This is a genomic window from Pseudoramibacter alactolyticus ATCC 23263 (assembly GCF_000185505.1).
Classification (GTDB): Bacteria; Bacillota; Clostridia; order Eubacteriales; family Eubacteriaceae; genus Pseudoramibacter; species Pseudoramibacter alactolyticus.
Genome location: NZ_GL622359.1, coordinates 1,074,789 through 1,132,459 on the forward strand (window position 1 = coordinate 1,074,789; position 57,671 = coordinate 1,132,459).

A 57,671-nucleotide genomic window follows, 5' to 3' on the forward strand; every position below is an offset into this window, starting at 1 on the left:
GCAATTATAAAACCTCCGAGCAAATCGCTAAGCTCGGCCAATATTATGCGGCCTGCATCAAAAACCACCTGGACGGCATCGATTTTCTTTACGGCCCCGCCTACAAGGGCATTCCGCTGGTGATCACCGCAGCGGCCTCGCTCTACCGCGACCACCATGTGACCATCCCCTACTGCTTTAACCGCAAAGAAGCCAAGGATCATGGCGAAGGCGGCCATATCATCGGCTACCGCCCGCAAAACGGCGACACGGCGATGATCGTCGAAGACGTAATCACCGCCGGTACCTCGGTCAAAGAAACGGTGCCGCTGCTCAAGTCCCTGGCTGAAGACGTGAAGGTTGCCCGTTTGATTATCTCCGTCGACCGCATGGAAAAGGGCGACGGCGGCAAGACGGCCATTGAGGAAATCGCCGACCGTTTCGGCATCGCCACCACCCCCATCGTCACCGTCAAAGAGATCGTCGCCTGTCTGCACAACCGCGAAGTGGACGGCCGCGTCGTGATCGACGACGTTATGAAGGCCCGCATCGAGGCTCATCTTGCGCAATACGGCGTCTAAATAAAAAGCTGCACCAAAAAAGAATCGCCGGCATCACGCCGGCGATTCTTTTTTTGATTGCTTGGCTGCCTTGTTAAATCGCGCTGGCATCCGCCGCTTCCTTGCGCAGCTCCGCGTTCATAAAGCGGTCGAGATCGCCGTCCATCACCGTTTGGATATTGCCCACTTCCACCCCGGTGCGGTGGTCCTTCACCATCGTGTAGGGATGAAACACATAGGAGCGGATCTGGGAGCCCCAGGCAATCTGCGAATAATCGCCGACGACATCCTCCAACTTTTCCTTTTGCTCCTGCGCCATGATCTCCACCAGTTTGGATTTGAGCATGTTCATCGCCACTTCTCGGTTCTGGTGCTGACTGCGCTCGTTCTGGCACTGCACCACCACGCCGGTGGGCAGGTGGGTGATGCGGATCGCCGAGGACGTCTTATTGACGTGCTGGCCGCCGGCCCCGCTGGAGCGGTAGGTATCCACGCGGATGTCGTCCGGGTTGATCTCGATTTCCACCGAGTCGTCCACCTCCGGTGTCACGTCGAGGGACGCAAACGAGGTGTGCCGTCGGCCGGAGGAATCGAAGGGTGAAATGCGCACCAGCCGGTGCACGCCGCGCTCCGTCTTCAGATAGCCGTAGGCATTGATGCCCTCGATGAGCAGGGTCGCGCTTTTGATTCCGGCAATATCCCCGGGCTGATAGTCCAGCTGCTTAATCTTATAGCCCCTGGCCTCCGCCCAGCGGGTGTACATCCGCAGCAGCATCGACGCCCAGTCATGGGATTCGGTGCCGCCAGCCCCCGGATGCAAAGAAATAATAGCGTTGTTGCTGTCGTATTCCCCGGAGAGAAGCATTTCCAGCTTGAAATCTTCGAACTTTTCCTGAAAAGCCCCGAGCATCTGCTCGAGCTCGTCCATGCCCTCGCCCTCTTCGGCCAGCTCATACATCACCGACACGTCATCGAGCTCTTCTTTGACCTCGTCGTAGCGGCTGCGCTTACGTTTTAAAATCGTCTGTTCTTTGAGGACTTTCTGGGCACTCTTCTGATCGTTCCAGAACGCGGGATCTTCGCTTTGGGTCATCAGCGCCGACAAGCGCGCGTCAATCGCCGGCAGATCCATGGATTTGCCCAAAGCTGTAAGCTCTGCGTCCATGCCGGTGATCGCCTGCTTCGCCTCGTATAAATCGATCAATGCTTTCTTCCTTTCCGGGCCTCAGGCGTATCGCCCGTGACAATTCTTGTATTTTTTTCCGCTGCCGCAGGGACAAGGATCGTTGCGGCCGATTTTTTTATCCCTATGAATGGTCTGCTGCTTTTCGCCCTGTCCTTCAATCTGTGATTCGTTGGTGTGCATCGTCGCCTGCTGACGGCGCGCCCGGGGCGACACCTTAATCTGCACGTTATAAATATATTTGACGGTCTCTTCCTGAATGGCGGCATTCATTTCTTCAAACATGCTGAACCCTTCCTTGGTGTATTCCACCACCGGATCGTTCTGGCCAAAGGCCCGCAGGCCGATGCCCTGCCGCAGCTGATCCATGTCGTCGATATGAAGCATCCACGCCGCATCCACCGCGCGCAGAAGAATCATCCGTTCCATGTCCTGCATCTCGTCGTCGCCGAGCAGCTCGACCTTAGCCCGGTAGTTTTCGTCACAAAGCGCGCGCAGACCGGCTTTCAAATCCTCAACGCTGCTGTTTTCATCCACCTTCAGGCGATGGACCGGCAAAAACTCGCCAAAGTATTTTTTAATCTTGTCCACGTTCCAGTCTGCATAGGCCGGGCCGGCGCTGGTGTACATATTCACGTAATCGTCGATCAGATCGTCCGTCATTTTGCGAATCTGGTCGTGCATATTCTTGCCGTCGAGCACTTCCTGGCGCTGGGCATAAATGATCTCCCGCTGCCGATTCATCACATTGTCATACTGCAGCACGTTCTTCCGGATGTCAAAATTGCGGGCCTCCACTTTTTTCTGGGCATTTTCGATGCCGCGGGTGAGCATCTTGGAATCCAGCGGCGTGTCTTCGTCCATGCCGAGGGTTTCCACCATGCCCTGAATGCGGTCCGAGCCGAAAATGCGCATCAAGTCATCTTCGAGCGATACAAAAAACTGGGTCGATCCCGGATCTCCCTGCCTCCCGGAACGCCCGCGCAGCTGATTGTCGATGCGGCGGGACTCGTGGCGTTCGGTCCCGAGAATGTGCAGCCCGCCCAGTTCGGCGACGCCGTCCCCCAGCACAATATCCGTTCCGCGGCCGGCCATATTGGTGGAAATGGTCACCGCGCCGCGCTGTCCGGCCTTGGCGATAATCTCCGCTTCCTTTTCGAGATATTTCGCGTTGAGCACGTTGTGCTTGATGCCTTCCCGCTTGAGGTATTTGCTCAAGATTTCGGACTTCTCGATGGAAATCGTCCCGATCAAAACCGGCTGACCGGTAGCGTGGCGCCGCTTGACTTCCTGCGTCACCGCCCGGAATTTTCCCTCTTCCGATTTATAGACCACATCGTTGAGGTCCCGGCGGATCATGGGCTTGTTGGTGGGAATGGTCACCACGTTCAGGTTATAAATCGTGTTGAACTCTTCCTCTTCGGTTTTGGCCGTCCCGGTCATTCCCGAAAGCTTGTTGAACATCCGAAAATAATTCTGGAAGGTGATGGTCGCCATGGTCCGGGATTCCCGGTTCACGGTGACGTGTTCCTTGGCCTCGATGGCCTGGTGCAAACCGTTGGAATAACGCCGTCCCGGCATCTGGCGACCGGTGAATTCGTCGATGATGATGATTTCGCCGTCTTTAACAATGTAATCCACGTCCTTGGTCATCAGCGCATTGGCATGAAGCGCCTGCTCAATATTGTGCATGACGTCCATATTGTCGGCGTCAGCCAGATTGTCCAGACTAAAGAATTTTTCCGCCTTGGCAATCCCTGAAGCTGTCAGCGTCGCGGCCTTCTCTTTTTCGTCTCTGTCGTAATCTTCGGGCTTTAGGCTTTTGGCAAAGGCATCGGCCACTTTATAAAGATCGGTGCTCTTGTCACCGCTGCCTGAGATGATCAGCGGCGTTCGGGCTTCGTCGATGAGCACCGAGTCCACTTCGTCGATAATGGCGTAATTGAGGTCGCGCTGCACCTGCTCGGATTTTTCCACCACCATGTTGTCCCGCAGATAGTCAAACCCGAATTCATTGTTGGTTCCGTAGGTAATATCGGCGTTATAGGCGGCGATCTTATCTTCGAAGCTCATATCGTGAATAACCAGCCCAACAGAAAGCCCCAAAAATTGGTGGATCTTGCCCATCCATTCGCTGTCGCGCTTGGCCAGATAATCGTTGACCGTCACAATAAAAACCCCTTTGCCCGTCAGTGCATTCAGGTAGGCCGGCAGCGTCGCAACCAGCGTTTTCCCTTCACCGGTTTTCATTTCGGCGATGTCCCCGTGATGCAGCACCATGCCCCCGATGAGCTGCACCGGGAAGTGGCGCATATTCACCGTGCGGTCGGCCGCTTCCCGCACCGTCGCAAAGGCTTCCACCAAAAGATCGTCCAACGTCTCACCCTGTGCCAGGCGCTCTTTAAATTCCACGGTTTTATGTTTGAGCGCCTCATCCGAAAGCACTTTGTATTCATCTTCAAGGGCGACGATCTGATCCGCCGCCTTCTGCAGTTTTTTAACTTCTTTCTTGCTGGGGTCAAACAGATTTTCCAAAAATCCCATGTTTCAATACTCCAATCCCTTTCGATTCTTTCACACAGCTGTCGCCGCTCGCGGCGCCGATAGCCTTTATTAATGATTATTTTCACTAAGCTATTAGTATATCATATTTTTGAAAAGGCTTTTTATTTTTTTCAATCAAACGATAGGCAATCAAAAAAGGGCTGCTGTTTAGCCCTTTTTCTTAAATCTGTCTTATTCTTCTGTTTCTTTTTTCTTCCGCCAGAATGAGACGGTCCGGCCTTCCACATCGATCTCGACTTTTTCAAATCCGGCTTTTTCTCTTTCGGCATCGACCGAAGCCTCCTGGGTCGCTTTCTGTGTTTTTCTGCGGTCTGTTGCTGAAGCCACTGGTTTTTCCGGCGCGCGAAGTCCCGCACGGCTGTGTTCTTTCTTCAAGCGCTGACGCTCTTCTTCTGAAGAATGGAAGGGATGTTTTGCATCTCTTTCTCTCAGGTGCTCGCCGCTGCGTTTACCTCGCTGGCGCAGCGCTTCGGTTTCCTTGGAGACTTGCTGCCAGACACTCAGCATCTGTTTTTCATTATCCCGGGAAGCATCCGTCATCTGCGCGGCCTGTTCATTGCTGTACTTGCGGTATGGGTTGATCTTCTGTTCTCTGGTTCGTTTGGGATTCGCCGCCGTTTTTTCCACCGGCTGCCACGAGGGCTTCTTCTGTTCTGCTGCCGTCGGAGTTTCTTCAATCTCTTTGTCTTCTTCAAAAAGATGATCTTGACGGAAATACGTCGGTTCTTGATGGTGATCACTCATTTGCTCTTCCTCCTCCATCATCTGCGGCTGACTATCCGGTAATGTACTGGGTTCCGCCACAACGGATTGTTTTTGGGGTGTCGGCTCTGATCCCGGCGCAGTTTCCACGTCGCCAAAGGCCAATCGCCCTTTTTCACGTTCAGCATAAAACGACTGGGTAAAAAAGCCGCTTTCGGCAAAATCGTCTTCTTCGTCGCGTTCCGATTGAATCGGCTCTTTTTCGCCCCCGATCGGCCGGGTGTCATAGCGTCCAAGATCCTTCAACGCGGTGAAAACCCGGGTGTCATCTGAGTCGGCCGCCGGTTCCGGCGCTTTAATCACATTTTTTTGTCCATGGCTGCGAATTTGATTTAAAAGTTCCGGTGATAGGTCCGGCAAAACAGCGGTAGCCTCCGGCGCGTCCTCCGCCGGCTTTTCCGATGCGTCTGATGAATCTTCAGCGATCGGTGCATCCACCGCTTTTACTTCGGAGGGCTCTTCCGCCGGCTCCGAAGGATGCTCCGTCTCTTCCATCGTGAACAATTCGGCAGAATTATCCTGCAGCCAATCCAACGGCTCGGTTTCATAACCGGTCTTTTCTTTATCGGGCAAATGATCCATCTCGTCCGGCGCGAAGATATAATCTTCGGTGCCGAATTCTGTGTCATCTAAAAACGAATCCTCTGCGGCAGGCTGAGCATTCATTCGGTATTGAACCCAGCCGATAATCCCGACAAAAGTCAGCGCGCTGCCGATCGAAAAACCGCCGATCCCGCCGTAAAACCCGGCGATCTTACCCAGGTAAGGGATCGGCACATTAATGCCCAGCATCCAAAGCGTCGTGGTCGACTGAGAAATTACACTGTAAACTGCATTGGTGCCTTTGGAGATCGAGGTAACCAGTTGATTGTTTCCCAACGCCTGAACGATATTCGAAGCCACCGGCATCTTGCCGCCATTAATAAAGGAAGCGATAAAGTTTGCCGTCGTCCCCACCGTCATCAAAATGGTCCAAAGATCATCGAAGTTAAAAATCAGTGTGATTAAAATCAAAATATAGCTGACAAAGTTGACAATGGTGGCCACGCCTGTCGCCGCGCCCAAATAAAACCACAGGTGCAATCCCAACTGCAATACGATACCCATCAGCCCCAAAGGCCAAAGTGAAACTTTTTTACTGAAAATCCGTCTGACAGAGCCGCCGCGGACCATCCCGAGGATCAATCCCAATATTATGGCGCATATTATAAACATCGATAACCACCTTCAGTCTGAAATTTTTTTCGAAATTTTTATTGTACATTTGCTTCTGTTATTGCCAATTTTGCTCGTTTCTCTTCCGCATTTCTGCGAAGATAAACTAAAATTAATTTTAAATCAAATGGTGCCTGATGTCAATTCATCCCAATCTGCCCACCCACAAAAATACCCGCCGGAACAGGCGGGTAGATTCATCTGACATTAAAGCGTCGGTTCAATGAGGCCGAAGTTACCGTCATGACGGCGGTACACCACGTTGACGTCATCGGTTTCCGCATTGAGAAAGACAAAGAAGTCGTGTTCGAGCAAATCCATCTGCATCGTCGCTTCGTCCACCGACATGGGTTTAATGGCAAATTTTTTAGTTCTGACCACTTTGGGCACATCGACACTTTCTGCATCTTCTTCATCTTCAAAAGCATCAAAGATCAATTTGGGCGCTTCATTGGCATAGCGTTTCTGAAGTTTGGTCTTATATTTGCGCAGCTGTCCTTCCAGTTTGTCGACAACCGCTTCGATGGAGCTTTTCATGTCGTCGCTCCATTCTTCAGCCCGCAGGATGGTTTTGCCCAGCGGAATGGTCACCTCAAGCATCTGGCCGTTTTTATCTTTGCTGAAAGTCGCGTAAATTTCTGTTTCCTTATCAAAATAGCGGTCAAACTTTTGAAATTTTTTCTTCAGGATGTCTTTCAAGCCTTCCGATACATGCATGTTTTTGCCATAGATCGTAAATTTCATAATGATAGTCCTCCCGGTCATTATTCGCCGCCCTGCCAACCGCATGCAAAAGCGGCGCCAAATCTTTTGATTTGGTTACGCTTTCATTATAGCATAGTCCGACGTCATTTGCACTCTTCTTTGCCAAATTTTATTCGCACGCTCTCAAAAGACATCGCCGGTTCATCGAACTCATGCGTCTTCGATCCCTGCCATTCTTCAGCCTAATGCACATTCATTGTTCTTCCGATCTTAAGCTTGGCTTTCCTGAACGCCCATGCTCGTCACGGATTATCATTCTTTTTTAAGTTTCTTGCCGCCGCCGTTCACTTGTATGGTATAATATCCCCGCTTATTTTATAAAATCAATTTTTATGCATCAGCGCAGATAAATTTTAAATTTCAATCGTGAAAGGAATCCCATGACTTTAAAACGAAAATTTTTGGCCGTCTTTCTGGCTTTCGTTATGGTGGTCGTCGGCAGCGGCGTCATTTATATTTTCAGAGTTCGTGCTAAAATCTCCGGCGATAATCTCGATTCCAGCAAACTCAGTGTCACTAAACTGCCGAGCGGCGTCACCAATTACGCCGTTTTTGGCATCGACGGCCGAAGCGATGTCGAGGGCAATCGCTCCGATACCATCATGATTTTGTCCGTCAATTACAAAACCGGGGAAATCACGATAACATCGGTCATGCGCGATCTCATGGCGCGCATTCCGGCCAGCCACAAAAACAATATTACCTATGAAAAAATCAACGCCGCTTATAGCTATGGTGGTGCGGCCTTGGCCATTAAAGCCCTGAATGAAAATTTTGACTTGAATATCGAGGATTACATTTCGATTAATTTTGACTGCATGATGGAAACGGTCAACGCGGTTGGCGGCATCACAGTCAATATCACAGACGAACGCGTGCTGAAATATACCAATGAGGCCATCGACATGGTCAATGGCACCGAACATACCAACGCAGCTCATCTTCAAATGGGGAAAAATCACTTAAACGGCGCTCAAGCACTGGGTTATGCCCGCAACCGTCACTCCGACGATGATTTCGGCCGGACGGAACGCCAGCGGGAAGTCGTGCAGAAAATCTTAAAAAAGGCGAGCAAAATTGATACCTTCACCGCGCTAAAATTATTTTCCAAGGTTTATCCCTATGTTACAACGTCGATGTCTAACGCGGAAATGACCCAATTCCTGCAGGGTTATCTGCAGACCAACAAAAAAACTTTTGTAAGTCAACGCATCCCCTTTGAGAATTACTATGCCACACCCACACTGAATGGCATTTCCTATGTGGTGCCCAAGACGCTTTATGACACAGCGGTTCAACTGCATAAATCCATCTACGGCAGCAGCGTCGACTATACCCCGTCCGCAACGGTGAACACCATCAGTGACGGCATCGTCAGCCGCACCGGCTATGGTACCTATCACGGCTCCGGCGCTTCGGCTTCGGGTAATCCTTCCCCTTCCGGCGGCACCACGTCAAATTACAACAGCTCATCTTCTAACCGCAGTTACCGCGCCCGCAGATATCGTTCTTCCACTGGGGCGGCGTCATCCCGTTCAGCTGGCGCCGCTGCATCAACGCCGACAACGTCCAACACAAATGCATCGTCGAGAAGTCAATCCCAAAATTAAACCTAAAAAAGAACGCCCTCCGGCGTTCTTTTTTATTTTCTGTAATATCAAATTCTTTTTAATATTCGATCGGTTCGCTGACCAAGTCAAAAATCACTTCTTTAAAAGCGCTCACGGCCGTTTCACACTGTGCCTGGCGCCCGGTTAAAATGGCACCGCTCATATTGGATTCGGTCGGGCGGCTCCAAAAGCGCACCACATCCACGTTAGCCTGAGTCAGCGCCTCATCGATGCCAACGGCACCATGCATCGCCGGCGCGATCAAATAAGCGATGGATGATCCCCGCTCCAGGTTGTAGGCCTTCGCGAAATAGCTGCCGATACGCGATACGCATTGGGCGTAAATCAGCGTGCTGTCGTCGTCGGAAATGCTGTAGCAGGTGGATTCCTTTTCGGTGAACTCCCGCACATAGCGCAGGCCGCGCTCCACATCAGAAACCATCGGCCCGGAGAGCACCCCAAATACCTGACCGTCGTTAAATTTGCCGCAGCCGCCATAGGTGGTGTAAATCTGTGCGACCTGCACATTGGCTTTTTTGGTCGCGTCATCCGCCGCCACATAGCCCACGCCGTCGCAGGCCGTCGTAAACAGGCCGATATCGATATGGCCATCCGGTAAATGATATTGTTCGAGCATGCAGTCTTCCACATCGGTCAACAGTCGGTTTGCCACAAATTTCCCATGGACTAAATCTCCGATCATCTTGGGATCCTCCTTTTTCCGTTCAGCGCTGTTTTAAATGATTTTATTTTAGCATGCGTCCGGCGATTTTTCAAGCGCGATCAGCGCGTTGGCCAGCGCACAGAACCCTGTGCCGTCAAGCTTCTCCGCCCGAACTTTCGGATCGATGCCGGCCTCTGCCATCGCCGCGAGCAGTTGATCCTTGGTGTAGGCCGTATTGGTGGTCAGGCTGTTAATCAGCGTCTTGCGCCGATTCATGAACGCAGCCTTCACCACGCGAAAAAATTGATCCGGATCCGACGGCGCGTAGGGCGGCGTCGCCTTTTTCATCGCGATGACAACGGAATCCACCTTGGGCCGGGGCATGAACACCGTCGCCGGCACCGCAAAGGCGATTTCCGGCCGGGCATAATACTGGCAGGCGATGCTCAGCGAGCCGTAAATCTTTCCGCCCGGCGCCGCACAGATGCGCTCGCCCACCTCCCTCTGCACGAGAAAAACCATCTGCGCCAGCGCCACCCCGTCGGGCCAGCGCGTTTCAAGCAGCTGCATCATGATGGGCGTCGTGATGTAATAGGGCAGGTTAGCGACCACTTTCAAACGGGCCGTGCCCGGCGCCGCTTCGGCCACCAGGGCGGCCAGATCGGTTTTGAGCACATCCGCATTCACCACGTGCACATTCCCGCAATCGGCCAAGGTTTCACCCAGCGCCGGGATAAGCTTGTGATCGATTTCGACAGCAATCACCTGTCCGGCCCGCGCCGAGAGCTCCCGGGTCAGCGTGCCGATGCCGGGGCCGATTTCAATCACGGTATCCGTCGGCGTCAAATCGCCCGCCCGTGCAATCTTGTCTAAAATATGGTCGTCGATTAAAAAGTTTTGGCCGAAGCGCTTATTAAAGTGCAGTTCGTGGCGCTGCATCAGCGCTTCAACCATCGTCGGTGAGGTCAGTTTCATTCGCTATCCTTTTCCGTTTCCATACCGATGGCTTCGGCCAGCACCGCGCGCAGGGCCTCTGGCGTATTGGCCGCCGGCCGGCGATATACGTGGTGCAAAAGCAGGGTCAGGCTGCTGCCGATGGCCGCTCCGCCAAAGCCCATCGCCTTCAAATCTGCCGCGGACAGCGCGAGCTCCGAGCGCGCGATCGGCTGACACGTCTGCACAATCCGCGCATAACACGCCCGATTTGCCGCCGCCCGCCGCTGATCCGCCGCCGTTTGGGCAAGCGCCTCCTGAAGGGCCAGCAGCTTTTCAAACTGCGGCCTGCCGAGATCGGCCAAGGCTGATTTGAACGCAACTATATCCGCATCTGCCGAGATCTGCCGCCGCTCGCCATATCGCTCGGCTGCCCGCACCATCGCCTTGGGCAAAGCCAGAGGCTTCAGCACTTCGGAAAGCGCTTTTTCACCGGTCAGTAAAAACGCCAGCCGCACCGCCGGATCCGCCGGCAGGGCGTCCAAAGCGGACGCATCGCCCTCCGAGGGAATCCGGGCACGGCTGATTTCCAAACGCCGAATCAAGTCCGCCCAAAGGCCGCTTGCCGCTAAAAGCATCATGCCCCGGCCAAAATGCGGACCGATTAAAAACTTCCGCCACTCGCCGCCGATGCGTTCGCAGCTCACGCCCGCCGTGTCGGCATCCGCCGCAAGTGCGTGCCAGGTCGCCGCTTCGATTGCAAACCCCTTGATCGTTGCCAGCCGCACACAGCGCCACTTGCGCAGCTTGTCCTCGGCAAAGCGCGCCTGCGGGTCGCCGATGCAGCGCAGACGCCGCGCCTTTAAATCCGAAAGGCCGCCCACATAATCCAACACGACACCACGGCGGTCCATCAGCAGACCGTTCACCGTGAAATCCCGGCGCAAGACATCCTCCCGGACCGAAGTGCCAAAAACCACCCGATCCGGATGACGCCCGTCGCCGTAATTTTTATCGGCGCGGAAAGTTGTGATCTCAAACCACTGGCCATCCAGCTGCACTCCGACCGTGCCAAAGCGCGCGCCGGCCGTCACGACCCTCGCCCCGGGCAGTGCGCGCGAAAACAATGCCTGCATCGCCTCCGGTCTGGCATCGGTGGCGAGATCCATATCCGTCGGCACCGCGCCGAGCAGCGCATCCCGCACCGCGCCGCCAACCAGGTATAATGCGTACCCTGCACGTTCGAAATGATCGAAGAGCCGTTCCAGCGCGTCACGCATCGTCAATCACCATCCGTCTGAGAATTTCCGCCTCGAGACTCCGGGCGTTGTGTCTCTTCACGATGTTGATAATCGCTTCAAGGGTGTCCACCTCGTAGGTGGGCTGCGCCTGGGCAAGGGACGCTCGGGTATTGTAGCCCCAATCAACGGCCGCCACGTCGATGCCTGCCCGACGGCAGGCTCTGATGTCCCGCACTTCATCCCCGACGTAGAGCATCTCCGACGGGCGGATATGCAGCTGTCGGCACAGGCGCAGCAGCCTGCGATCCTTGCCGAAGAACGCAGCGCATTTTAAAAAATCAAAATAGCCGTTCAGATCATAACGCATTAAAAACGCGTGGACATTCTTCGCCGTGTTGGAGGTGAGGATGCCGCAAAAGAGCGTCCAGCGCCGCAGCTCGGCCAAAAAATCACCCAGTTGATCGTGGAAGGGCATGATCTCATCCTGACGAGCCGCGAGCTGCTTGCCGCCGTATCGGATCAGCTTTCCCAATCGCCGCACCGGAATGTGCAAATGCCTCAGCACATCGGCCATGGCCATCTCTTTAATCGCGCCGATCGCTTCCGGCTCGATGGCTTCCAAGCGATAGTGCCGGGCCATTTCGTTGTAGACTTTAAGCATGAGGGCTTCCGTGTCTGCCAGCGTGCCATCGAAATCAAAACACACACATTTGTAAGCCATGATCGAAGCCCCCTTTCACTAAACTCGTCTCGCTGCCGATTTGTCTTAATTGTCCAACAGGATTGATCAATTTTCAATAAAAATCTTTATTTTATGATAAAATAAGCTTAAAAAACACGCAGAGAGCGAATGCCCATTCTCTTACGCCATTCTGAGACAACATCGTCTCAGAAGTTCTGTCATCAAAGGATTTCAGGCGTATTAAATTCAATACACCCGTTGACCCCGCGCGTGACCCATGATAAGATAAGAGCATCGCTTTATTACGCTACTGTATAAAACAACGAGGAGACTTTATGTTGACCAATTACACCATCGAGGGGTTTGAGAACATCCAGTATCAGGGGTTTCGATCGTTAGCCGCCATCGAAGCAAGACTCAAAAAACTTTATCAGTCCTACGGCTACCATCAGATTTCAATCCCGACCTTTGAATCCTTCGATCAATTTATCACCGACAACACCATCCCGGGCGACGAGCTCTTTAAATTCATCAGCCGCAAGGGCAAAGTGCTGGCCCTCAAGCCCGACGCCACCCTTTCCGTGGCGCGCATGGCGGCCATCAACCACCACGACCCCGGGGAAATCATCAAATTTTTCTATCAAACCAATATTTATCGCCACTTTGCCGCCCCCAGCGACGTCAAAAAAGAAATCACCCAAATGGGCGTCGAATTCTTTGGCGATACCGCGCCGGAGTGCGATGGCGAAATCATCGCGCTGGCCATCGAGTCGCTGCGGGCCAACGGCATCACGGACATTCAAATTGATATGGGTCATGTGGGCTATATCAATTATCTGCTGGATGAGCTCGCCCTTTCCGAGAGCGACCGCACCGCGCTGATCAGCCTCATCGACAATAAAAACATCGGCGACATCCGCGCCTTCCTGGACGCACGTGAGTGCAATCCCACCATCGCCGAGATTGTGCTGCAGCTGCCCCGGCTTTACGGCAAGCCGAAGGAAACCTTTGAAAGGATGCGCACCCTCTGCATGAACGACAAAATGCGGGCGGTGGTTGCGGATCTGCAGGCCATTTACCGCCATCTCGAGGCGGTAGGCTTGGCTGATGCCGTCACCTTTGATCTCGGCTTCACCAGCGCGATGCATTATTATTCCGATCTCGTGTTCAAGGCCTACGTCGGCGGCTGGGGCGCGCCCATCATCGACGGCGGCCGCTACGATACCCTGAGCCGAAAATTCGGCATCGACCGGCCGGCCTGCGGTTTTGCTGTCGACCTGCTGGGCCTGATGGACTATATGGATCAGCACGGCCTGCTCGACGACGCGCCGGAACCCCATCGCGTCATTGTCTATACCGAGAGGGCAAAGCCCCGGGCCTTTGCCCTCGCCGCCGATCTGCGCCGTCAGGGACTCCCGGTGGAAATCTTCTGCACCGCCGAACTGCCGGAGCACGCCATCGTCGCCCTGCGATCCCAGCCGCTTTACCGCGACAGTTATTTCTACGCAATCACCGCCGACGGTCTCTTTCAATTCAAAAATAATCAGCTGATGCCGATCAAGGCCATCAACGCGGCTAAAACCCGGCAAGGAGAATAACATGGTTCAAAAAGAAAATGCCAAAATAAAAATGGCGCTGGCCAAAGGACGCGTCGCCAACAAAACCATCGACCGGCTCAAGGAGATCGGCTACGTCTTCCCCGACTACGCCAAGGACAGCCGCAAACTCATCTTTACCGACACCACGAACACCGTCGAATTTTTCCTCGTCAAATCGCCGGATGTCGGCACTTATGTCGAAAAGGGCGCGGCCGATATCGGCGTCGTCGGCCGGGATGTGCTTTTGGAGCACCCCGCCAACGTGTATGAACTGCTCAACCTCAACATCGGCCTGTGCCGCATGTGTGTCGCCGGCTTTGCGGGCACCAAAATTCAATACAACCGCAAACTCACCGTGGGCACCAAATATCCCCATATCGCCAAAACTTATTTCAATCGGCTGGATCAGCCGGCGGATCTGATCACGATCAACGGCTCGGTAGAACTCGGCCCCATCCTCGGTCTGTGCGACTGCATCGTCGACATCGTCGAAAGCGGCAGCACCCTTCGGGAAAACGGGCTCGTCGTGCTTGAGACGCTGTTCGAAATCAGTTCTCGGCTCATCGTCAATCAGGTCAGCTTGAAAACCAAAAGCCAAGCCATTGACCCCATCATTCAAAAATTCGAGGCGCTGGCCCTTTAGCCCGCCCCGCCGCTTTCAGGAGAGAACACCATGCAAAAATTAACCTATCGGGACAGTATCGGCCAGCTGGACCGCCTTTTAAAACGAAATGAAGCCGATCAGCAAAGCACTCGCGACGGCGTGCTCGCCATCATCGACCGCGTCAAGGCCGAGGGCGACGCTGCCCTGCGCGCGCTGACCGCCCAATTCGACGGCTGCACCGTCACCAATCTGAAGGTCAGTGCCGAAGAAATCGACGAGGCCTTCGCCGCTGCCGATCCGAAACTCGTCACCGCCATCGAAAAAGCGGCGGACAATATCCGCGCCTTCCACAAAAAACAGCTCGAAACCACCTGGACCTACGAGCCGGCACCGGGGATCACCCTGGGACAGCACATCACCCCCATCGAGCGGGTCGGCGTGTACGTGCCCGGCGGCAAAGCCGCCTATCCATCCACCGTGCTGATGGACACCATTCCCGCCGTCGTCGCCGGGGTGAGCGCCATCGCCATGGTCACCCCACCGGGCGAGGACGGCAAGATCAACCCGAATATTCTCTGCGCGGCTAAAATTGCCGGCGTCTCCGAAATTTACAAAGTCGGCGGCGCCCAAGCCATTGCGGCACTGGCCTACGGCACCGAGACCATCGCGCCGGTGCACAAAATCGTCGGACCGGGCAATATTTTTGTCGCTACCGCCAAGAAGGAAGTCTTCGGCAAGGTGGCCATCGACATGATTGCCGGGCCCAGCGAAGTGCTCGTGCTTTGCGATGGCTCTGCCGATCCCGAATGGATCGCCGCCGACCTGCTCTCCCAGGCCGAACACGACGAGATGGCCATGCCCATTCTCGTGACCACCGACGACGCCTTTGCCGACGCCGTGATCGATGAGGTTTATCGCCAGATCAAGGCCGACCTGCGTCGCAAAGCCATCGCCAAGAGCGCTGTCGATCACTTCGGCTTTGTCTTCGTTTGCGACGATTTAGACGAAGCCTTTGAGCTGGCCGGCCGCGTCGCTCCCGAACACATGGAGCTGGCTCTGCCCGACGCCAAAGCCTATCTCGACCGAGTGCAGAACGCCGGCGCCATCTTTCTCGGCAGCTACTCGCCCGAGCCCCTCGGCGATTATTTCGCCGGCCCCAACCACACCCTGCCCACCTCCGGCACGGCAAAATTCTCCTCGCCGCTCGGCACCTACGACTTTATCAAGCGCTCGAGCATCATTGAATACGGCGAGGCCAATCTGCGCGCCGTCGCCGACGATATCGTCACCTTTGCCGAAGCCGAAGGCCTTGACGCCCACGCCAAATCCATCGAAAGAAGATTCAGAAAGAAGGTTTAAATGATGGACTACACTGCCAAACTTACCCGCCCCTGTGTCCGGGTCCTCGAAGCCTATCAGGTGGTCCCGCCGAATTACAAAATTATTTTAAACGCCAACGAAAATCCCTATGATTTTCCCGACGCCCTCAAAAAAGCTTTTTGCGAACGCATGATGGCCACCACTTTCAACCGCTATCCCGATCCCACAGCGGCCGCCGTGCGCGAAGAGCTCGCCGCCTACACCGGCGTCGCCGCCGATCAGATCGTTGTGGGCTGCGGCTCGGACGAAATCATGGCCATGCTCGGACAGACCTTTATCGCTCCCGGCGATGTGGTGATCGGCCACGCCCCCAGCTTTTCGATGTATGAAATCTGGAGCGTCATCGCCGGCGGCCGGTTTCTCTGGGTGCCGGACAACGCCGCCTATCATCACAACGTCGAGGGCATCATCAACACCGCAAAAGAAAACAACGCCAAGCTCATCTATTTGTGCTCGCCCAATAACCCGACAGGCGGTCTCTTCCCCCGCCACGACGTGATCCAAATTCTCGAGGAGACGGACGCCCTGGTGGTCCTCGACGAAGCCTATATCGAGTTTAAAAGTCCGGAGGATTCCCTGGCCCGCCTGGTTGACAGCTACGGCAATCTGCTCGTAATGCGCACCCTCTCCAAAGCTTTCGGTCTCGCGGGGGTCCGCTGCGGTTATTGTCTCGGGCCGAAGCCGCTCATCGACATGATCAGCAAAGTCAAATCGCCCTACAACCTCAACAAACTCACCCAGGAAGCGGCGCTCATCGGGCTTCAGAACCGCGACAGGCTCCTCGCCCGGGTGAAAACCCTTAACGCGGAACGCCACCGGGTTTACCGGGCGCTGCTCGCTTTTGATCTCGGCCGGGTGTTCCCGACCGCCGCCAATTTTATTTATTTTGAAACGCCCCGCGGCGCCGCCATCGAAAAGGCCATGCGCGCCCGCAGCATCCTGGTGAAAACCTTCGGCGCAACGGGCGGCGGCCTCACGCCTTTCCGGCTAACCATCGGCGCCCCGGAAGAAAACGACGCCGTGCTCGACGCCATCGCGGAGGCCCTGCAATGAACCGATCCGTCACCCTCAGCCGGGAAACCAAGGAAACCCGGATCGCTCTGACCCTCAATCTTGACGGCAGCGGCCGCTCCGACATCCATTCGTCGGTGCCCTTCTTCGATCACATGCTCACCCTCTTCGCGGCCCACGGCCGGTTCGACCTGAACGTGAGCGCCAAAGGCGACGGCGTCGACAACCATCATGTCATCGAGGATCTGGGCATCCTCCTGGGGCAGGCCTTCGCCCAGGCACTGGGCGACAAGGCCGGCATCACCCGCTACGCCACCGAATTTCTCCCGATGGACGAATCCCTGTGCCGCATCAACGTCGATATCAGCGGCCGGGCCACCCTCGTCTGGGACGTCACCCTGACCCGGGAAATGATCGGCGATTTCGAAACGGAAATGCTTCGGGAGTTCTTCATTGCCTTTGCACACAACGCCGCCATGACCGTTCACGTGGCCTCCCTTTACGGCGTGAACAACCACCACATTGTGGAAGGCATCTTCAAGGGATTTGGCCGCGCGCTCAAAACGGCGGTCGCCATCGACCCGACTGTTCGCGGCATTCCCAGCACGAAGGGGGTGATCGCATGACCGTCGCCATTATCGACTACGATGTCGGCAATCTGAAAAATGTGCACACCGCCCTTCAGGACGTGGCCCTCGACGCGGTGATTACCCGAGATCCCGCGGTGATCGACAGCGCCGAGGCTATCGTGCTGCCCGGGGTCGGCGCCTTCGCCGACGCCATGGCCAATCTCGAACGGTTTTCCCTTGACGAACCGCTCAAGCGCAGCGTCGCAAAGGGCAAACCGCTGCTCGGCATCTGTCTGGGCATGCAGCTGCTCTTTGACGAGAGCGAAGAGGACGGCCGCTGGCCGGGGCTCGGCCTCATCCCCGGCCGGGTCGTCCATTTTGACACGCCGCAGCTCAAGGTGCCCCACATGGGCTGGAACAATCTGAACGTCCATCGGGAAGATTCTATTGTCCGGGGCATCACCCATGAGGATTACGTTTATTTTGTGCATTCCTATTATGCGGCGCCGAAGGATTTCGACGCGGACGTCGTGGCCTATGCGGATTACGGCGTGCGCGTGCCGGCCATCGTCCGAAAAGATAACGTCATCGGCATGCAGTTTCACCCCGAAAAGAGCGCCGGCGTCGGCACCCGTCTGCTCACCAATTTCAAGGAGGTTCTCTCATGATTGTTTTACCCGCCATCGATATTAAAGACGGCCAATGTGTGCGCCTCAAGCAGGGCGTCAAAGAAGATAAAACCGTCTATTTCAAAGATCCGGTGGCCGTTGCCAAACGCTTCGAGGCCGACGGCGCCGAATACCTGCACCTGGTGGATCTCGACGGCGCTTTTGACGGCGAGCCCAAGAACCTGTCCGTCGTCAAGGCCATCGTCGACGCGGTGCATATTCCTGTCGAGCTCGGCGGCGGCATCCGCACCGAGGCCATCGCCGATATGTATATCGGCATCGGGGTGTCCCGCATCATCATCGGCACCCAGGCCATCAAGGATTTCCGCTTCATCGAGCACCTTATCGCCAAATACGACGACAAAGTCTGCGTGTCCATCGACGCGAGAGACGGCATCGTGCGCACCGAAGGCTGGACGGAGGACAGCAACATCGAAGCGCTGGAGCTCGCCACCCGGCTCGAAAAAATCGGCTTGTCCACGCTGGTTTACACCGATATTGCCAAGGACGGCATGATGAGCGGACCGAACTTTGACGTGCTGGCGCTGCTCAACCAAAACCTGAACATGAACATCATCGCTTCCGGCGGCATCGCCGGTCCCGAACATCTGGACCGTCTCGCCGCCATGGGGCTTTACGGCGCGATCTCCGGCAAAGCGATCTACGAGGGGGCCATCGATTTAAAAGCCTATCTCGGCAAATAGGAGGCATCCGTGCTGACCAAACGCATCATCCCCTGCCTCGACGTGGATCACGGCCGGGTCGTCAAGGGGCAGAAATTCAAAAACATTCAGGATGTCGCCGATCCTGTGACCCTCGGCCGCACTTATTCCGAACAGGGCGCCGACGAGCTCGTGTTTTACGACATCACGGCAAGCTATGAAGAGCGGGATATCTTTCTAAACATCGTCGAACGGGTGGCCGAAGCCATTCGCATTCCCTTCACCATCGGGGGCGGCATCAGCACCGCCGAGGATTTTCGCAGGGTGCTGATGGCCGGGGCCGACAAAGTCTCCGTCAACAGTGCCGCGGTGAAAAATCCGCAGCTCATCATGGACGCGGCGCGGCGCTTTGGCAACCAATGCGTGGTGCTCTCCATTGACGCCAAACGCAACGCCACCGGCAGCTGGGATGTTTATACCAAGGGCGGCCGCGTAAACACCGGCATCGACGCCATCGCCTGGGCGAAGCGGGGGCAGGACCTCGGCGCCGGGGAAATCTGCATCAATTCCATCGACACCGACGGCATTAAAGACGGTTATGATCTCGCGCTTAACCGCATCCTTGCCGAAACGTTAACCATTCCCATCATCGCTTCCGGCGGGGCGGGCAAGATGGCCGATTTTGCCGAGGTGCTCGACGCCGGCGCCGACGCGGCGCTGGCAGCCTCCGTCTTCCACTATAAAGAAATCGCCATCCCCGACCTCAAGCATTACCTTGGCGGCCGCGGTCTGCCCATGCGCACGCAGCGCTGACCGCCGTCTATTCAGAAAGGCTTTTATGTCAAACTTAAAATCCATCACCGACCTCTCTGCCATCGATTTTCACTTTAACGATCAGGGGCTGATCCCCGCGATTCTCCAGGATTACCACACCCGGGAAATCCTGATGATGGCCTGGATGAACGCCGAGTCCCTGGCCCTAACCCTCGAAACCGGCAACGCAACCTTCTTCAGCCGCAGCCGCGGCACCCTGTGGACCAAAGGCGAAACCTCCGGACATTTTCAAAAGGTCGTCGCCATCGACTACGACTGCGACGCGGACACCCTGCTCCTGCAGGTCAACCCCATCGGACCCGCCTGCCACACCGGCCGCCGTTCCTGCTTTTACAGACGCCTGGCCGCCGACGACGTCCTCGACCGCGGCAACAGCGACATCCTCACCGCGCTTGCCGCCCAGATTGAAGACCGCAGAATCCACCCCATCGAAGGCTCCTACACCAACTATTTATTCAACGAAGGCATCGATAAAATCTGCAAAAAGGTCGGCGAAGAAGCCACCGAGACCGTCATCGCCGCGAAAAACGGCGATCCGGACGAGCTCGTCAGCGAGACCGCCGATCTGCTCTATCACCTGACGGTGCTGCTCAATCATCAGGGCACGAGTTTTAACGCGGTGTATGAAAAGCTCGCCGCCCGCCATCAAACCCAGCGCCGGGACGAATACGGCGATCGCGGCAAAATCAAAAAATAAAATGCGATCCGCACACAAAAAAACCTGAGGCAAAATGCCTCAGGTTTTTTGATGGCCGTGCGCTTATGCCATCAGCGTCTGCATCAGCGCGCGGTTGACGACGTCGCTTTGAACGATCTGTTTTTCCCTGGCGTTTTCCGACGGCTCCCCGCAGATATCCGCTCCTAAAACCGGCAGCGCGCGCGTCAGCCGGCGAATGGCCGCCGTCAGCGTTTTTAACGCCATCGTTCCCTGGTCCCAATTGGTGGTGAGCACCGCCGGCGAAAGTACATCCTTGTCCACCGAGAGATAAACGGGACAGCCGTCGGCAATAATCGAATCGAGCGCCGCCCCGTCGTTCAGGCAGGCGATCCGTGCCGCCGCGTCTTCAGACAAATGCGCAGGATCCGCCAAAAGTTCCTGCTGATGCCGGCCTGCGCCGATCAAAAACACCCGGTTTAAAAACGGATGGTCCCGCAGCGCCTCGCGCAGCCAGGAACCGCAGCTCAACAAAGGACCAAACCGCGGCCGCCTGGCATCCACATGATGGTCGAACACCACCAGATTAAAGGGCCGGCGGATGGTTTCGGTCCAGAAATAGCTCAGATAATGATAGTTGCCGTTGTCCAGAAAATGCAGCCCCCGACGTCCCGCCGTGTGCATCCGGCGGCGCAGCCGGGCCGCCGCCGCCGGATCGCAATAGCCGTAGGTGCCGGGTATCCCGCTGCAGTCCAGCCAATCATGCGCCCGATCGCCATAAAAATGTTCCCGCCGATAAACCCCGGTGAAATTCATCAGGGTCAATCCGGACCATCCCTGCCCTTTCATCGCATGCCTCTCTTTTCTCTTGCGCTATTTTTTCATGATCCGCAGGCCCTTGGGATAATGATTTTTGATGACACCCTCGCTGGCCTTGCCCCAGCCGAGGGGATATCCCTGCCAGGTGACCGCCGTCCAGCCCCTGAGGCCCGCGGCGCGCAGCGGTTCCCCCTTCAGATACGCAAAGGCCTCGTCAGCGCTTGTTACTTCGTGGCGCCGGCCGCCGTTTTCGGGCATCAGCGCCATCGCGAGGGCATGAGCCGGCTCGAAGCGGCCGGTTTTAAAGACCCCCAGTTCCAGCCCGAAGCGCAGCGTTTTAAGGCCTTCGAGCCGTCGCGGCGCAAACCCTTCCGGCGCGGCAAAAAGCTTGTCGCCCGCCTGCCAGAGATCCTTATCCGGAAGAGACAGCGCTGTTTCTTTTAAAAACCGATGAAAATCGGCCCGCTCTTTTTTGGCCGGCCGTGTCCAGATGGATCGCCGCTTCTTATTTTTGCTCCTGCGAACGGGCATGTCGGCATTTTCCGCGTCGCGAAGCTTGCGCATCTTGGCCACAAAGTGCCCTTCTCCTGCCACATGATTCGGCATGATGCGCAGGGTGCCGGCCACTCGCCTTTCGCCGGTCGCCGCCCATTCCGGCCGGCCGTGATCCGCCAGTCCCGGTAAAGCCAACGGTACCACTTCGTAACGATCCGTCGCGATCAGCCGCTCGACGATCTGCTCATTTTCTTCCGGGGAAAAGGTGCAGGTCGAATAAACCAGTTCCCCGCCGGGGGCCAGCAGCTGATCCACCGTTTTGAGGATCTCCCATTGTCTGGCCGCGCATTGGATTACCCGCTCGGGCTGCCACTCGGCGAGCACGTCGGGATCCTTGCGAAACATCCCCTCGCCGGAACACGGCGCATCCACCAAAATTTTATTAAAGTATCCGGTGAAGCCCGCCATCAATTTATCCGGTGCGGCACTTAAAATCACGCTGTTGGCAATGCCCATGCGCTCCATATTGGACGCCAGCACGGCGCTGCGGCTTTTAACGATCTCGTTGGAAATAAGCACGCCGCGCCCGTTCAGCTTGCAGGCCAGCTGCGTGCTCTTGCCCCCCGGTGCCGCGCATAGATCCAGCACCCGATCACCGGGCTCTGCTCCCAGGGCCTCCGCCGGGGTCATGGCCGTGGGCTCCTGCACATAATAAAGCCCTGCATAATAGCCCACCTGCTTGCCGGGGCGTACATCGCCGCCGATATAAAACCCGGTGGGACACCAGGGAACGGCCTTCGTTTCAAAGGGAAAAAGCGATCGCATCCGCCCGTTGTCCATCTTGAGCGTGTTAGTCCGAATGCCTTTATAGGCGGAACGATTATAGCTGTCAGCCAGGGCGGCAAAGGCTTCCGACCCCATCAATGTGCGCATTTTATCAGAAAAAGCTTCCGGTAAATTCATGGCGTTCTCCTGTCTTTCGGATTTAAAAAAAGCCGACAAGCGGCTTTTTGAATGCCCGGCAAAGCCATTAAACGTCTTTACTGGGTTTGGCAAAAATCATGCGGCCGGCAGCCGTTTGCAGCACACTGGTGACAGTCACGGCAATGTGCTCGCCGATGTGACGTTTGCCGTTTTCCACGACGATCATCGTGCCGTCGTCCAGGTAGGCCACGGCCTGACCGCTTTCCTTCCCGTTTTTAACCGGATGGACCTGCATAGCCTCGCCGGGAAGCACCACCGGTTTCACCGCATTGGCCAGCTCGTTAATATTGAGCACCTGAACGCCGCGGACCGTCGCCACCTTGTTGAGGTTGTAATCGTTGGTGAGAATCTTATACTTCTTTTCCTTACCCATGCGGACCAATTTATCGTCCACGCCGGTCAAGTCGTCGTAATCTTCTTCGGAGACGCGGATCATCTCGTCAAATTCATTTTGCATCTTTTTGACAATGTCAAGACCGCGGCGCCCCCGGGCGCGCTTCAGATCGTCGCCGTTATCCGCCAGAAGCTGCAGCTCTGCCAGCACAAACACCGGCACGATCACCGGCCCCTCCAAAAAACCGGAACGCATGATGTCATAAATCCGGCCATCGATGATCACCGACGTATCCAAAATTTTAATTTCCGGTTCCAAGGCATTGGTTTTCCTGCGGCTGAGTTTGCGCGTGAGGCTGCTGCCCACATTGACGCTCCGCATCTGCCGAAACGCGTCGATAAATTCGTCGCGCTTGCGCACGGGAATCGCCACCCCAAGATAGGCCATCAGCACGTAAACCACGATAGTGAGCACGCTGGCCAGCCATTTGATGGGGATTTGCGCAATGGGCACCGAGATGAGCATCGCGATAAGCAGACCAATCACAAGCCCGCCAATCCCGAGCACGACATCCGCCATTCGCACTTCTTCCAGACTTTTCTCGACCGCTTTTGAAATGGCTTTGCCCATTTTGACAATCAACGAAAAAATAAAATAAAAAATGAGACCAAAAATAACAACGGCGCCAATCGTCACAAGCCAGCGATACATATCCGTCGCCGCCATTTTTTGTGGCAGCCAGCGGTGCACAATCGCCGCGTTTCCCAGCACATAGCCGATAATCATTCCGAATAGCGTGCAAATCCCTCTTAAAACTTTACGTAGCATGATTTCACCTCCTTTCATAGAATGTGCATTTTTATTATAACATGCCTTCAAAAGCCTCGCCACTTTTGTATGATTTATTTGTCCAAACCTTGCGTGACGGTAACCGACAATTTCCGCGTGGACCCGCGCACAGCCGGCGTGACGAATGTGCCAAGCGCCCATCCCTGCGGCGCGCGGGCTGCGACGTGGAAAAAAATTCAGCTAAGCAACGGCTGAATGACGGCGCATTCTGCTGATCGCGTCAGCAATCAGCTCAACGCACCTTAGCTGCCGTTATCCCGTGATTTGTCCATAACACCGAACAAGAACAGCCGGCAGCAAGCCGCGAATAACAAAAATGCTATCCCGTCAAATGGCGGAATAGCATTTATTTTTTTAATGATATTGGCGTTACTCCGGCTTTTTCGTCGCCGCGTCAATGACCTGCGTCGCGTCTTCCACGATCGTGCGCAGGGTATCGACATGATCGCCGGCGGTGATAATGCCGTCGACGTCCTGCCAGTCCGCGTAGGAAAACTGGGCGGTCGTCGTGCATTTGGTGCTGTCCGCGACGACGTAGGTCCTTTTCGCCGCGTGCAGCATCCAGGCCTTCACACTCGACTCGTCATAGGAGACGGTCGTCGGGCCGTTCTGGTGTTTGAACCCGTCCGAACCCAGAAACGCGATATCCGCGCGGATGTTTTTAAACCGGTCGAGCACCCAGCCGCCGATCAGCGCGTGGGAGCTTCTTCGAATCTTGCCGCCGCAGAGAAAAACCTGATGCTCGGATTCCGACAGCAGCGTTGCCGCGTCGAGGGAATTCGTGATGATGGTCAGTCCCTGTTTGATGGTGAGCTGTTTGGCGATGGCGCTGGTTGTGCTGCCGGCGTCGAGCAGGATCACGTCGTGTTTATGAATGAGGCTCACCGCTTTCGCGGCGATTTCCGCTTTTTCCTCCGCGTGGACCCATTCTTTTTCGTTGAGCGGTTTTTCCACCGCGCCGATTTTCGGAATGGCGCCGCCGTAATTCTTTTCGGCGATGCCCATTTCTTCCAAATAAATAATATCCTTGCGGATCGTTTCGGTCGACACGCCAAAGTGCTCGGCCATTTCGCCGACTTTGACGCTGCCTTCCCGGATTAAAATCTGCGCCATACGATTGCGCCGGTCCGCGGTTAAATTTGCCATATGACCGCTCACTTTCTATCTATCAATCAGGTCCCTGCCCATTGACAAATCAACTTGCGATTAATTGGGAAAATCGCTTTTCTGAATTTAATAGCAACGCTATTTTAGCATAACCCCAATAAATCGCAAGAAAAAAATTGAGTTTTTTCGGAAAAATCTTGACATCCAATCAACACCATGCTATATTATGTTTAGAAACAACAAAACGCAACTAAAAATAATTATAATAGTTGTGGGTTAAGGCATCTTATGTAAAATCTTTTATATCAGAGCAGGAGGATAACTGATGAAAGAGAAAGTGCAATCGTTCGGGAGATTCTTATCCGGCATGGTGATGCCGAATATCGGTGCCTTTATCGCCTGGGGGCTGATGGCCGCGTTGTTTATCGACACGGGCTGGCTGCCGAACAAGCTGTTAAATACCATCGTCGGACCGTTTTTAAGCTACGCCCTGCCGCTGCTCATTGCGTATACCGGCGGCAAAATGGTCGGCGGACCGCGCGGCGCAGTCATGGGGGCGATTGCCACGATGGGCGTTATCCAGTCCAATCCGGACACGACCATGCTCATGGGCGCGATGGTCATGGGGCCGCTCGCCGGCTGGATCATCAAACGCTTCGACAACGCGGTCGACGGCAAAATCAAACCGGGTTTCGAAATGCTCGTCAACAACTTCTCGGTCGGCATTATCGGGATGCTGCTTGCGATTGCCGGTTACTATATTTTCGGACCGGTTATGGCGGGGCTTCTGGCTGTTTTGCAGGCCGGCGCCGACGTGCTCGTCAAACACAGCCTGCTGCCGCTCGTTTCAATTTTCGTTGAGCCGGCGAAGGTTTTGTTCTTAAACAACGCGATCAACCACGGCATCTTCACACCCCTCGGCGCAGAAGAAGTCAAGGCGGCCGGCAAGTCGATTTTCTACATGATCGAAACCAATCCGGGCCCGGGCACCGGCGTGCTCCTCGCATACTGGCTTTTCTCGAAGGATAAGGCGACCAAGGATTCCGCGCCGGGCGCGTTAATTGTTCACCTGCTCGGCGGGATTCACGAAATCTCATTCCCGTACATCCTGATGAATCCGATGCTGCTGCTTGCAACCATCGGCGGCAGCTTCGCAGCAATGATGTACAACACTTTGTTTAATCTCGGTTTAAACGGTCCGGCTTCTCCGGGCTCCATTATCGCATTCGTCGGCATGGCGCCGAAGGGGTCCACCTTTGCGGTTTTGCTTTCGGCTGTCATTGCAGCGGCTGTCTCGTTTGCCATTGCCGCGCCGATCATCCGGCTTACCGGCGCCAAGGGCAGCCTCGACGAAGCGAAAGACCAGATGAGCGATATGAAGGCATCCGCCAAAGGCCTTGCGCAGGAAGGCGCGGCCGTCGACCTGAGAACGCTCGATCAGATCGTATTCGCTTGCGACGCCGGCATGGGTTCTTCGGCCATGGGGGCGGCGGTGATGCAGCGCAAGCTTGAAGAAGCGGGCTTCGGCAATATCCAGGTCACGCATTCATCGGTTTCCGAAATTCCGGACGGCGCCAAGTTCATCATCTGCCACAAGGATCTTGCAGAACGCGCCGTCAAGAGCGCCCCGCAGGCCAGACTCGTCACCATCACGAATTTCATGAACGCGCCGGAATACGACGAAGTCGTCGCGGAAATCATCCAGTCCCGCAAAAACCTGCCGGACGACAATCAAGCGGCGGCGGCAGAAAATCCGTCAAACCAGACCGAAGCAACCGACAATGCGCAAGCAGATTACGCAGATTACAAGGGCGGCGTGCTGATCAAAAAGAACATCCGCCTCAATCGCTCACCCCAGACAAAAGAAGCCATCATTCGCGACATCGGCAAAGTGTTTTACGACGGCGGCTACACCACCGAAAAATACACGGAAGCCATGCTCGAAAAAGAAAAAGTCTTCAATACGGCCATCGGCAACAACCTCGCGATTCCCCACGGCATCGAAGGCATGACCGGCGAAATCCTGAATTCCGGCCTCGTCATCTTTTCCTATCCGGACGGCGTGGATTGGGGCGACGGCCAAAGCGTTAAACTCGTCATCGGGATCGCATCGGTCGGCGATGAACACGTCGACAAGCTGGCCAAAATCGCAGCGGCCTGCAACACCGAAGAAGCCGTCAACAAAATCTTAGCCATGGACGTCGACGACGTGTACGATTTGTTTAAATAACGCGGTGACGGCGATCCCTTCGCCGCTGCCGCGGCGGCGAAGGCCGCGCAGAAATACAATAAAACCATAAAAAGCATTTAAAGGATCAGAAAGAAGGATCAATCATGGGACAGAAAACAAAGGCAGTCAGACTTTACGGTGCGATGGATTTGCGGCTCGAAGAATTCGAACTGCCGGAAATCAAAGACGACGAAATTTTAGCGAAAATTTACAGCGACAGCATCTGCATGTCGACGTATAAGCTGGCCAAACAGGGCAAAAATCACAAACGCTGCCCGCAGAACGTCGAGACCAATCCGGTCATCATCGGCCACGAATTTACCGGCGTCATCGTCAAGGTCGGAAAAAAATGGCAGGATCAATTCAAGCCGGGCATGCGCTTCGCCCAGCAGCCGGCCCTGAACTACAAGGGCAGCATGGATTCTCCGGGCTACTCCTATGAATTTTTCGGCGGCGATACACAGTACTGCATCTTCCCGCCCGAAGCGATGGAAGTCGGCGCGCTCATGCCCTTTGACGGCGACAGCTTCTACAAAGCGTCCCTCGGCGAACCGCTGTCCTGCTCCATCGGCGCTTTCCACGCCATGTATCACACGAAGCAGGCGAACTACCATCACGAGATGGGCCTGAAGGAAAACGGCAACGTCATCATCATGGGCGGCTGCGGGCCGATGGGCCTCGGCGCCGTGGCATACGGCACGGTCTGCAAATACCATCCGAAGCGCATCGTGGTCACCGATGTGGACGATGCGAAAATCGCCCGCGCCAAGGAAGTCATGCCGGTGGAAAAAGCGGCCGAAAACGGCGTCGAACTGGTTTATGTCAACACCGCCAAAATGGATGATCCGCAAAAGGGCTTAATGGACATTTCCGAAGGCCACGGCTATGACGACGCATTTATCTACGTGCCGATTCCGGCGGTCGCAACGCTCTGCAACGCCGTGCTCGCCTATGACGGCTGCATGAACTTCTTCTCCGGCCCGCAGGATAAGACCTTTTCCGCGGCGGTCAATCTCTACGACTGCCATTACAACGCCACCCACATCATGGGCACCACCGGCGGCAACAACGACGACATGATTGAAGCGAACGATCTCGCGGCCAAAAACATCATCGACCCGGCCATCATGGTCACCCATGTCGGCGGCATCGATTCCATCGCGGATGCAACGATGAACCTGCCGAATATTCCGGGGGGCAAAAAACTGGCTTACACGCAGTTTGACATGCCGATGACCGCCATTGAAGATTTCGGCAAACTCGGCGAAAAAGACCCTTTCTTCAAAGAGCTGAATGCCTGCTGCAAGGCCCACCGCGGTCTGTGGAATCCGGAAGCCGAGCGCATGATCTTCAAGCATTTCGGCGTGAAGATTTTCGGCGAAGATGAATAATATCTCCGCATAAGCCCCCCCTTGCAAAGCCCGTGGGTTCGCGGGCTTTTGTCATTGCCGGAAAAGCCCGCAGCAGACATCGCCGCGCATCATCAAAAAACGCAAGACATGCCTGCCAAAAAAACAAAAACCGCATCCGATTATTTTTCGGATACGGTTTGTCTGCAATTCTGAAACCGCCTGCACGGTGTACAGATGATCGTCTTCGATTTTTAAATTTACATCGCCACGGTTGTCTCGATGATTTTGCAGGCTTCCTCTTTTTCTTTGCCGTCGATGAGCATCATTTCACTGATTAAAAAATTTTTGGCTGTCATCAGCATTTTTTTGTCCCCGCTGGAAAGACCCTTTCGCCGATCCAGCAGCATGAGATTGCGCGTGACCTTCGCCACATCAATGATATCGCCGGACTTCATCTGGTCCATATTATCCTGGTATCTTTTTGACCAATTGGAAGTCATTTTATCCTCCGGCTGGCTCAGTACCTGCAGCATGGCTTCCAGATCCTGATGCGTCGGAATCTCCCGAAGGCCGACTTCCTCCGCTTTATCAACCGGAATTAAAATTTCCATGCCTTCGGCCGCGATGGTCACCTTATAATACATTTGTGTTTTCTCGAAAATATCCATTTCCTGAATATTTTTGATGACACCGGCTCCATGCATGGGATAAACGATTTTATCACCGATATTATACATCCTTTCGCACTCCTCCAAATTTCTGTCCTCATTATAGCATAAAGGCTGAGTGCGCGTAAACACTAAATTTTACAAAACCACTTCGCTGTTGTCAAGCTTTTTAAGATTTCTTTTTTTATCCGCCTCATGCCGCTGGCTGCTCAGAGCAGCATGGTCAGCGCGATGCGGCTGCGCGGCTTATCCACCGAAAGCACCTTCACCGTGACCACATCGCCCACCGAAAGCACATCCGACGGGTGTTTAACATAGCGATCGGAGATCTGAGAGATATGCACCAGTCCGTCCTGATGCACGCCGATATCCACAAAAGCGCCAAAGTCCACCACGTTGCGGACGGTGCCCTTGAGCGCCATATCCGGTTTCAGATCGTCCAAGCTGAGCACATCCTGCTTGAGAATCGGTTCCGGCGCCTCATCCCGGGGATCGCGGCCCGGCTTACACAGCTCCGCAATCATATCCTGCAGGGTCGGCTCCCCGATGCCGAGTTCCCGGGCCGTGGCTTCCACATCCACCCGGCGCAGGGTTTTCGCCGTTTCTCGGATGCGCGCCGGTTTTAAATCCGCCGGCGTCAGGGAAAGCCGGTCCATCAGGGCGTGGGCCGCCGGATAAGATTCCGGGTGGATGCCGGTATTGTCGAGCACCTCTTCGCCCCCTGTGATGCGCAGGAAACCGGCGCACTGCTCGTAGGCTCTGGGGCCGAGCCCCTTCACCTTCAAAACCGCCCGGCGGTTTGCAAAGCGGCCGTTGGCCTCCCGATAAGCCACGATGTTGTCGGCCATAGTGCCGGTGATGCCGGCCACATATTTGAGCAGCGCCGGCGAAGCCCGGTTGATATCGACGCCCACCAGGTTGACCGCATCCTCCACCACATTGGTCAGCGCCTCGGAAAGGACTTTTTGATTCACATCGTGCTGATACTGGCCGACGCCGATGTGCTCCGGCTCGATTTTAACCAGCTCCGACAGCGGATCCTGCAGACGGCCCCCGATGGAAATCGCCCCCCGCAGCGACACATCCACATCCGGATATTCCGCCGCGGCCAAAGGCGAGGCCGAATAAATCGAGGCCCCCGCCTCGGAGACAATGCAATACTGCACCCTGCGCGGGCAGGCCTTAAGCGTTTCGGCGATGAACTGCTCGCTTTCCCGGGAGGCCGTGCCGTTGCCGATGGCGATCATATCGACCTGATAGCGCTCGATCAGCGCCAGAATGACGCGGCGGGATTCGGCGATTTTCTGCTGAGGCTTGGCGGGGTAAACCTTGGCCGTGGCCAGCAGGGTCCCCATGGGATCGAGCACGGCGATTTTGCAGCCGTTGCGGTATCCCGGGTCAAAGCCCATGGTCACCTTCTCCCGGAATGGCCGGGTCAACAGCAGCTTCCTGAGATTGACGCCAAAGGCCCGAATGGCCGAGGCCTCGGCCCGTTCCTTCATCTCGGCGCGGATTTCCCGCTCCACCGCCGGAAAAATCAGCCGCTTATAAGCATCGGCCGCAGCCTGGGCCAGCTGCCCGCATCCCCGGCCGGCGCCCTTCGACATCACCTGGTGGGTGAGCCAGGGCAGGATGAACTCTGTCAGCGCGTCCACCTTCACGGTGATTACTTTTTCCTTTTCCGCGCGGTTCATGGCCAAAATGCGGTGATTCGCCATGGCGCCAAGCCCTTCGCTGTGATCGTAATAATTGGTGTAGGGCGTTTTTTTCTTGGCAAAGGCCCCCGTCACCGCCGTGTGGATCCGCGCATTCTCGGTGATATAACGCCGGATATACCCCCGAAATGCCGCATTGTCTGCGATGGTTTCCGCCACGATGTCCCGCGCGCCGGCCAGAGCCGCCTCCGCGTCCGCCACCGCATCATTCACAAAATGCCCGGCAGCTGCCGCCAGGGCATCGTCCGTTTCGCCGGCCGCTATCTTAAGGGCCAGGGGCTCAAGCCCCTGCGCCTTGGCCGCCATCGCCCGGGTCCGACGTTTCTTTTTATAGGGCAGATAAAGATCCTCCGCCGCCTGGAGCGTCTCGGCACCCTCGATGGCCGCGGCCAGTTCCGGCGTGAGCTTTTGCTGCCCGGCGATGCTGCCCAGAATTTCCTGTTTGCGCGCCTCGAGCCTGCGCGTATATTTTAAAACCGTATCGAGTTCGCGCAGCGTGGTATCGTCGAGATTGCCCGTCACCTCTTTCCGATAGCGGGCGATAAAGGGAATCGTATTGCCGGCATCGATGAGCGCCACGGTGGCCGCCACGCGCCCAGGCGCAAGCTTCAACCGCTGGGATAGGGTCTGAATAATATCTGTCAAAATGTCACCTCTTCAATTTTTGTGCCTGTTATTTTATCATTTTGCCCCGGTGCCCGCAAGAAAGCCCGGCCCGATCCGTGTTGTCAAAATCAAGGCATCGTGATAAAATAAAAATCAATTTTAACGCGAACGTATTTAAGGAGGTTTCCATGGGTATTCAATTCATCACCGACTCCATGTGTGACGTGGATGAAGCCATCCTGCACCGATATCCTTTTGAAATTCTGCCGATTCCCATCACCATCGGCGATAAAACTTTTTTTGACGGCATCGACATCACCCCGGACATGGTCATCGATGCGGTCGATGCGCATCCGGACACCTTCCCAAAGACGTCCCAGGTGCAGACCGTTGCCTATCAGAAGGCTTTCGAAAAACATCTCGCGCGCGGCGACGATATCATCTATCTCGCGCTGTCCAGCGGCCTGTCCGGCACCTTTCAAACCGCGTCCCTCATCGCCTCCCAGCTTTTGGAAGACTATCCCGACCGCAAAATTGCCGTCGTCGATTCCCTCTGCGCCACCACCGGCATGATGCTTATCCTGCACCAGGGGCTCAAGCTCGGCAAACTGGGGCGCCCCTTTGAAGAGATTGTCGACACGATGACCTTTCTCGCGCGCCACGTCAACATTTATTTTCTCGTCGGCGACATCAAATGGCTGGCCAAGGGCGGGCGCATCGGCAAAAACGTCGCGCTCATCGGCGACATGCTCAAGATCAAACCCATTTTGTATTTCCAGGACGGACGCATTTTGGCCTACGAAAAAATTCGCGGCCAGAAAAAGGCCGAACGCCGCCTTTTTGAACTGGTGGATCAGAAAATGCCCGACAAGCGCCAATGCGTCGGCTTTATCGAAAGCAAAGCGCCGGAGCTTCAGGAAAAGGCGCGGAAGGCGCTCACAAAAGACCTGGGCATCAAGAATTTCATCGTGCCCCAGGCCGGCGCCGGCGCGGCGTTAACCGTCCATATCGGGCCCAAATGCCTGGGCATTATGTTCTTCGATGCGCTGCCCGACAATTATATCAACGTCACTCCATAGCGGTCTGCGCACCGCACGGGCTTTTATCCAAACGGGGGATTCCCCGTTTTTTTGCGCTTTTTTTATCTTTAATCGGATAGACAGTTGACGAATTCCCGCCGCTATTCTATAATACATATGATATTAATATGTTATCAGAGGTAAGATTATGCGCATTTCTGCAAAAGGCCGTTACGGCATCGCGTCGATGATTGAATTGTCCTGGATGAGCCGGGAGGGCCACCACGTCCCCGTGGCGATCCTCGCGGAAAATCTCGGCATCTCCAAAATTTATTTAGAACAAATTTTCTCCCTGCTCAAACGAAGCGGCCTCGTCGCCTCGGTCAAGGGGGCTCAGGGCGGCTATCACCTGGCGAAGCCGGCATCGGAAATCAGCGTTTACGAAATTTTGAAGGCGCTGGAACAAATCCTGTTTGAACCCACCGAATCCTCCGTTGACGAGCGGGCGCCGGCCATTGAATCGGTCATGCAAAAGGACGTGTTTCGCCCGCTGGACGCAACCATCGAAACCCTGCTCGCCAAAATCCGCCTCTCCGATTTGCTCGAGGATTATATCAATCAGAAAAATCAGAATAATTTTATGTTTTATATTTAGACGCGAAAACCTCCGCCTCCCAATCGGGAGGCGGAGGTTTTTCTTTTATAGGCTTATCACCTGTAACACAAAAAGCTCTAACATCTGATTTAAAGTTCTCTTAAAGATAATTTTAATGGTTCTTCTCTTCCAGCATAGACCTGAGAATCACACTGTTCCAATTGCTTCTTATTAAATGTATTCACCATCTTTGAGCTTGCAAATATCATTTTATTCGCAAATTTTTTCATCTTTTTAAACATGTAATCTCGATGATACAAAGCTAACATAAGGTGTGATGAAATCGGAAAATATATTACTGTTGTTAGATTTAAAAGACCATTTTGAAAAGGCGCAGCATTCAAAGTGGCATTATCCATAAACATCACTGGATTATCACTTGTAATAAAGAGATCTTCGGCATTTGATTTATATACAATCCAAATTTGATCTAAAAAAAACATATCTAAATTTTTATGACCACTCATCGCAATTCGTGCATAAATTTCTTTGAAAAAATTTTCATTAGCTTGAAAGTCTTTAAGATACTTTACTGCTTTTTTGTTATTTTTAAACTGATGTTTCCCTTTTTCGATAACTTTTGGCAAAAGTTCATTGCTGCGCCTGTTTTCATATTATCGTGCAATTTTTCCCCGATATAATTGATGAACCATCCCTTTGGCCAGCATTCTCTTAACCTCTTCTTGTAATACAGATGCTCCTTCCTTAACCAAGACACTGCTTGTTTTTGAAATTAATTTTGATAACGCCCTTTCAAAGTCTGGCTCTACTTCTTTTGAGTAAAAGTTTTCCCATTTATAACTATCATTTTCCCCTAATGTATAAAAGTCCTTGGTGACAGATATATTTTTAATGCTATTTTTATAAAGTTTGCATTTCTTTTTATCAAAAACATATAAACGCTTTACTCCGTCTATATCAAAGTTTTTCAAGTATAGTCTTGGAACTGTATGTTGCCGAGTTGGACCTTTAATATATTTTTTCATTTATAATATTTTCTGATGTGTAATCAATCTTCCTTTTTTGAAGTGCTTGACGATCAATTGTATAGAGTCCGTGTTTTGAAATTCTATCGTTCGTAACAATAACATCTTTCCCCATTATATTTTCATATTTTTCTTTTGTATCTTTTCTTCTATAAATTGAAATTCTGGATTGCTCTGCCAACTTTCTTCAATATCAGTTAATGAGTTTAGTATTGTATTGTCTTACCTCTATTTAACATTCTTTCTTTCTCCTAACAAACAATCTAGATGAACTTTTGTTTTTAAAGCTTTTCTATCCACTTATTTATGGCTTTCTCAAATTCATCTATCCTGTTTTCCTGATTGAAGAACGGGAATCCGATGATTTTATAATCATCTGCAAACAGCCCTTTAACAGAATGCTCTTTTTCAATCTGCATTGAAAATGCTTCTTTCCAAGCATCATTATCCAAGAGTTGATTGCCTTTAGGCTCAACATATCCCTGATAAGTGAGACTTCCTTCGCTTCTTTGCTTTCTTACAAACAGCAAAAAGTCAGGTTCAAATCGCTCTCCAGCTTCAAAAGAATATATAACCAATTCAGGAATTCTTTCATTCCTAACAACATAGTATTCCAGGTTCTTTTCTTTCAGTTTTGGCTCTATGTGTGTTTTAAAATACTTTACAAAAAGCTTCTCTTCGCTTGTTCCATAGTTGTCATTAAATACATACCAACTTTCATTTCTTAAGTCTAATCTGTATTCTTCATTGGAGCAGTTGTTTTGAGAATTTCCTTTCCCGCCATTTCCTTCAATTGACCCTAAACTGATTTTCTTATCTTTCAAAATCACTTTAAGCTGCTTAGGTTCAAATTCTTTAGAGCCTACATATTCAGGCTTGATAGCCATAACATACGATGCAACTTTTACTAAGGCGTGCTTCACAGCTGAAAATAAAATCTTTCCATTAACTTCATCTTGAGAATATGTTATTTCCACATTAGAGTTTCCGAGAAACTCATCTGAAGTTAAAAACTCCCTCATGGATTTTAGAGATGGATATTTCTCTTTAAGTATGTCAAAACGAAGTTCCTCAAAGCATTCTATAGCCCCGAGCAAGATATTATAATCTATATCCTTGAATTTAATACTCTTCAGATTTGTCTTAATGGTACTTGTGTTTGAAGTATCATCGCCTATAAGATTTACAATATTTCCTTTGCCAGAAAGAGCCGTGTAGTAATATGTTTTTGTCCTCATACTCGGCTCAATGGAACGCACTTCTTCTCGTTCTTTAAGCAATCTCTTATTCGAAAATACATAACTTTTCTTATAGAAATCACTGTCTTTAAACTCATCTTTAAGTCTGTATTCCAAAACAATCGGATTAGGTGCCTGCAATCCTGTTTCTATAAGGGCATTCTTTAATTCCGATATATATCTTGAGTCATTTTTACTGTGAAAGTACATTGTTTCCAAAATACGATTCGGATTCGATATATCACCGTCAAATTTTCTTTTAAATTTAAGTTCCTCATCATCTACAACAAATGGGCAATATCTTGCTCCTCTTCCGATAAGCTGTGCTTCTTTAACTGTATAGGAGCCAACTTTACCAGCCTTACCGCTTGCCTGTCTCGTATCATATAGACGAACTATATCAAAGAGATTAAGTACATCCCAGCCTTCATTGAGCATATCTACCGCAAAGATAAGTCTAATCGGATTATCAAGATCTTCCAGGGAATTGACTAACAACTGATTTTCTTTGTTATTATCCGAAGAACCATTCATTATTATCGAAGTGTCTTCGGTAAAAGCAGTCTTAATCGACTGTTCTAAAAGCTCTAAAGTATCGTCCTTTTCCTTAAAATAATTTATCGCTTCCGTCAATTTTTCGATTCCAACTAATTCCAAGTTCCGAAGCTCGTAACTCGTCAATTCCTTTACTTTCTTAAAAAACTCAGCATAGAAACTTTTTGACTCGTCTATCTTTTTCGATTTAAGCATAACCACAGGCTTAATATTGAGTTTTAAGTCAGCAAACAAAAACCTCCTATACTCACTCATTACCAGAGCCATAAGCGTTCTTGTCCATAAGTCGGTATCCGTTGCGAAATTCTGAAAGTCTTTTGTATAGCCGCTTTCCCTAAAAGAAATAAGCGGATAGTTAAAGATGATTTTGTCCTTATATTTCTGTAACACATTTGCATCTTTTAAATCACAAGTAGCCGTAAATTCAAGCATAATGCTATCCCTATTTCGTGATAAAGCATTGGTAACGGAATATTCCCAGCTTTTGGCGGCGGCTTCTTCATCTTTAGTAGGTTTCTTAGTTAATGAATTAATGTGATGGCTCTCATCAGAAATAAAAACTACTTTATTATTTTCAAAGTCATCATAAGTCAGTGAATTTTCTTTTGCTTCAAATAAATCCATATGAAGCTTTTGGGTAGTAGTAAACAATATTTCAATATCATCATCCAAAACATTGCCACTAAAGTTTTCAACCCTTTTTATCTTGACCTTTTTTCCTAAGTACTCAACAACATCATTGAACAGATACTTATTTGAAAGCGGATTGATAAAATTATCAATCGTTTTTTCAAGAACATTGGTCTGATTGACGAAGAATAAAAACTTTCTATACCCCTTTGTATATAAGTACAATATCAGACCTGCCATAATGACAGTTTTACCACTACCTGTTGCCATATGAAAAAGAGTATGAATTTGCTTATTTTTTCTTAATCCTTCATTGTCAAAATATAAAGCAAAGTTTGTAAAGGCATCAATCTGATACTCTCTTAGAGAAATTCTCTTTGAGAGTCCGCTTTTGATAATTTCAGGAAAATCGACGCTCATACCAACTTCTTTTGCAACATCTAATTTTTCGTATAAAAACTGTTCCGACATATTAGACCTCCGCATAGAAAGATTTTGTGAACGCCTTATCTGACTCATTTATAGCATAGCTTTCATCATCAATATCCGAGTAGTTTACATAGAGCTTGTTCTTATCGACTAAGCTGATAAGAGCCTTTTTCTTCTCTTCCAATTCCAATGAATTAAATTCTTCATCAGCTTTCTCCAACTCTATCCTTGTGATATATGGGATAATACGCTCATCAGTATAGATTTCACTCTTTATTTCAGAGATTGTTTCTTCTGAGGCTGATTGGATTTTTTCAATGAGAGTACTTGCGTTTTCAAGGAGCTCGCAGTAAACAAAAGAGCCACCACCCTTCCATTCTACAAATTTAGAAATTCCTGCGGTATCACCACCTATAACTTTCTGTAATCTTGGTAATATTAAATCTATTTGATTCACCATTTGCTCAACTCCAATATATTTCCGATTAAGTTTATGAGCTGTAGCTGCTGATGTTCCAGTGCCTATATGAAAGTCGAGAACTAAATCACCTTCATCTGTTGCCATTTCAAGAATACGCTTAATTAATGCTTCTGGTTTCTGCCCACCTTTAAATTCTTTCAATACTTCAACATCTGTTTTATTTCCGTCTTTATATGCTCGTGGATCAGCATATACCTGTTGAATATCATTCCACACAGTTGAAAGTGGCACGCCTTTGCTCTCATCAAGATATTGTTTTGTCCAAATCGGATTTCCATTTTCATCTTTTCCTCTTTGCCTTCGTCGATACTTTCTCCCATCATCATCTATATATTTAAACCAGTCTTTTATGTATTTTTCACTATATGGAACATAAACTCTATTTTGTTTGCGCTCAGAATATGATTTGGCATAATGCAAAATATAATCATGTATATTTACAGGCTTTGGGGTTGCTGCTCGCCCTCCAGAAGGAGAACCATATGCCCAAATTATTTCTTCAACAAAATTATCTTCACCAAATATTCCATCACAAAGAGTTTTCAAATAATGAGATTGATTTATATCAATATGAACGAAAATATTGCCTGTTACATGTAAAAGTCTTTTTGCTAATTCCAAACGATTTTTCATAAAAACAAGCCATGTTGAACGAGAAAATTTATCATTGTAATTGAAACTATCTGATCCAGTATTAAATGGTGGATCAATGTAAACACACTTAACTTTGCCCTCATATCGCTTTAATAAGCTTGAAAGAGCAATCAAGTTATTGCCTTTGATAATCAAGTTGTCCTTCTCATCAAAAGTAATATTTTCTTCTATGCCGTCTTTCGAATATCTCTTTGCGTTAGTAAAAACTTTCGGAGCAAGCATTTTACTAATCTCATCGCTTGCAATGGTCTCATTATAGAAAATCTCGTTTCGTTTTTGGTCATCTTTATCTTGTCCACCTTCAAGCACGCAATCTTTATATGGAAAATCTAAAACCACATCATTTGACTTTGAAATAAAATCTCCATTGTGCGTTAAACCAATTTTATTTGTATATCTCGTATATGAGTCCGGCAAAAATTCTTTAGATTCAATAAACCAGGCAAACTTCTGCTTGTCAAAAACAAGTGTGCCGTTTACATTCTCAAAAAATCTTTCTTTAATTTTTTCATCAGATAAAAGTAAAGACAATAATTCTTTGTTCATAGTCATCACATCGCTATAAACCATTGCCTTGAGCAATTTACCATCATCAGAAATATACTTTGAATTTGTCTTTAATACTCCCACGACTATTTCAAAAATGTTTTTATTCATTTATTTGTCCTCCTCAGCATTTTTATCAATACAAATCAGATCTCCTATATCTGTATCAAGCTCTTCACAAATTTTCCCTATTACAGATAATGAGACGGCTTCTCCTCGAACCATCTTAGATATTGTTGTTGGAGATACACCTGTTCTATCAACCAAATCTTTTTTCTTCATGTTCTTATCTATCAACACTTTCCAAAGACCATTGTAGTTAAATTTCATTATTATTCCTCCAAATTCCAACTTGCTGGATTTTTTATACATAAATTATAACATAAATCCCATCTTTTAGCTATTGCACAAAAACAAAAAATTAATCGGTGCAACTAAAAGTCCACACCAACATACCTTATTTTCTGTTTTCTTTTTCTCTGTTAGCTTCATCTGAACCCTATCCTATATTTCTTAATTAGTCCGAGTACAGATCCCTCCTTTTCTTCTGTTTTTTCACCTACTTTTCTGCTTTGAAAGTCTTTGATGAAAGGATTATTGTATTGCTATGCTCTTTATCTTTATCATCAATGGGAGTTCTTATCTATCAAAATAACTTTATAAAATCGCTTGCTTAAATTTTCTTATCATAAGCACAATTTGTTCTAAAATGGCAATTCTTTTCGTAACGATAAATCTTCAAGAATGAATTTACCAAACCATACCACACAAAAAAGCCCGGACAACTCCGGGCTTTTGAGGATATGCACTTTTTTACTTCCCAATTTTCTCCTGTTCAATCACGTCCAAAATCACGGCCTTTTCGTAATACGGGCGGACGCCGTTCCGGCTGGTCTCCGTTTTCTCGTGGCCCTTGCCGGCAAAGATCACCACGTCATCCTTTCGGGCGTGGGTCAGGGCGTAAACCGTCGCCTCCCGCCGATCCGCAATGCGGGTGTATTGATCCGTGATCGGGCGCACCGCGGCTTCGATATCGTCGAGAATGGCCTCCGGATCTTCGCTGCGGGAGTTGTCCGAGGTAAGCACGGAGAAATCCGCCTCCTTCGCCGCGATGGCTCCCATCAGCGGGCGCTTGCCGTGATCCCGGTCGCCGCCGCAGCCAAACACGGCGATCACCCGGCCCCGCGCCAACTCCTTCACCGTTTTCAAGAGATTCTCCAGGGCGTCCGGCGTGTGGGCATAGTCCACGACGATATCAAAATCCAAGTTGGTCTTGATGCGCTCCATTCGCCCTTCCACCACCGGGGCATCGGCGAGCGCCGCTTTGATGGCGGCCCAGTCGATGCCCTGTTCTCTGGCGGCGATGATGGTACCCACGGCGTTATAAACCATGAAGCGGCCCAGCACATCCAGGAAAATGGTTTCTTTTTCATCGCCGGCCTGCAGGGTGAAGGTGCTGCCGCCGGTGGTGCAGTCGACGGCGGAAAGCCTGTAATCCGCCGCCGGATCCTCGCCGTAGGTGATGATTTTTAATTTCGGGTGGCGCTCGCGGATGCGGTTGATCAGCTTTCTGCCCCAGGGATCGTCCCGGTTGATAATCGCCGCCTTTTCCGTCTGGTCGAACAGGCGCGCTTTGGCCTCAAAATAAGCTTCAAAGGTTTTATGATAATCCAGATGATCCTGGGTCAGGTTGGTGAAGAGCGCATAATCAAAATGCACATCCGTCAGACGGTCGAGATCGAGCGCCTGAGACGAGGCTTCCATCACCAGATCGGAACAGCCGGCCGCCACCGCCTCGGCGATAAATGCCTGGGTGTCCCGCGATTCGGAAGTGGTGCGGCCCTTGTTGTCCAAAACGGCATCGCCGATCTGGTTGTCGATGGTGCCCATCCGGGCACATTTTTTGCCCGCGGCGCGCAAAATGCCGGTGAGAAAATAGGTCGAGCTGGTTTTGCCGTTGGTGCCGGTGATCCCGGTGACGGTGATCTTCTCCGACGGGTGGCCGAAGAATCGACTGGCGATATGCCCGAGCAGCCTGCGGCAGTCCGTCACCTTCAGATACACCACATCGTCATGGTAGCGGGCGAGATCCGCCTGATGCACGATCACCGCCGCCCCTTGCTCGATCGCCGCCTCCACAAAGCGATGGCCATCGGTGGCAAAGCCGAAGATCGCCACAAACATGGCCCCCGGCCCTACCCGGCGCGAGTCATAGGCCACATCGGTGATCGCCTCGGTCCGATCGCCGTTTCGCACTTCCAAAATTTCCTCTTCCGTTAGCAGGTCGCGATAATTCATCTTCTCCCCCTCGTCGTCACATTTAAAATTAGTCCCATTATACCTTAATTGTGCCCGGGCGTCCACCGGCCGCATCGCGGATCAGCGCAATCCCCGCCACTTCGCAGTCGGCCATGGCAAAGTCCGCTGCCGCCGGCCGGCGCAGATATTCAAAATAGGCGCGGCTGCGCGCCATCGAAAAAGTTTTTGCCCGGGCGGCCAGCGCGCGAAACACGGGCCCCGCCGTGGCAAAGCCCGACGCATCCGGAAAATAATCCAGGTCGATATCCAAAATGAGCGGCCGGTTTTGGGGCAGTGCGCCGAAATCGGATCCCGCCGCGGCAAACATCGCGTCGGACAGATCGCCGAAATACGCTTCAGGCACCAGATAATGGCGGCCGCTGGCGTATTCGTGGCGAGCCATGCAGTTGATCATGTGATAATCCGCGAGATAGCCCAGGGCCATCGCCGTGTTGATCTGCTCATCGTTGTTCATAAGCGGCATTTGCCCCAACAGGCTCCCCTCGTCCTCCGGATCGATTTGCGCCAGCAGTCTGGCGCTGTGTTTTTGGGTGAGCGCCTCGGCGCCAGCCGGATCCCTGGCGACGGCCTTCTGGTAGCTGGCGAGCCAGAAGGGCGGATCCGTGTCCGGATGAAAGTCGATGCTCACCAGCACCGCCGGGATGCGGGTCTTTTGCCAGAGCGCCGCCCAGAGCAAAATCGCGTATTGATGGTCGTCCACCACGCCGACGGCCCGCCCGTCGGGAAGGGATTCCTGCCGGAAGTGCTGCGCTGCCCGCCAATCTTTTGTCCCCTCAGCCACTTTGCGCCTCGCGGTAAGCCTCGAGCAAAGCGAGCAATGCTTCTCCGGTTGAACGGGTAAAAATCTGCTGGCGCAGCGCCGCCGAGCCCGGCATCCCCCGGGTGTAGGCCACGAGTTGTTTGCGCATTTCCACCATGGGGCCTACCCGCTCGGCCATCGCCGTCACCAGATGCACGTGGTCGATGGCCGCCTGCAGCCTTTCGTCAACGCTTGGCGGCGCTGCGGTCTTGCCGGCCAGGGCCTGCTTCATTTCCCGAAAAATAAAAGGGTTGCCGATGGCGCCGCGCCCCACCATCAGCCCGTCGGCCCCCGTCGCCGCCAGGGCCGCGGCCGCGGCCTCGGGGCTGTCGATGTCGCCGTTGGCAACCACCGGCAGGCTCACGGCCGCTTTGACTTCGGCGATGGCGGGCCAGTCGGCTGCGCCGGAATAAAACGCCTCCCGGGTGCGCCCGTGCACCGTCAGCACATCGGCGCCGGCGGCCTCGATGCGTTTAGCCGCCTCCACCGCCACCCGATGCCCGGCGTCCCAGCCCAGGCGGATCTTCACGTGGACGGGCTTGATGCTCACGGTCTTCATCCGGCAGACGATGGCCTCGAGCCGGGACAAATCCTTCAACAACGCCGCGCCGTCGCCGTTTTTCACGATCTTCGGCGCCGGGCAGCCGGCGTTAAAATCGATAAAGGCAAAGGGGGTCGCGTTCACTTGCTCGGCCACCACCCGCTCGATAATCGCCGGATCCGAGCCGAAAAGCTGAATGCCCGCCGGCGCTTCTTCCGGGCAGGTCGCCATGAGCTTCGCCGTTTTTTTATCGCGGTAAAAAAGCCCCTTCGCGGAAATCATCTCGGTGGTCACCGCGTCGGCGCCGTATTTTTTGGCCATTAAACGAAAAGGCAGGTTGGAATAACCTGCCAGCGGCGCCAACATCAGCGGCACCTGTTGTTGATTTGTTGTTGCGTTCATCCTAATCTGTGTTTTCTTCTGGCATCCGCGTTTTTGTCGTGGATGATCTTCAGTCCCTTGAGGGTCAGCTTCGGATCAAAGATATCAATGCCGTCCACCTCCTGAAGAAACATGCGCCCGTAACCGCCGGTGGCAACGACCTTCATGTCCGGCTCGCCGGTCTCCTCGCGCATCTGCCCGATGATGTGACTGACCTGGCCGATATAGCCGTATACCAGGCCGGCCTGCATATTGGTGACGGTGTCCTTGGCCAAGATGCTCCTGGGCTTTTGGATGGCGATACTCGGCAGCTGAGCGGCATTGCGGAACAAGGCATCTGCCGAAATCTGGATGCCCGGCGTCATCACGCCGGCGCAAAGGGCCCCGTCCCGATTGACGTAATCATAAGTTGTCGCCGTGCCGAAATCCAGCACGAGCACCGGCCCCCCATAAAGCTGATAGGCCGCCACCGCATCGACAATGCGGTCCGCGCCGACTTCCGTGGGATCGCTGGTTAAAATGGGCATCCCGGTTTTAATGCCCGGGCCGACCGTCATCGGCGTCATCTGAAACACTTTTTTAATGCCGTTGGTCATCGAGTGCATGATGTTCGGCACCACGGACGCCACCACAATCGCCGTGACATCCTGAACATTCAGATCGTCTGTTTGAAAAAACCCGCGAAAAGCCACGGCAAATTCGTCTGAAGTGCGCGGCGTCTTAGTCATCAGCCGCCAGGAGCAAATCAGCTCATCGCCTTCAAAGGCACCAACCTCTGTGTTGGTATTGCCGACGTCCACCACTAATATCATCTTTCAGCTCCTATTGGTTCTTTTTGTCCTGAACCTTCTGCATGAATCGCGCCTTATTGACAATAAAGCGGGTATGGGTGCCGCCGGCAATCTGCTGCGCGGTGTCGTAGGCCTCAATGCTAAAGACGAGCTTGCGCCCCTCGATGGCGTCGAGGTGCACCTTCACGCGAACCTTCATCCCCACCGGCGTCGGCGCCATGTGATCGAGGTTGATGTTGGCGCCCACCGTCGTTTCTTCTTCCGGCAGCCAAAGATCGGCCATTTCGTAAGCGGCATTTTCGATCCAGGCGGCCAGTGCCGGCGTCGCCAGCACATCCAGGCCGCCGCTGCCGACCACGCGGGCTGTCAGCTCCCGGCTCACGGTATTGTCTTTTTCCATCTCCATACCGGATCTTAATTTATTGGATATCTGTTCTTGTGTCATGAATACATTCCATTCCTTTCTGATTTGAGAATGCTGTTTCTCGGCGCTGTCGCTTTACGACGGGCTGTTTGTTTCTTCTTCGGCGGCTGCCGGCTGGGCCGGGACCTCCGATGATGTTCCGGCTTTCGCCGTTTCCGAACTTTCAGATGTTTCAGAAGCGTCAGCCGTTTCCGTCGCGGGATTAACCGTTTCGGCTTCCGGTTTCAAAGCCGCTGCTGCCTGTCCGTCCGATGCTTGATTGCCGGATTCATCAGCTGCCGGCCGTTCGGGTTCGGCCGTTTCTTTTGGCGGCAGCACACCGTTCGCCTCGTACATCTGGGCGAATTCCTCGCCGGTTAAGGTGCTGACCTTCAGGAGCTGCTCGGCAACGCCGGTCAGCGTATCCTGCTTGTCGGTAAGAATTCGGCAGGCCCGTTCGTAAGCGGTTTCGACGATATTGCGGATTTCCTTATCGATCACCGCCGCGACTTCTTCACTGTAATTGCGGGTCCGTCCCAGATCCCGGCCGAGGAAAACTTCCCCGCCGTCGTTGTTGCCGAAAGTCATCGGGCCGAGATGTTCGCTCATGCCCCACTCGGTGACCATCTTGCGGGCAATCTCCGTCGCGCGTTCGATGTCGTTGGAGGCCCCGGTGCAGATATCCTCCAGGGCGACCTTTTCCGCCGCGCGCCCGCCGAGAAGCCCGGCGATTTTATCGAGCAGCTTGCCCTTGGACATATGCTGGCTGTCGTCCGTCGGCAGCGAGATCGTGTAGCCGGCGGCCATCCCCCGGGGAATAATCGAAATCTCGTGAACCTCTTCTCCGTTGTCCAGATAACGCATCACGATGGCATGCCCCGCTTCGTGATAGGCCGTGACGCGCTGGTCGCTTTCCTCCACGACGCGGCTTTTCTTTTCCGGACCGGCGATAACGCGTTTGATAGCTTCTTCCAGCTCCGCCATCGTGATCATGCGCATCTTTTTGCGGGCAGCCAAAAGCGCCGCCTCGTTCATCAGGTTTTCAAGATCCGCCCCGGTAAAGCCCGGCGTGCCTTTGGCGAGCACTTCCAGATCCACCGCCGGATCCAGCGGCTTATTCTTGCGGTAAATGCCGAGGATTTCCTTTCGGCCCTTCACATCCGGCGTGCCGACGGTCACCTGACGGTCGAAACGCCCCGGTCTTAAGAGCGCCGGGTCCAGAATATCCGGGCGGTTGGTGGCCGCAATGATGATGATGCCTTCGTTCACGCCGAAGCCGTCCATTTCCACCAAAAGCTGATTGAGGGTCTGTTCCCGTTCATCGTGGCCGCCGCCGAGGCCCGCGCCCCGGTGACGCCCCACGGCGTCAATTTCGTCGATAAAGATGATGCAGGGCGCGCTTTTCTTCGCGCTGTCAAAAAGATCCCGCACACGGGATGCCCCCACCCCGACAAACATTTCCACAAAGTCTGAACCGGAGATAATAAAGAAGGGCACGCCCGCTTCCCCGGCCACCGCCCGGGCAAGCAGCGTTTTGCCGGTGCCGGGAGGGCCGACGAGCAGCACCCCTTTGGGCACCCGGGCGCCGAGGCTTCGGTATCTATCCGGCGCTTTCAGAAAATCGACGATCTCGGCCAGCTCTTCCTTCTCCTCATCGGCGCCGGCCACATCCTTAAAGGTCACTTTTTTATCGGAAGGCGACTGCATCCGGGCCCGGCTTTTGCCAAAGCTCATCACATTGCCGCTGCCGCCGCCCTGGCGCATCATCATGACCAAAAAGACGACGAGCATCGCCACCAGAATGACCGAAGGAATCAGCGAGACCCACCAACTTTGATCTTTGGCGATCTCCACCTTCATCTTCGGGTTCTTGACGATGTAATTGCTCAAAATGGTATCGATGGTGTATTCCGGAACGATGCTTTCAAAAGATTTGCCGCTCGTCAATTTCCCGGTAGCCTTTGTCCCGTTGATTTTAATTTCCGCTACTTTTCTGCTGTTGATGTTTGTCACCAGTTCCGAATACGTCAGATTTTTGACTTCAGACTTCATCGGGTTTAAAAAAGATACGGCCGCGATGATGATGACCAGGATCAACAAATAAAATCCGATCATTCGAATATATTTCTTCAAATGAATCTGCTCCTTTCCTGCAAAATCTTTCCAATATTGCGCCGATGCTTTAATCTCAGTTGTAAATTTCTCTTTTTAGAATGCCGATATAGGGCAAATTGCGATAGCGCTGATTATAATCCAGGCCATAGCCCACCACAAATTCGTCGGGAACCTGAAAACCACAGTAATCCACATCGATATCGACCACCCGCCGCTCCGGTTTATCGAGCAGGGTGGCAATCTTCAGGCTGCTGACGTTCTTGCCGAGCAAAGTTTCCTTGAGGGCGTTCAATGTCCGACCGGAATCCACGATGTCCTCGACGATGAGCACGTTCTTCCCCCCGACGGCAAGCATGGCCTCGTCCGGCAGCTGAACCTCTCCCGAGCTCTGGGTGTCGGCAAAATAACTGGCCGCGTGCATGAACGCCACCTCCACCGGTATACCGACACTTCGGACCAGATCGGCAAAAAATACAAAACTTCCCCGCAAAATGCACAGCGCAAGCAGGGGTTTATCCCGATAGTCCGCCGTAATGTTCCGGCCCAGTTCCCGGATTCTTGTGCGCAGTTGTTCTTCCGTCAGCAATACTTTCTCAATATCAGCCAGCAATGATCTTCTCCCATCTTAATGTGAATTTTGTCTGTGTTTGATCACTCACTTGGTAGGCCGGGTCCTGGTAGAGCCCCAAAATGGCCACAACGCGATTTTCTTCTGCCAAAATCGGCAAGGTATCCCGCAGATCACGGTCGATGTGGCGCGCCATCAAAAATTTTTTAAGCTTTTGACGGCCGACGCCGGCCAGTACAACCCGATCTCCCGGACTTCTGCCGCGAAGCACCAGATCGCTTTTAATTTTACCATAATCAAGCGCAATTTCATTAACAAATTTATGTTTATGACAATTTTTTGTCCCTTTGCTGCCTTCTGCCGTTTCAATCCGCACCTGAAAGCAAAACCCGGACGCGCTGTCATAAATCCGCTGGGAGCGTCGCAGGACATAAACGCCGCGAAAAGGCTTTGGCCGCCGCTGACCGCTGCGGGAAAAAATCAGTCGGTCGTAGCGCCGGCGCGCCCGCAAATGATGAGGCAGATCCAGATCCCAGGTGGTCGCCGGCGCGGCGAGCTTCTCCTGCAGCATCCGCACATGGCGTGCCTCGAAATCGACGGCCGTTTGGGCCGCCTCGGCCATCACTCGGTTTAAAAGGGCCCCCTGCACCGCCGCGGGCAGCGCGCGCCATCCGGGCAGAGCCACCTCGATCCCGCGGTCCGTCGGCGTCACGCAGCGCTCACGAGCCGTCTCCAAGATTTCCCGCTGTGCATCGCACCAGTCCGCCGCCTGCTCGGCAAAGGCCCCGATATGTGCCGCCGCCCGGGCGTTGCAGGCCGTCAGTACCGGCATCACCTGATGCCGCAGCCGGTTGCGCATAAACGCGTCGGAGGCGTTGGTCGCGTCCTCCACGTGAGGCAGCTGCTGTGCCGCGGCATAGGCCTCAATCGCCTCCCGGCGCACCTGAAGAAAGGGCCGCACGAACGCGCCGGCTACCGGCCGCATCCCGGCCGCCCCCCGAATGCCCGCGCCGCGGATCAAATGCATCAGCACCGTCTCGGCCTGATCGTCCAGATGATGGGCCAAGGCGATTTTTGCCGCGCCCGTCTGCCGCTGCCAGCGTTCAAAGCAGCGGCGCCGCGCCAGGCGCCCCGCCGTCTCGAGACTGATCTTCCGCTCTTTGGCCGTCAGCGGCACATCCGCCGCCGCCGTGAGCGCGGGAATGCCGTGATCCGCGCACCACTGCGTCACAAAGGTTTGATCGCCCTCGGCCGCTTCCCCGCGAATCCGATGATTGACGTGCCCCGCCATCACCGCAATACCCAGCGCATCGGCATGAGTCCATAAAAAATGCAGCAGCGCCATGGAGTCGATGCCGCCGGAAACCCCGACGATCACCCGATCCCCCGGTTCAAACATCTGATGGACTCGGATGGTTTTTAAAACGTCGCCGCAAAACGCCTGCACCTCCGCGGGCGCGGCAGAAGACGCCGGCACATGTGAATGGGACACGTGGAACCTCCTTTTGCAAATACCTGACTGAAAAATGGTAAAAAAAAACCTGAAGCTACTGCTCCAGGTAAATCGTCAAATGGTGACCCGTGGGAGAATCGAACTCCCGTTATCGCCGTGAAAGGGCGATGTCTTAACCGCTTGACCAACGGGCCACGCTGTGGAAAATAATGGTAGCGGCGAACGGGGTCGAACCGCTGACACTACGGGTATGAACCGTATGCTCTAGCCAACTGAGCTACGCCGCCATAAAAATGGTTGCGGGGACAGGATTTGAACCTGTGACCTCCGGGTTATGAGCCCGACGAGCTACCAAACTGCTCCACCCCGCGACGAATAATACTGACATCATTAAAATGGTGCCGGAGACCGGAATCGAACCGGTACGATCGAAAAGGATCGCAGGATTTTAAGTCCTGTGCGTCTGCCAGTTCCGCCACTCCGGCGATCACTTTAATCGTCCTCCCCAAAGGACAAGAATTAGTATACGCTTTGTCCCTGTCCTTGTCAACTCTTTTTTTGTTTTATTTTAACCCCGCCGCGCCGCTGCATCAAAAGCGCCGCGCCCTCTAAATTGTCGTTATCGCAGATCACCAGCGTGTCTTGATCGCAGGCCTTCATCACGGCTTTAAGGATGACCGTGCCGGCCAGAATAATATCGGCCCGGCTGGGCGCCAGCCCCGCTATTTTTTTGCGCGCCGCCAGGGGCACCGCCGCCAGTTTTGCCCGCAAAACCTCGACATCGGCCACAGTCAACCGGCTCAAGTGCACGGCGTCCCGATCGTAGTCGGCCAACCGCTGCCTGATCGCCGTCAGGGTCGTCGCCGTGCCGCCGATGCCCACCAGCTGACAGGGCGCCGACAAATCGTAGGCCGGCAGCGCTTCGCTCAACATCGCCGCCATCGCCTCTTCAACCGCGTCCATCGCCCCGCGGCCCGGCGGATCGGCTTTCAGCCATTTTTCCGTGGCCCGAACACAGCCCATATTTAGGCTCCTGGCCGTCTCGATTTGGCTGTTCACGCCCAGAATGAGTTCGGTGCTGCCGCCCCCGATATCGCAGATGAGTATGCGGCCATCAAAACATTGGGAGACGCCGGCAAAACCATAAGCCGCTTCCGTTTCCCCGTCGATCACCTGCACGTTCACCCCGGTTTCGCGAAGAGCCGCATCGCAAAAATCTGCCCCGTTCTCGGCATCGCGCACGGCGCTGGTCGCAAAAGCCGCGATCGCCGGCAAGGCCACCCCCTGAGCCGCCGCCTGAGCGGCAAAATCGCGCAGAGCCTTCAGATTGCGCGCGATGGCCCCGTCCGCCAGACGGCCGGTACGGTCGACGCCTTCGCCCATCCGGGTATACTGCACCCATTTGCCCGTCCGCTGCAGGGCGCCTGCCGCGTCAAACCGGTAAATCAGCAGGCGCATGGAGTTGGTTCCGATGTCGATTACGGCCTGAAGGGTGTTTTCCGCTGCCATTAATTCTGTTCCTCCTCATTGTGCGTTTGGGTTTCGGCCTGCCCTTGATCGGCCTTCGCCTTCTCCGCCCTTTTCTTCTTGGCCTTCTGCGCCTTGGCCTCCGCCTCGGTCTTCACGCGGATGATGATCTTTTCCTCGGGATAATACAGGTTGAGATTTTTGTGCGCGATATACTCCGTGTAATGGCGGGTGTTGATCTGCCTGATCTCTTCGTCCAAACGAATCTTTCTTGTTTTTTCCTGCTGAAGCTGCGCCGTTAAATCCCTTTTCTGCCCCATCAGGCGAAAAATCTGCACAAAGCGCGACCCGTAAAGCCAGAGAAAAAGCACCACGACCACCCCCACGCTGATAACCGTCGCCCGATTGCGGTAGAACCACCGTTCAGCCCGGGATGTGCCGTTGCGCGTTCTTTTCTTTCGCCGGCGGCCAGCCGGTTTTTTGGAATTTGATTGCTGCTTTTGCGCCATGCCTTTCTCCTTTTGCTCCCCATCCCCTTCGGCACCGGCATTCATCTCGATCAGCGCCGCTTCATTCCATCACGCGGTAAAGGGATTCGGCCATGTCCTTCGGCACGTGATCCGGCACGGCGAGAATTTCAACCTTTTGCACGCCGCTGCCAAAACTCAGCGTCAGAATATCGCCGACCTTCACCTGGGTGCCGGCCTTCGCTGTCTGCCCGTTAACCGCGATGCGGCCGCTGTCACACGCCGCTTTGCTCACCGTTCTTCGTTTGATGAGCCGGCTGTTTTTCAAAAATTTATCTACGCGCATGGCGTCCCTCCTATCCCGTTAATATTCGCATTCAGCATAAAATAAAAGCCGGAGCATCACCCCGGCTTCGTTTCGGTCCAATTATTTATTCAGCGCATCCTTAAAGGCTTTGCCCGCTTTGAAAGCCGGCGCATCAGAAGCCTTGATTTCAATGGGCTCTTTGGTTCTCGGATTCAGGCCCTGTCTTGCCGCTCTGTGGCGCACATCAAAGGTCCCGAAACCAACCAGCGACACTTTGTCGCCTTTCTGCAATGTTTCAACGATGGTATCGGTAAAAGCGGTCAGCGCTTTTTCCGCATCTTTTTTCGGCAAACCGGTCTTTTCTGCCATTGCAGCAACCAATTCAGACTTATTCATACTGTCCCTCCATACATGTTATTTTCAAAATAAATAGTTTTTTTCTATTATACGCATGAATGCGCGTAAACACAAGCTTTTTCTTGCACTTTTCAGGTATTGACCAAAAAGTTACTGCTCCGGATCGCCGCCTTTCGCCTTGATGCTCTGCCACAAAGCCTCGAGCTGCGCCGTCGCGTATTCGTCCAGCTGTTTTTCCTGGCACGCCGCCGATGCTTCCATTTCTTTCAGGCGTCCGGCGAATTTGGCATTGCTCTTTCGCAGCACCAACTCCGGCTGGAAGCCGCAAAGCCGCGCCACGTTCACGGCGGCCAAAAGCAGATCGCCCAGTTCTTCTTCCAAATGAACGCGGTCGCCCGAGCCCAGCGCCTCGGCCACTTCAGCGCTTTTTTCACGGACTTTGGCCAGCGCCGGCGCCGGATCCTGCCAATCAAAGCCCGCCTTGCCGACCTTGGCCAAAAGCTTTTCCGCCTGCATCAGCGCCGTGAAGGTCCGGGGGATGCGGTCTATTTCTTCCGACAGCGTCGCCGTTTGCTTTTCGTCCCGCTTGAGCGCCTCCCAGTCAACAGCCTCGGCTCGGGCATCCCCGAAAACGTGGGGATGGCGATGAATCATCTTCCGATTGATCCTTGAGAGCACATCGCCGATATCAAAGCTTTCCGATTCCCGCCCGAGCTGCGCATGAAACGCCACCTGAAAGAGCACGTCGCCCAGCTCCTCGATCAGATTGTCCCGATCTTCGCCTTCAATGGCGTCGAGCACCTCATAACATTCTTCCAGCAAATAGCGCGCTAAGGAAACGTGCGTCTGCGCCTTATCCCAGGGGCAGCCGCTCTCCGAGCGCAAGGCCCCCATGATCGCGACGAGCGTTTCAAAGCGGCGGGGATTCATCGCCAGGCAAGCCTTAGGATCGCTGTCGGGCAGCCGATATTCCGTTGTCTCCGGATGCTTCAAATTTTTTGTCATGCTTTAAACACCCTCTGCCTCCAATGCAGCAGCTTTCGATAAAGGGGAACAATCCGGCGATGACCGGGCAGCACCGCGATCTCTTCGTCGCTGATCGCTCCCGTCAGGATAATCATCACCGCATACACCGCCACCGCCGCCGCGAAAGCAATGATCATCGCCAGAAAATTGCCGATCACCCCCAAAAGGCACCGGTAAACCAGCGATGTGACGACGCCCATCACCGCAGTCGCAATCAGCGGCTTCACCACCGTTCGGTGCCACGAAATACGCACGCCGGTAAAACGTTTCACGCAGATGTAGTTGGCGACCGTCAGATAAATAAAGGTCAGCATATAGTCCAGCCCCATGCCGTAGATATTGATCGCCGGAATGCTCATGGCAATCCAGCCGGTGACCGAGAACACGATGATCCCCAGCCCCAGCGTGATCAGCGGCACGCGGAAATGGTCGATGGACTGCAGGATGCTCTGAAAAATATTGGAGAGCATCATGAACATCGTCGCGTAGGCAAAAACCCGGAGCATCCCCGGACCATATTTCGATCCCGGAAAGAGCAAATTGAAAATCCCCTTCGAGAGCACCGACATCCCCACGCAGCAGGGCAGCCCGACCAGAATCACAATGCGGATGGCCAAATCAATTTTGTGGTTCGTCGTCACCTTGTCCCTCAGCGCGAAGGATTCCGAAATCGCCGGAATCATGGCCACCGCCAGATTGGCCGAAATGATGAGCGGCACATTCACCAGGGTATCCACATTGGTAAAATCGCCGAACATCATCGTAGCCGTGTGCGCATTGATGCCCGCCACCGCCAGCCGAGGCACATAAATAAAGGAATTGATCGTCGCGAAAAGCGACACGATCACCGAGGTGAGGGTCACCGGCACGGCAATCACCACCAGCCGTCTCAGCAGGCGCTGCCAGCTCCGCGGCTTCCTGCGCGTCGTGCGCTTAAGCTTCGCCCCATAGGTATCCATGAAGATCCAAAAGATTGCCGCCAGCATCACCGCCGCGACCATCCCGCCGGCCGTCGCGCCAAAAATCGCACCGCCGACGCCTTTGCCGATGTCATGGCGGATTCCCGTCACATAAAACCAGCACAGCAGGATGCCCAGAAACACCCGCACGATCTGCTCGACGATCTGGGAGATCGCCGTCGGCGTCATAATCTGAAAGCCCTGAAAAAATCCCCGAAAGGCTGAACAAACGGAAATGATAAACGGGGCCGGCGCAATGGCAATGATGGCGCTGTAGCTTTCCGGCGGCCAGTGAGCAATGCGGATGATAAAGTGCGCACCAAGGCCCAGAAACAAGCTGGAAACGCCGCCGAGCACCAGCAGGGCAGCCATCGAGACGCGAAACACGTCCTTTGCGCCGCGATAATCGCCCACGGCCGTGCTTTCCGAAACCATCTTTGAAATCGCGACGGGAACCCCCACCGTCGACACCATGAGCAGCATGTTGTAAATATTGGTGACATTGCCGTAAATACCGTTGCCGAAGCTGCCGACCAGGCGATAAAGCGGTACCTTGTAAAAAAGGCCGAGGAGGCGGGACAAAACGCCTGCCGCCGCCAGAATGGTCGCCCCTTTTAAAAAATTGCTCGTTTTTTTCGCTTCATTCGATTGATTGTTACTCACCGATCGCCTCTGTCCATTTTAAATGCGCTTTTCGTATGTTTTAACGTGAAGTTCCTTTTTGAGCTGGTCAACATAATCCGCCGTCAAATTTTTGATTTCGTCGTCCACATCCGCCTTGACATCCTGAAGGTCCTTGATCTGCTTCTGATACGCTTTCTTCGATTCGTTCTGCTGGATGCTCTGCGTAATGGCCGCCTTGTGATTTTTCCAGGAATCCTTCTTTTGGGTTTTGTCGTACACAAAGATCACGTGATAGCCATTGGTGGTTTTAACCGGGCCAACCGCCGTGTTTTTCGATGCGTTAAAGGCCGCCTTGGAAAACGCCGGCACCATGCGGGCGCTTTTAAACGCCCCCAAATCCATCGATTCCAAAACCTTTTTATTGGTTTTGGTCGAATATTTGCGCATCAGCTTTTTAAAGGCTGCTTTGGTTTTAATCCCTTTGGCCTCCTTCGCGATTTTTTTCGCCAGAACCGGATCCTTCGTCAGGATATGGCAAGCCGACACCGTCTTGGGATTATAAGTCGATTCGTGACTTTCGTAATATTCCTTCACATCCTGATTCGAAACCTTCACATCCTTGGCCAGCGCCGAACGAATCGCCGCCTGCGCCGCTCTTCCCTTGGCTTCTTCCTTTTGATATTTGCGGAAAATGGCCGCCGTCATCCCATAATTCTGAAGATACGAATCCAGCGTGCTGTCCTTGGGAAAATACATCTTCAGCGTCATGTTGAGGAGCTTTTGCTGCGCCGCGACCGCATCGCTCGAAATCTTAATATGGTGATCCTTGCAGTACTGAATCATGCCGCGATAGGTGCCGATGGTTTTAAAAACCGACTGATTGATCCTCTTCTGGGTGGCTCTATCTGTCGCCGGGGCCGACCCGGTAGACGCATACGTCGATAACACCTTGCCGACATAATAATAGTAGTATTCACCGTGGGTCACCTTCTTTTTGTCAACGGTGCCGACGGATTTGTCCAGGAAGCGATACGGATGCTTCTTCAGTTGTTTCCTATAAGCAGCCAATGCTTTCGAGGCATATTCGGTCGTCACGGTATTGTCCTGCATGAACTGCGCGAACAGTTTGTCATTGGTCGAATAATTTTTCAAAATCCCCGCGTATTTCTTGGCCGCCTGCTTTTTAACCGCCTGATAGGTGATGGCGCCCGTTTTCTTCGCCGAAGCTTCGTTCACCTTCAATTTGTCTTTCTTAGCCTTGGCCGCCAGCACCTGATTTTGAATCACTGCGTCAAAGGTATTCTTCTGCAAATCCTTCAGATCCGAACCGGTGGGCATGGTCTGGCCGTTCACCGCGTAATAAATGGCCGTGTTGGCCATCGTGTTGTTATAAACCGCTTTAGTCAGCTGCTTGCCGTTAATGGTGGCGATCACCTGTGCCCGATCTCTTTCAGGATTGACGGTAACCAGCGCGCAGCCAGAAACGAGCGCGCCTACCAGCCCCAGGCAAACCACTGCCGTGAGCGCCCTGCCGATGACAGCGGTCAGCCGCCTCGATTGCTTTGGATTTTTTTGTGTCCTTTGCATGTTTTCTCCTTTAAGCCCTCAAATCATTCTGCCGAGCCGCCGGCTGGCGGCCCGCCATCTTTAAGATGCTAACATTCTACCACATCTTTCGCTTTTACTGTATTTTCTTAAAGAATTCCATCAGATGATCCAGCATTTTGGCCTGGATGCGCCCGCCAAGGGCGATAGACCACACCTTATCCCGATGTTTGTCCGCCTTGAACTTAACGCCGAAGCGCGCAAAAAGCAGCTGCACCACATCGCCGGCGGGCATGGGCACCGGCTTGGCTTCGTCAAAAAAGAGCAGCACCCGGTCGCGCTGCTGGCGAAGCTCGACAACGCCGCAGGCCTCGGCCATGCGCCCGACCACCGACAGCTTGAGCAAATTGCGCACGCTGGTCGGCACCGGGCCGAAGCAATCTTCAAGGGCCGCGGCCATATCGGCCAAATCATTCTCGTCGGCAAGGGCCGCGATTTTTTTGTAGATATCGTATTTCACGACCTCGCTGTCGATATAAGTCTCCGGAATATAGGCATCGAGCTCCAAGTTGATTTTAACCGGCTCTTTTCCGGCCGCCGCTTCCGGCAGTTGGCCGGTGTGTTCGGCGATGGTCTCTTCCAGAATGCGGCAATACATTTCATAACCGATGCTGAAAAGATGCCCCGACTGCTCGGCACCGAGGATATTGCCGGCTCCGCGGATTTCCAGATCGCGCATCGCCACTTTAAAGCCCGATCCGAAAGCCGTGAAATCCTTGATGGCCTTCAGCCGTTTCTGGGCGACGTCCGACAGAGCCCTGCGCTTGTAAAGAATATAACAAAATGCCTGATTGCTCGAGCGGCCGACCCGCCCCCGCAGCTGATACAGCTGGGAGAGTCCCATGGCATCGCCGTCGTCGACGACCATCGTGTTGGCGTTGCGCACGTCGAGCCCCGACTCAACGATGGCCGTCGTCACCAGCACGTCGTAGGCCTTGTCGACAAAGGCCTGCATGATCCGCTCGAGCGCTTCGCCGGGCATCTGGCCGTGGGCCGTCACCACCCGGGCGCCGGGCACCATCCGCCGCACCTGATCGGCCCGCTCATTCAAATCCTTGATGCAGTTGTGCACAAAATACACCTGGCCGCCCCGGCGGATTTCCCGGGCGATGGCATCGCCGACCACCACCGCGTTGTCGCGCATCACATAGGTGCGCACCGGCCGGCGGCCCGCCGGCGGCTCGGCGATCACGCTCATATCCCGGATGCCCGTCATCGACATGTGCAGCGTCCGGGGGATCGGCGTCGCCGAGAGGGTCAGCACATCGACGTTCTCCCGCAGGCTCTTCAGCTTCTCTTTGGCGCGCACCCCAAAGCGCTGCTCCTCATCCACAATCAAAAGGCCCAGATCTTTGAAACGCATATCCTTGGAGAGCAGCCGGTGGGTGCCCACCACCACATCCACCCGGCCGGCGGCAAGATCGGCGAGGACAGCCTTTTGCTCCTTGGGCGTGCGGAAGCGGCTCATCACCTCCACGGTGATCGGGTAACGGGCAAAACGCGAACGCATCGTCTCGTAATGCTGCTGGGCCAGAATGGTGGTCGGCACCAGCAAAGCCACCTGCTTGCTGTCCATCACGGCTTTAAAGGCCGCCCGCAGCGCCACCTCGGTCTTGCCGTAGCCCACATCGCCGCAGAGCAGCCGATCCATGGGAACCGGCTTTTCCATATCCGCCTTGATCTCCTCGATGCAGCGCAGCTGATCGTCCGTCTCTTCATAGGGGAAGGCGTCCTCAAATTCCCGCTGCCAGGATGTGTCTTTGCCAAAGGCATATCCGGGTCGGGACCGCCTGGCGGCATAAAGGGCGATCAGCTCGTCGGCCATGTCCTCCACGGCCTTCTTGGCCCTGGCTTTGGTCTTGGCCCAGTCCGGCCGTCCCAGGGTATTCACCTTCGGCTTTCGGTCTCCCCCGGTGCCGATATAGGCCTGGATCGAGCCCATTTGATCCACCGGCAGATAAAGGCGGTCGTCCCCCTGATAGGCGATGACGATCATGTCCTTCGTGGTCTCGCCGATGGTCATCTTTTCGATGCCCTGGTAAACGCCGATGCCGTGAATGTCGTGCACCACATAATCCCCGGCGGACAGGCTCGTGAAGGTTTCGATTTTTTTGCCGGACGGCTTTTTCCGGCGGCGTTTTTTTCGCGCCGCCGGTTTAAAAATCTCCGACTGGCTGATAAACACCAGATGCTCGGCCGGCAGCTCAAACCCTTCGGAGAATTCTCCCCGCGCAAAATAAACTCCCGGCGTCGTGCCGTCGCTGTAAACGCCGAGGTCCTGTTCACCGAGCAGCGTGCGGACGGCCTTTTCACCCCCGGCGCTCCGGCAGCCGATGACGATGCGGTCGCCGTTCTCCAGATGCTGCTTGAGCATATCGCAAAAATAGGGCACCCGCCCCACAAAGCTTTCGATGCTGCGGGCACTCATATCAAACGTTTCCGCAGCTTCGCTTCGCATGTCTGAAAACAAATTGGCTTTGACCGTCGGCCGCCGGCTAAGCGCCGCCGTGAGCGCATCGAGCTCCCAGAATTTTTCACCCTCCTCCGGGAACAACTCGCCGGCATCGATCAGCGTCTCGAAATCTTCCCGGCTTTTTTCAAGAAAAGTCTCGGCCGCCGCGGCCGCCTGCTCCCACTCGTCCCAGAAAATCACAGCCTGCTTGCCCAGATAGCTTTCCAGGCTGCTGCCTTCGCCGGCAAAGGCCGAAAAGGTCTCGTCGTGTTCCATTGGCTCCGCCAGCAGCCGATCGATCAGCGCCGCATGGGCCGCGCCGCCATAACGCGCTGCCATCGTTTTAAGCAGCTGCTCCCGCTCCCCGCGGCTTAAAATCGACTCGCGCACCGGCGCGATTTTAATCCGTGTTAGCGTCAATGCGCTGCGCTGGGTCGCCATGTCCATCTGCTTCAGGGATTCGAGCTCGTCGTCAAAGAAGTCCGCGCGGACGCCGGTCGCCGCCCCGACGGGAAACACATCCACGATCTCGCCCCGTTTGGCAT

The 57,671-nt window shown here is 53.6% G+C and carries 49 protein-coding genes, 4 tRNA genes and 1 pseudogene (2 of these 54 cut by a window edge); 15 read left to right on the top strand and 39 right to left on the bottom strand.

Annotated elements, in window-relative coordinates:
• Nucleotides 1-560, top strand: the 3' portion of a protein-coding gene (gene pyrE / locus HMPREF0721_RS05070) for an orotate phosphoribosyltransferase (protein WP_006598528.1). 109 nt of this gene lie to the left of the window's left edge; 560 of the gene's 669 nt are visible here — the last part of the coding sequence; the start codon falls outside the window, past its left edge; the stop codon is at nt 558-560.
• 73 nt (nt 561-633) lie between these two features.
• Here the strand turns inward: pyrE and prfB are convergent, their stop codons facing one another.
• The 4 genes from prfB to hpf all read right to left on the bottom strand — a co-directional run bounded on the left by prfB (nt 634) and on the right by hpf (nt 7,008).
• Complete coding sequence (gene prfB / locus HMPREF0721_RS05075; RefSeq protein WP_006598529.1) at nt 634-1,743, bottom strand: peptide chain release factor 2; 1,110 nt, start codon at nt 1,741-1,743, stop codon at nt 634-636.
• Between the two features lie 21 nt (nt 1,744-1,764).
• Nucleotides 1,765-4,266 (bottom strand): preprotein translocase subunit SecA, encoded by a 2,502-nt coding sequence (secA, locus tag HMPREF0721_RS05080; protein WP_006598530.1) that lies wholly within the window; start codon nt 4,264-4,266, stop codon nt 1,765-1,767.
• 192 nt (nt 4,267-4,458) lie between these two features.
• On the bottom strand, nt 4,459-6,264 hold the full coding sequence (locus HMPREF0721_RS05085; protein WP_006598531.1) for a DUF5317 family protein: 1,806 nt from the start codon (nt 6,262-6,264) through the stop codon (nt 4,459-4,461).
• Nucleotides 6,265-6,471: 207 nt separating this feature from the next.
• Nucleotides 6,472-7,008, bottom strand: a complete 537-nt coding sequence (hpf, locus tag HMPREF0721_RS05090) for a ribosome hibernation-promoting factor, HPF/YfiA family (RefSeq protein WP_040639929.1) — start codon at nt 7,006-7,008, stop codon at nt 6,472-6,474.
• Between the two features lie 401 nt (nt 7,009-7,409).
• On the opposite strand from hpf, the gene HMPREF0721_RS05095 reads away from it, so the two are divergent.
• Nucleotides 7,410-8,639: an LCP family protein gene (locus tag HMPREF0721_RS05095; RefSeq protein WP_006598534.1), complete on the top strand. Its 1,230-nt coding sequence runs from the start codon at nt 7,410-7,412 to the stop codon at nt 8,637-8,639.
• 58 nt (nt 8,640-8,697) lie between these two features.
• Here HMPREF0721_RS05095 and HMPREF0721_RS05100 read toward each other — a convergent pair whose 3' ends face one another.
• The 4 genes from HMPREF0721_RS05100 to HMPREF0721_RS05115 are packed head-to-tail and all read right to left on the bottom strand — an operon-like array spanning nt 8,698 to nt 12,198.
• A complete protein-coding gene (locus HMPREF0721_RS05100) occupies nt 8,698-9,342 on the bottom strand; it encodes a BMC domain-containing protein (RefSeq protein ID WP_006598535.1) in 645 nt (214 codons plus the stop codon).
• 48 nt (nt 9,343-9,390) lie between these two features.
• Nucleotides 9,391-10,278 (bottom strand): 16S rRNA (adenine(1518)-N(6)/adenine(1519)-N(6))-dimethyltransferase RsmA, encoded by an 888-nt coding sequence (gene rsmA / locus HMPREF0721_RS05105; protein WP_006598536.1) that lies wholly within the window; start codon nt 10,276-10,278, stop codon nt 9,391-9,393.
• The gene (locus tag HMPREF0721_RS05110; RefSeq protein ID WP_006598537.1) at nt 10,275-11,516 is read right to left on the bottom strand and encodes a CCA tRNA nucleotidyltransferase; all 1,242 of its coding nucleotides are present in this window, start codon (nt 11,514-11,516) and stop codon (nt 10,275-10,277) included. Before HMPREF0721_RS05110 ends, rsmA begins: the two co-directional genes overlap by 4 nt.
• Nucleotides 11,509-12,198 (bottom strand): HAD hydrolase-like protein, encoded by a 690-nt coding sequence (locus tag HMPREF0721_RS05115; RefSeq protein WP_006598538.1) that lies wholly within the window; start codon nt 12,196-12,198, stop codon nt 11,509-11,511. Before HMPREF0721_RS05115 ends, HMPREF0721_RS05110 begins: the two co-directional genes overlap by 8 nt.
• A 296-nt stretch (nt 12,199-12,494) precedes the next feature.
• On the opposite strand from HMPREF0721_RS05115, the gene HMPREF0721_RS05120 reads away from it, so the two are divergent.
• The 9 genes from HMPREF0721_RS05120 to hisIE are packed head-to-tail and all read left to right on the top strand — an operon-like array spanning nt 12,495 to nt 20,182.
• The gene (locus HMPREF0721_RS05120) at nt 12,495-13,757 is read left to right on the top strand and encodes an ATP phosphoribosyltransferase regulatory subunit (RefSeq protein ID WP_006598539.1); all 1,263 of its coding nucleotides are present in this window, start codon (nt 12,495-12,497) and stop codon (nt 13,755-13,757) included.
• Between the two features lies 1 nt (nt 13,758).
• Nucleotides 13,759-14,400 (top strand): ATP phosphoribosyltransferase, encoded by a 642-nt coding sequence (hisG, locus tag HMPREF0721_RS05125; protein WP_006598540.1) that lies wholly within the window; start codon nt 13,759-13,761, stop codon nt 14,398-14,400.
• 30 nt (nt 14,401-14,430) lie between these two features.
• The gene (hisD, locus tag HMPREF0721_RS05130; protein WP_006598541.1) at nt 14,431-15,720 is read left to right on the top strand and encodes a histidinol dehydrogenase; all 1,290 of its coding nucleotides are present in this window, start codon (nt 14,431-14,433) and stop codon (nt 15,718-15,720) included.
• Nucleotides 15,721-16,794 (top strand): histidinol-phosphate transaminase, encoded by a 1,074-nt coding sequence (gene hisC / locus HMPREF0721_RS05135; RefSeq protein ID WP_006598542.1) that lies wholly within the window; start codon nt 15,721-15,723, stop codon nt 16,792-16,794.
• A complete protein-coding gene (gene hisB, locus HMPREF0721_RS05140; protein WP_006598543.1) occupies nt 16,791-17,378 on the top strand; it encodes an imidazoleglycerol-phosphate dehydratase HisB in 588 nt (195 codons plus the stop codon). Before hisC ends, hisB begins: the two co-directional genes overlap by 4 nt.
• Complete coding sequence (gene hisH / locus HMPREF0721_RS05145; protein WP_006598544.1) at nt 17,375-17,989, top strand: imidazole glycerol phosphate synthase subunit HisH; 615 nt, start codon at nt 17,375-17,377, stop codon at nt 17,987-17,989. The genes hisB and hisH overlap by 4 nt, the downstream gene beginning before the upstream one ends.
• The gene (gene hisA / locus HMPREF0721_RS05150; protein ID WP_006598545.1) at nt 17,986-18,693 is read left to right on the top strand and encodes a 1-(5-phosphoribosyl)-5-[(5-phosphoribosylamino)methylideneamino]imidazole-4-carboxamide isomerase; all 708 of its coding nucleotides are present in this window, start codon (nt 17,986-17,988) and stop codon (nt 18,691-18,693) included. The genes hisH and hisA overlap by 4 nt, the downstream gene beginning before the upstream one ends.
• Nucleotides 18,694-18,702: 9 nt before the next feature.
• Nucleotides 18,703-19,464: an imidazole glycerol phosphate synthase subunit HisF gene (hisF, locus tag HMPREF0721_RS05155; protein ID WP_006598546.1), complete on the top strand. Its 762-nt coding sequence runs from the start codon at nt 18,703-18,705 to the stop codon at nt 19,462-19,464.
• A gap of 25 nt (nt 19,465-19,489) precedes the next feature.
• The gene (gene hisIE / locus HMPREF0721_RS05160) at nt 19,490-20,182 is read left to right on the top strand and encodes a bifunctional phosphoribosyl-AMP cyclohydrolase/phosphoribosyl-ATP diphosphatase HisIE (RefSeq protein WP_006598547.1); all 693 of its coding nucleotides are present in this window, start codon (nt 19,490-19,492) and stop codon (nt 20,180-20,182) included.
• Between the two features lie 63 nt (nt 20,183-20,245).
• Here the strand turns inward: hisIE and HMPREF0721_RS05165 are convergent, their stop codons facing one another.
• The 4 genes from HMPREF0721_RS05165 to HMPREF0721_RS05180 all read right to left on the bottom strand — a co-directional run bounded on the left by HMPREF0721_RS05165 (nt 20,246) and on the right by HMPREF0721_RS05180 (nt 24,767).
• Nucleotides 20,246-20,989 (bottom strand): arginase family protein, encoded by a 744-nt coding sequence (locus HMPREF0721_RS05165; RefSeq protein ID WP_006598548.1) that lies wholly within the window; start codon nt 20,987-20,989, stop codon nt 20,246-20,248.
• A gap of 24 nt (nt 20,990-21,013) precedes the next feature.
• Nucleotides 21,014-22,417 carry an RsmF rRNA methyltransferase first C-terminal domain-containing protein gene (locus tag HMPREF0721_RS05170; RefSeq protein WP_006598549.1) on the bottom strand — a complete coding sequence of 468 codons (1,404 nt, stop codon included), beginning with the start codon at nt 22,415-22,417 and terminating at the stop codon, nt 21,014-21,016.
• A gap of 67 nt (nt 22,418-22,484) precedes the next feature.
• On the bottom strand, nt 22,485-23,600 hold the full coding sequence (locus HMPREF0721_RS05175; RefSeq protein WP_040639930.1) for a PIN/TRAM domain-containing protein: 1,116 nt from the start codon (nt 23,598-23,600) through the stop codon (nt 22,485-22,487).
• A 390-nt stretch (nt 23,601-23,990) separates the two neighbouring features.
• Nucleotides 23,991-24,767: a DeoR/GlpR family DNA-binding transcription regulator gene (locus HMPREF0721_RS05180; RefSeq protein ID WP_006598551.1), complete on the bottom strand. Its 777-nt coding sequence runs from the start codon at nt 24,765-24,767 to the stop codon at nt 23,991-23,993.
• Nucleotides 24,768-25,053: 286 nt separating this feature from the next.
• Between HMPREF0721_RS05180 and HMPREF0721_RS05185 the strand changes: the two genes are divergently transcribed.
• Nucleotides 25,054-26,958 (top strand): PTS mannitol transporter subunit IICBA, encoded by a 1,905-nt coding sequence (locus HMPREF0721_RS05185; protein WP_006598553.1) that lies wholly within the window; start codon nt 25,054-25,056, stop codon nt 26,956-26,958.
• Nucleotides 26,959-27,062: 104 nt separating this feature from the next.
• Nucleotides 27,063-28,349 (top strand): zinc-binding dehydrogenase, encoded by a 1,287-nt coding sequence (locus tag HMPREF0721_RS05190; RefSeq protein WP_006598555.1) that lies wholly within the window; start codon nt 27,063-27,065, stop codon nt 28,347-28,349.
• 218 nt (nt 28,350-28,567) lie between these two features.
• Here HMPREF0721_RS05190 and HMPREF0721_RS05195 read toward each other — a convergent pair whose 3' ends face one another.
• Nucleotides 28,568-29,047, bottom strand: coding sequence for a CarD family transcriptional regulator (locus HMPREF0721_RS05195; protein WP_006598557.1), 480 nt, complete (start codon nt 29,045-29,047; stop codon nt 28,568-28,570).
• 140 nt (nt 29,048-29,187) lie between these two features.
• Nucleotides 29,188-31,338, bottom strand: a complete 2,151-nt coding sequence (locus HMPREF0721_RS05200; RefSeq protein ID WP_006598558.1) for a Tex family protein — start codon at nt 31,336-31,338, stop codon at nt 29,188-29,190.
• A 149-nt stretch (nt 31,339-31,487) separates the two neighbouring features.
• Between HMPREF0721_RS05200 and HMPREF0721_RS05205 the strand changes: the two genes are divergently transcribed.
• Nucleotides 31,488-32,378 carry a DegV family protein gene (locus HMPREF0721_RS05205; RefSeq protein WP_040639931.1) on the top strand — a complete coding sequence of 297 codons (891 nt, stop codon included), beginning with the start codon at nt 31,488-31,490 and terminating at the stop codon, nt 32,376-32,378.
• A gap of 148 nt (nt 32,379-32,526) precedes the next feature.
• Complete coding sequence (locus HMPREF0721_RS05210) at nt 32,527-32,973, top strand: RrF2 family transcriptional regulator (protein ID WP_006598560.1); 447 nt, start codon at nt 32,527-32,529, stop codon at nt 32,971-32,973.
• Nucleotides 32,974-33,062: 89 nt separating this feature from the next.
• Here the strand turns inward: HMPREF0721_RS05210 and HMPREF0721_RS12405 are convergent.
• The 25 genes and pseudogenes from HMPREF0721_RS12405 to mfd form a co-directional block, all read right to left on the bottom strand.
• Nucleotides 33,063-33,959: pseudogene (locus HMPREF0721_RS12405) on the bottom strand (DUF4238 domain-containing protein).
• On the bottom strand, nt 33,943-34,140 hold the full coding sequence (locus tag HMPREF0721_RS11770; protein ID WP_006598563.1) for a hypothetical protein: 198 nt from the start codon (nt 34,138-34,140) through the stop codon (nt 33,943-33,945). The pseudogene HMPREF0721_RS12405 and the gene HMPREF0721_RS11770 overlap by 17 nt, the downstream one beginning before the upstream one ends.
• 100 nt (nt 34,141-34,240) lie before the next feature.
• Nucleotides 34,241-36,853 carry a DEAD/DEAH box helicase family protein gene (locus tag HMPREF0721_RS05225; RefSeq protein WP_040639932.1) on the bottom strand — a complete coding sequence of 871 codons (2,613 nt, stop codon included), beginning with the start codon at nt 36,851-36,853 and terminating at the stop codon, nt 34,241-34,243.
• A gap of 1 nt (nt 36,854) precedes the next feature.
• Nucleotides 36,855-38,603, bottom strand: coding sequence for a DNA methyltransferase (locus HMPREF0721_RS05230; RefSeq protein WP_006598565.1), 1,749 nt, complete (start codon nt 38,601-38,603; stop codon nt 36,855-36,857).
• The gene (locus HMPREF0721_RS05235; RefSeq protein WP_006598566.1) at nt 38,604-38,822 is read right to left on the bottom strand and encodes a helix-turn-helix domain-containing protein; all 219 of its coding nucleotides are present in this window, start codon (nt 38,820-38,822) and stop codon (nt 38,604-38,606) included.
• Between the two features lie 483 nt (nt 38,823-39,305).
• Nucleotides 39,306-40,790, bottom strand: coding sequence for a UDP-N-acetylmuramoyl-L-alanyl-D-glutamate--2,6-diaminopimelate ligase (locus HMPREF0721_RS05240; protein WP_040639933.1), 1,485 nt, complete (start codon nt 40,788-40,790; stop codon nt 39,306-39,308).
• 37 nt (nt 40,791-40,827) lie between these two features.
• Nucleotides 40,828-41,592, bottom strand: coding sequence for a hypothetical protein (locus HMPREF0721_RS05245; RefSeq protein ID WP_006598569.1), 765 nt, complete (start codon nt 41,590-41,592; stop codon nt 40,828-40,830).
• Nucleotides 41,585-42,553 carry a tRNA dihydrouridine synthase DusB gene (gene dusB / locus HMPREF0721_RS05250; RefSeq protein ID WP_006598570.1) on the bottom strand — a complete coding sequence of 323 codons (969 nt, stop codon included), beginning with the start codon at nt 42,551-42,553 and terminating at the stop codon, nt 41,585-41,587. Before dusB ends, HMPREF0721_RS05245 begins: the two co-directional genes overlap by 8 nt.
• Nucleotides 42,550-43,344: a type III pantothenate kinase gene (locus HMPREF0721_RS05255; RefSeq protein ID WP_006598571.1), complete on the bottom strand. Its 795-nt coding sequence runs from the start codon at nt 43,342-43,344 to the stop codon at nt 42,550-42,552. The genes dusB and HMPREF0721_RS05255 overlap by 4 nt, the downstream gene beginning before the upstream one ends.
• A 10-nt stretch (nt 43,345-43,354) precedes the next feature.
• The gene (locus HMPREF0721_RS05260) at nt 43,355-43,768 is read right to left on the bottom strand and encodes a thioesterase family protein (RefSeq protein WP_006598572.1); all 414 of its coding nucleotides are present in this window, start codon (nt 43,766-43,768) and stop codon (nt 43,355-43,357) included.
• Between the two features lie 54 nt (nt 43,769-43,822).
• Entirely contained in the window at nt 43,823-45,859 is a 2,037-nt protein-coding gene (gene ftsH, locus HMPREF0721_RS05265; RefSeq protein WP_006598573.1) for an ATP-dependent zinc metalloprotease FtsH, read from the bottom strand.
• Nucleotides 45,860-45,914: 55 nt separating this feature from the next.
• A complete protein-coding gene (hpt, locus tag HMPREF0721_RS05270; protein ID WP_006598574.1) occupies nt 45,915-46,451 on the bottom strand; it encodes a hypoxanthine phosphoribosyltransferase in 537 nt (178 codons plus the stop codon).
• Nucleotides 46,441-47,901 carry a tRNA lysidine(34) synthetase TilS gene (gene tilS / locus HMPREF0721_RS05275; RefSeq protein WP_006598575.1) on the bottom strand — a complete coding sequence of 487 codons (1,461 nt, stop codon included), beginning with the start codon at nt 47,899-47,901 and terminating at the stop codon, nt 46,441-46,443. Before tilS ends, hpt begins: the two co-directional genes overlap by 11 nt.
• A gap of 80 nt (nt 47,902-47,981) precedes the next feature.
• Nucleotides 47,982-48,056, bottom strand: a tRNA-Glu gene (locus HMPREF0721_RS05280).
• A 16-nt stretch (nt 48,057-48,072) separates the two neighbouring features.
• Nucleotides 48,073-48,149: transfer RNA gene (locus tag HMPREF0721_RS05285), tRNA-Met, on the bottom strand.
• A 7-nt stretch (nt 48,150-48,156) separates the two neighbouring features.
• A tRNA-Met gene (locus HMPREF0721_RS05290) sits at nt 48,157-48,233 on the bottom strand.
• Between the two features lie 25 nt (nt 48,234-48,258).
• A tRNA-Leu gene (locus tag HMPREF0721_RS05295) sits at nt 48,259-48,347 on the bottom strand.
• Between the two features lie 61 nt (nt 48,348-48,408).
• The gene (locus tag HMPREF0721_RS05300) at nt 48,409-49,371 is read right to left on the bottom strand and encodes a Ppx/GppA phosphatase family protein (protein ID WP_006598576.1); all 963 of its coding nucleotides are present in this window, start codon (nt 49,369-49,371) and stop codon (nt 48,409-48,411) included.
• A complete protein-coding gene (locus tag HMPREF0721_RS05305; RefSeq protein ID WP_169310213.1) occupies nt 49,371-49,838 on the bottom strand; it encodes a septum formation initiator family protein in 468 nt (155 codons plus the stop codon). The genes HMPREF0721_RS05300 and HMPREF0721_RS05305 overlap by 1 nt, the downstream gene beginning before the upstream one ends.
• A gap of 61 nt (nt 49,839-49,899) precedes the next feature.
• Nucleotides 49,900-50,142, bottom strand: a complete 243-nt coding sequence (locus HMPREF0721_RS05310) for an RNA-binding S4 domain-containing protein (RefSeq protein ID WP_006598578.1) — start codon at nt 50,140-50,142, stop codon at nt 49,900-49,902.
• An 81-nt stretch (nt 50,143-50,223) separates the two neighbouring features.
• Nucleotides 50,224-50,499, bottom strand: a complete 276-nt coding sequence (locus HMPREF0721_RS05315) for an HU family DNA-binding protein (protein ID WP_006598579.1) — start codon at nt 50,497-50,499, stop codon at nt 50,224-50,226.
• Between the two features lie 111 nt (nt 50,500-50,610).
• Nucleotides 50,611-51,465: a nucleoside triphosphate pyrophosphohydrolase gene (mazG, locus tag HMPREF0721_RS05320; RefSeq protein WP_006598580.1), complete on the bottom strand. Its 855-nt coding sequence runs from the start codon at nt 51,463-51,465 to the stop codon at nt 50,611-50,613.
• The gene (locus tag HMPREF0721_RS05325; protein WP_006598581.1) at nt 51,462-53,108 is read right to left on the bottom strand and encodes a putative polysaccharide biosynthesis protein; all 1,647 of its coding nucleotides are present in this window, start codon (nt 53,106-53,108) and stop codon (nt 51,462-51,464) included. Before HMPREF0721_RS05325 ends, mazG begins: the two co-directional genes overlap by 4 nt.
• A gap of 18 nt (nt 53,109-53,126) precedes the next feature.
• Nucleotides 53,127-54,656, bottom strand: coding sequence for a SurA N-terminal domain-containing protein (locus HMPREF0721_RS05330; protein WP_006598582.1), 1,530 nt, complete (start codon nt 54,654-54,656; stop codon nt 53,127-53,129).
• 94 nt (nt 54,657-54,750) lie between these two features.
• Nucleotides 54,751-57,671: the 3' portion of a transcription-repair coupling factor gene (mfd, locus tag HMPREF0721_RS05335; protein WP_006598583.1), read on the bottom strand. The gene runs 514 nt beyond the window's last position; the window shows 2,921 of its 3,435 coding nt (coding positions 515-3,435); the start codon falls outside the window, past its right edge; its stop codon occupies nt 54,751-54,753.

Bases quoted from the DNA above. Each gene is read 5' to 3' on its own strand.
- secA (WP_006598530.1), bottom strand. From the start codon at position 4,266: ATGGGATTTTTGGAAAATCTGTTTGACCCCAGCAAGAAAGAAGTTAAA.
- HMPREF0721_RS05085 (WP_006598531.1), bottom strand. From the start codon at position 6,264: ATGTTTATAATATGCGCCATAATATTGGGATTGATCCTCGGGATGGTC.
- hpf (WP_040639929.1), bottom strand. From the start codon at position 7,008: ATGAAATTTACGATCTATGGCAAAAACATGCATGTATCGGAAGGCTTG.
- HMPREF0721_RS05095 (WP_006598534.1), top strand. From the start codon at position 7,410: ATGACTTTAAAACGAAAATTTTTGGCCGTCTTTCTGGCTTTCGTTATG.
- HMPREF0721_RS05100 (WP_006598535.1), bottom strand. From the start codon at position 9,342: ATGATCGGAGATTTAGTCCATGGGAAATTTGTGGCAAACCGACTGTTG.
- rsmA (WP_006598536.1), bottom strand. From the start codon at position 10,278: ATGAAACTGACCTCACCGACGATGGTTGAAGCGCTGATGCAGCGCCAC.
- HMPREF0721_RS05110 (WP_006598537.1), bottom strand. From the start codon at position 11,516: ATGCGTGACGCGCTGGAACGGCTCTTCGATCATTTCGAACGTGCAGGG.
- HMPREF0721_RS05115 (WP_006598538.1), bottom strand. From the start codon at position 12,198: ATGGCTTACAAATGTGTGTGTTTTGATTTCGATGGCACGCTGGCAGAC.
- HMPREF0721_RS05120 (WP_006598539.1), top strand. From the start codon at position 12,495: ATGTTGACCAATTACACCATCGAGGGGTTTGAGAACATCCAGTATCAG.
- hisG (WP_006598540.1), top strand. From the start codon at position 13,759: ATGGTTCAAAAAGAAAATGCCAAAATAAAAATGGCGCTGGCCAAAGGA.
- hisD (WP_006598541.1), top strand. From the start codon at position 14,431: ATGCAAAAATTAACCTATCGGGACAGTATCGGCCAGCTGGACCGCCTT.
- hisC (WP_006598542.1), top strand. From the start codon at position 15,721: ATGATGGACTACACTGCCAAACTTACCCGCCCCTGTGTCCGGGTCCTC.
- hisB (WP_006598543.1), top strand. From the start codon at position 16,791: ATGAACCGATCCGTCACCCTCAGCCGGGAAACCAAGGAAACCCGGATC.
- hisH (WP_006598544.1), top strand. From the start codon at position 17,375: ATGACCGTCGCCATTATCGACTACGATGTCGGCAATCTGAAAAATGTG.
- hisA (WP_006598545.1), top strand. From the start codon at position 17,986: ATGATTGTTTTACCCGCCATCGATATTAAAGACGGCCAATGTGTGCGC.
- hisIE (WP_006598547.1), top strand. From the start codon at position 19,490: ATGTCAAACTTAAAATCCATCACCGACCTCTCTGCCATCGATTTTCAC.
- HMPREF0721_RS05165 (WP_006598548.1), bottom strand. From the start codon at position 20,989: ATGAAAGGGCAGGGATGGTCCGGATTGACCCTGATGAATTTCACCGGG.
- HMPREF0721_RS05170 (WP_006598549.1), bottom strand. From the start codon at position 22,417: ATGAATTTACCGGAAGCTTTTTCTGATAAAATGCGCACATTGATGGGG.
- HMPREF0721_RS05175 (WP_040639930.1), bottom strand. From the start codon at position 23,600: ATGCTACGTAAAGTTTTAAGAGGGATTTGCACGCTATTCGGAATGATT.
- HMPREF0721_RS05180 (WP_006598551.1), bottom strand. From the start codon at position 24,767: ATGGCAAATTTAACCGCGGACCGGCGCAATCGTATGGCGCAGATTTTA.
- HMPREF0721_RS05185 (WP_006598553.1), top strand. From the start codon at position 25,054: ATGAAAGAGAAAGTGCAATCGTTCGGGAGATTCTTATCCGGCATGGTG.
- HMPREF0721_RS05190 (WP_006598555.1), top strand. From the start codon at position 27,063: ATGGGACAGAAAACAAAGGCAGTCAGACTTTACGGTGCGATGGATTTG.
- HMPREF0721_RS05195 (WP_006598557.1), bottom strand. From the start codon at position 29,047: ATGTATAATATCGGTGATAAAATCGTTTATCCCATGCATGGAGCCGGT.
- HMPREF0721_RS05205 (WP_040639931.1), top strand. From the start codon at position 31,488: ATGGGTATTCAATTCATCACCGACTCCATGTGTGACGTGGATGAAGCC.
- HMPREF0721_RS05210 (WP_006598560.1), top strand. From the start codon at position 32,527: ATGCGCATTTCTGCAAAAGGCCGTTACGGCATCGCGTCGATGATTGAA.
- HMPREF0721_RS05225 (WP_040639932.1), bottom strand. From the start codon at position 36,853: ATGTCGGAACAGTTTTTATACGAAAAATTAGATGTTGCAAAAGAAGTT.
- HMPREF0721_RS05230 (WP_006598565.1), bottom strand. From the start codon at position 38,603: ATGAATAAAAACATTTTTGAAATAGTCGTGGGAGTATTAAAGACAAAT.
- HMPREF0721_RS05235 (WP_006598566.1), bottom strand. From the start codon at position 38,822: ATGAAATTTAACTACAATGGTCTTTGGAAAGTGTTGATAGATAAGAAC.
- HMPREF0721_RS05240 (WP_040639933.1), bottom strand. From the start codon at position 40,790: ATGAATTATCGCGACCTGCTAACGGAAGAGGAAATTTTGGAAGTGCGA.
- dusB (WP_006598570.1), bottom strand. From the start codon at position 42,553: ATGAACGCAACAACAAATCAACAACAGGTGCCGCTGATGTTGGCGCCG.
- HMPREF0721_RS05255 (WP_006598571.1), bottom strand. From the start codon at position 43,344: ATGATATTAGTGGTGGACGTCGGCAATACCAACACAGAGGTTGGTGCC.
- HMPREF0721_RS05260 (WP_006598572.1), bottom strand. From the start codon at position 43,768: ATGACACAAGAACAGATATCCAATAAATTAAGATCCGGTATGGAGATG.
- HMPREF0721_RS05300 (WP_006598576.1), bottom strand. From the start codon at position 49,371: ATGGCAGCGGAAAACACCCTTCAGGCCGTAATCGACATCGGAACCAAC.
- HMPREF0721_RS05305 (WP_169310213.1), bottom strand. From the start codon at position 49,838: ATGGCGCAAAAGCAGCAATCAAATTCCAAAAAACCGGCTGGCCGCCGG.
- HMPREF0721_RS05310 (WP_006598578.1), bottom strand. From the start codon at position 50,142: ATGCGCGTAGATAAATTTTTGAAAAACAGCCGGCTCATCAAACGAAGA.
- HMPREF0721_RS05315 (WP_006598579.1), bottom strand. From the start codon at position 50,499: ATGAATAAGTCTGAATTGGTTGCTGCAATGGCAGAAAAGACCGGTTTG.
- mazG (WP_006598580.1), bottom strand. From the start codon at position 51,465: ATGACAAAAAATTTGAAGCATCCGGAGACAACGGAATATCGGCTGCCC.
- HMPREF0721_RS05330 (WP_006598582.1), bottom strand. From the start codon at position 54,656: ATGCAAAGGACACAAAAAAATCCAAAGCAATCGAGGCGGCTGACCGCT.